General features: G+C 72.5%; 49 protein-coding genes and 1 riboswitch. Of the genes, 20 read left to right on the plus strand and 29 right to left on the minus strand.

The window, feature by feature from the left end:
* The first annotated feature begins 63 nt into the window (after positions 1-63).
* On the plus strand, positions 64-1188 hold the full coding sequence (locus H9652_RS13885; RefSeq protein WP_191796771.1) for a pirin family protein: 1125 nt from the start codon (positions 64-66) through the stop codon (positions 1186-1188).
* A gap of 164 nt (positions 1189-1352) precedes the next feature.
* On the opposite strand, the gene H9652_RS13890 is transcribed toward H9652_RS13885, so the two are convergent.
* The 7 genes from H9652_RS13890 to H9652_RS13920 all read right to left on the minus strand — a co-directional run bounded on the left by H9652_RS13890 (position 1353) and on the right by H9652_RS13920 (position 10954).
* Positions 1353-1745 carry a peptidase inhibitor family I36 protein gene (locus tag H9652_RS13890; RefSeq protein ID WP_191796772.1) on the minus strand — a complete coding sequence of 131 codons (393 nt, stop codon included), beginning with the start codon at positions 1743-1745 and terminating at the stop codon, positions 1353-1355.
* 240 nt (positions 1746-1985) lie between these two features.
* The gene (locus H9652_RS13895) at positions 1986-2555 is read right to left on the minus strand and encodes an RNA polymerase sigma factor (RefSeq protein WP_191796773.1); all 570 of its coding nucleotides are present in this window, start codon (positions 2553-2555) and stop codon (positions 1986-1988) included.
* A gap of 82 nt (positions 2556-2637) precedes the next feature.
* The gene (locus H9652_RS13900) at positions 2638-3480 is read right to left on the minus strand and encodes a hypothetical protein (RefSeq protein WP_191796774.1); all 843 of its coding nucleotides are present in this window, start codon (positions 3478-3480) and stop codon (positions 2638-2640) included.
* Positions 3481-3808: 328 nt separating this feature from the next.
* Positions 3809-4570: a respiratory nitrate reductase subunit gamma gene (gene narI, locus H9652_RS13905; protein WP_191796775.1), complete on the minus strand. Its 762-nt coding sequence runs from the start codon at positions 4568-4570 to the stop codon at positions 3809-3811.
* On the minus strand, positions 4567-5319 hold the full coding sequence (gene narJ, locus H9652_RS13910; protein ID WP_225228250.1) for a nitrate reductase molybdenum cofactor assembly chaperone: 753 nt from the start codon (positions 5317-5319) through the stop codon (positions 4567-4569). The genes narI and narJ overlap by 4 nt, the downstream gene beginning before the upstream one ends.
* The gene (gene narH / locus H9652_RS13915; protein WP_191796776.1) at positions 5316-7022 is read right to left on the minus strand and encodes a nitrate reductase subunit beta; all 1707 of its coding nucleotides are present in this window, start codon (positions 7020-7022) and stop codon (positions 5316-5318) included. Before narH ends, narJ begins: the two co-directional genes overlap by 4 nt.
* Entirely contained in the window at positions 7022-10954 is a 3933-nt protein-coding gene (locus H9652_RS13920) for a nitrate reductase subunit alpha (RefSeq protein WP_191796777.1), read from the minus strand. The genes narH and H9652_RS13920 overlap by 1 nt, the downstream gene beginning before the upstream one ends.
* A gap of 131 nt (positions 10955-11085) precedes the next feature.
* Between H9652_RS13920 and H9652_RS13925 the strand changes: the two genes are divergently transcribed.
* On the plus strand, positions 11086-11616 hold the full coding sequence (locus H9652_RS13925) for a MogA/MoaB family molybdenum cofactor biosynthesis protein (protein WP_191796778.1): 531 nt from the start codon (positions 11086-11088) through the stop codon (positions 11614-11616).
* 114 nt (positions 11617-11730) lie between these two features.
* Here the strand turns inward: H9652_RS13925 and H9652_RS13930 are convergent, their stop codons facing one another.
* Genes H9652_RS13930 through H9652_RS13955 form a run of 6 tightly spaced genes read right to left on the minus strand, consistent with a single transcriptional unit; the run spans position 11731 to position 16889 of the window.
* Positions 11731-11967, minus strand: coding sequence for a MoaD/ThiS family protein (locus H9652_RS13930; RefSeq protein ID WP_191796779.1), 237 nt, complete (start codon positions 11965-11967; stop codon positions 11731-11733).
* A 1-nt stretch (position 11968) separates the two neighbouring features.
* Positions 11969-12958, minus strand: a complete 990-nt coding sequence (locus tag H9652_RS13935; protein WP_191796780.1) for a DUF6457 domain-containing protein — start codon at positions 12956-12958, stop codon at positions 11969-11971.
* A complete protein-coding gene (gene moaC, locus H9652_RS13940; protein WP_191796781.1) occupies positions 12955-13428 on the minus strand; it encodes a cyclic pyranopterin monophosphate synthase MoaC in 474 nt (157 codons plus the stop codon). The genes H9652_RS13935 and moaC overlap by 4 nt, the downstream gene beginning before the upstream one ends.
* Complete coding sequence (locus H9652_RS13945) at positions 13425-14813, minus strand: molybdopterin molybdotransferase MoeA (RefSeq protein WP_191796782.1); 1389 nt, start codon at positions 14811-14813, stop codon at positions 13425-13427. The genes moaC and H9652_RS13945 overlap by 4 nt, the downstream gene beginning before the upstream one ends.
* A 29-nt stretch (positions 14814-14842) precedes the next feature.
* The gene (locus H9652_RS13950; RefSeq protein ID WP_191796783.1) at positions 14843-15604 is read right to left on the minus strand and encodes a methyltransferase domain-containing protein; all 762 of its coding nucleotides are present in this window, start codon (positions 15602-15604) and stop codon (positions 14843-14845) included.
* 58 nt (positions 15605-15662) lie between these two features.
* On the minus strand, positions 15663-16889 hold the full coding sequence (locus H9652_RS13955; protein ID WP_318244178.1) for an MFS transporter: 1227 nt from the start codon (positions 16887-16889) through the stop codon (positions 15663-15665).
* Positions 16890-17090: 201 nt separating this feature from the next.
* Here H9652_RS13955 and H9652_RS13960 point away from each other — a divergent pair, with 201 nt between their 5' ends.
* The gene (locus H9652_RS13960) at positions 17091-17795 is read left to right on the plus strand and encodes a DUF1361 domain-containing protein (protein WP_191796784.1); all 705 of its coding nucleotides are present in this window, start codon (positions 17091-17093) and stop codon (positions 17793-17795) included.
* A 157-nt stretch (positions 17796-17952) separates the two neighbouring features.
* Here the strand turns inward: H9652_RS13960 and H9652_RS13965 are convergent, their stop codons facing one another.
* Positions 17953-19041, minus strand: coding sequence for a LacI family DNA-binding transcriptional regulator (locus H9652_RS13965; protein ID WP_336707064.1), 1089 nt, complete (start codon positions 19039-19041; stop codon positions 17953-17955).
* A 252-nt stretch (positions 19042-19293) separates the two neighbouring features.
* Here H9652_RS13965 and H9652_RS13970 point away from each other — a divergent pair, with 252 nt between their 5' ends.
* The 5 genes from H9652_RS13970 (at position 19294) to H9652_RS13990 (ending at position 23860) form a co-directional block, all read left to right on the plus strand.
* Positions 19294-20037, plus strand: coding sequence for a glutamine amidotransferase (locus H9652_RS13970; protein WP_191796786.1), 744 nt, complete (start codon positions 19294-19296; stop codon positions 20035-20037).
* Positions 20037-21020 (plus strand): ribokinase, encoded by a 984-nt coding sequence (locus H9652_RS13975; RefSeq protein ID WP_191796787.1) that lies wholly within the window; start codon positions 20037-20039, stop codon positions 21018-21020. Before H9652_RS13970 ends, H9652_RS13975 begins: the two co-directional genes overlap by 1 nt.
* Positions 21021-21171: 151 nt before the next feature.
* The gene (locus H9652_RS13980) at positions 21172-22260 is read left to right on the plus strand and encodes a DMT family transporter (RefSeq protein WP_191796788.1); all 1089 of its coding nucleotides are present in this window, start codon (positions 21172-21174) and stop codon (positions 22258-22260) included.
* A complete protein-coding gene (locus H9652_RS13985) occupies positions 22257-23306 on the plus strand; it encodes a phosphotriesterase family protein (RefSeq protein ID WP_191796789.1) in 1050 nt (349 codons plus the stop codon). Before H9652_RS13980 ends, H9652_RS13985 begins: the two co-directional genes overlap by 4 nt.
* A gap of 116 nt (positions 23307-23422) precedes the next feature.
* Entirely contained in the window at positions 23423-23860 is a 438-nt protein-coding gene (locus H9652_RS13990; RefSeq protein ID WP_191796790.1) for a YdeI/OmpD-associated family protein, read from the plus strand.
* A 33-nt stretch (positions 23861-23893) separates the two neighbouring features.
* Here the strand turns inward: H9652_RS13990 and H9652_RS13995 are convergent, their stop codons facing one another.
* Entirely contained in the window at positions 23894-25321 is a 1428-nt protein-coding gene (locus H9652_RS13995; protein ID WP_191796791.1) for a serine hydrolase, read from the minus strand.
* 67 nt (positions 25322-25388) lie between these two features.
* Positions 25389-25658, minus strand: coding sequence for a DUF4235 domain-containing protein (locus H9652_RS14000; protein ID WP_138822447.1), 270 nt, complete (start codon positions 25656-25658; stop codon positions 25389-25391).
* Positions 25659-25829: 171 nt separating this feature from the next.
* A riboswitch (TPP riboswitch) is annotated at positions 25830-25956 on the plus strand.
* Positions 25957-26014: 58 nt separating this feature from the next.
* Between H9652_RS14000 and H9652_RS14005 the strand changes: the two genes are divergently transcribed.
* The 6 genes from H9652_RS14005 to H9652_RS14030 all read left to right on the plus strand — a co-directional run bounded on the left by H9652_RS14005 (position 26015) and on the right by H9652_RS14030 (position 32348).
* Positions 26015-27106, plus strand: coding sequence for a thiamine ABC transporter substrate-binding protein (locus tag H9652_RS14005; protein WP_191796792.1), 1092 nt, complete (start codon positions 26015-26017; stop codon positions 27104-27106).
* Between the two features lie 2 nt (positions 27107-27108).
* Positions 27109-28821, plus strand: a complete 1713-nt coding sequence (locus H9652_RS14010; protein ID WP_191796816.1) for an ABC transporter permease — start codon at positions 27109-27111, stop codon at positions 28819-28821.
* Positions 28821-30083, plus strand: a complete 1263-nt coding sequence (locus H9652_RS14015) for an ABC transporter ATP-binding protein (protein WP_191796793.1) — start codon at positions 28821-28823, stop codon at positions 30081-30083. Before H9652_RS14010 ends, H9652_RS14015 begins: the two co-directional genes overlap by 1 nt.
* 221 nt (positions 30084-30304) lie before the next feature.
* Entirely contained in the window at positions 30305-30631 is a 327-nt protein-coding gene (locus H9652_RS14020; protein ID WP_191796794.1) for a DUF4235 domain-containing protein, read from the plus strand.
* A 210-nt stretch (positions 30632-30841) separates the two neighbouring features.
* The gene (locus H9652_RS14025) at positions 30842-31462 is read left to right on the plus strand and encodes a dihydrofolate reductase family protein (protein WP_191796795.1); all 621 of its coding nucleotides are present in this window, start codon (positions 30842-30844) and stop codon (positions 31460-31462) included.
* Positions 31463-31667: 205 nt separating this feature from the next.
* Positions 31668-32348 carry a hypothetical protein gene (locus tag H9652_RS14030; protein ID WP_191796796.1) on the plus strand — a complete coding sequence of 227 codons (681 nt, stop codon included), beginning with the start codon at positions 31668-31670 and terminating at the stop codon, positions 32346-32348.
* 117 nt (positions 32349-32465) lie between these two features.
* On the opposite strand, the gene pgi is transcribed toward H9652_RS14030, so the two are convergent.
* The 5 genes from pgi to H9652_RS14055 all read right to left on the minus strand — a co-directional run bounded on the left by pgi (position 32466) and on the right by H9652_RS14055 (position 38449).
* Positions 32466-34181: a glucose-6-phosphate isomerase gene (gene pgi / locus H9652_RS14035; RefSeq protein WP_191796797.1), complete on the minus strand. Its 1716-nt coding sequence runs from the start codon at positions 34179-34181 to the stop codon at positions 32466-32468.
* A gap of 278 nt (positions 34182-34459) precedes the next feature.
* Positions 34460-35683 carry a GNAT family N-acetyltransferase gene (locus H9652_RS14040; RefSeq protein ID WP_191796798.1) on the minus strand — a complete coding sequence of 408 codons (1224 nt, stop codon included), beginning with the start codon at positions 35681-35683 and terminating at the stop codon, positions 34460-34462.
* Positions 35684-35750: 67 nt separating this feature from the next.
* Positions 35751-36932, minus strand: coding sequence for a GNAT family N-acetyltransferase (locus H9652_RS14045; RefSeq protein ID WP_191796799.1), 1182 nt, complete (start codon positions 36930-36932; stop codon positions 35751-35753).
* A complete protein-coding gene (locus tag H9652_RS14050; protein WP_191796800.1) occupies positions 36929-38062 on the minus strand; it encodes an N-acetyltransferase in 1134 nt (377 codons plus the stop codon). The genes H9652_RS14045 and H9652_RS14050 overlap by 4 nt, the downstream gene beginning before the upstream one ends.
* A 120-nt stretch (positions 38063-38182) precedes the next feature.
* Complete coding sequence (locus H9652_RS14055; protein ID WP_191796801.1) at positions 38183-38449, minus strand: GlsB/YeaQ/YmgE family stress response membrane protein; 267 nt, start codon at positions 38447-38449, stop codon at positions 38183-38185.
* A 309-nt stretch (positions 38450-38758) separates the two neighbouring features.
* Between H9652_RS14055 and H9652_RS14060 the strand changes: the two genes are divergently transcribed.
* On the plus strand, positions 38759-39127 hold the full coding sequence (locus H9652_RS14060; RefSeq protein ID WP_030150200.1) for an RNA-binding S4 domain-containing protein: 369 nt from the start codon (positions 38759-38761) through the stop codon (positions 39125-39127).
* Positions 39128-39293: 166 nt separating this feature from the next.
* Here the strand turns inward: H9652_RS14060 and H9652_RS14065 are convergent, their stop codons facing one another.
* Together H9652_RS14065 and H9652_RS14070 are read right to left on the minus strand one after the other, a co-directional pair.
* Positions 39294-40040, minus strand: a complete 747-nt coding sequence (locus H9652_RS14065) for a lytic polysaccharide monooxygenase (protein WP_225228251.1) — start codon at positions 40038-40040, stop codon at positions 39294-39296.
* A gap of 273 nt (positions 40041-40313) precedes the next feature.
* Positions 40314-41156 (minus strand): lytic polysaccharide monooxygenase, encoded by an 843-nt coding sequence (locus tag H9652_RS14070; RefSeq protein ID WP_225228252.1) that lies wholly within the window; start codon positions 41154-41156, stop codon positions 40314-40316.
* Between the two features lie 432 nt (positions 41157-41588).
* Here H9652_RS14070 and H9652_RS14075 point away from each other — a divergent pair, with 432 nt between their 5' ends.
* Together H9652_RS14075 and H9652_RS14080 are read left to right on the plus strand one after the other, a co-directional pair.
* A complete protein-coding gene (locus tag H9652_RS14075; protein WP_191796804.1) occupies positions 41589-42155 on the plus strand; it encodes a flavodoxin domain-containing protein in 567 nt (188 codons plus the stop codon).
* 179 nt (positions 42156-42334) lie between these two features.
* The gene (locus H9652_RS14080; RefSeq protein ID WP_191796805.1) at positions 42335-42676 is read left to right on the plus strand and encodes a YciI family protein; all 342 of its coding nucleotides are present in this window, start codon (positions 42335-42337) and stop codon (positions 42674-42676) included.
* A gap of 65 nt (positions 42677-42741) precedes the next feature.
* On the opposite strand, the gene H9652_RS14085 is transcribed toward H9652_RS14080, so the two are convergent.
* Together H9652_RS14085 and H9652_RS14090 are read right to left on the minus strand one after the other, a co-directional pair.
* Entirely contained in the window at positions 42742-43149 is a 408-nt protein-coding gene (locus tag H9652_RS14085; protein WP_191796806.1) for a GntR family transcriptional regulator, read from the minus strand.
* Positions 43146-44072, minus strand: coding sequence for a hypothetical protein (locus H9652_RS14090; protein WP_191796807.1), 927 nt, complete (start codon positions 44070-44072; stop codon positions 43146-43148). The genes H9652_RS14085 and H9652_RS14090 overlap by 4 nt, the downstream gene beginning before the upstream one ends.
* 254 nt (positions 44073-44326) lie before the next feature.
* Between H9652_RS14090 and H9652_RS14095 the strand changes: the two genes are divergently transcribed.
* Positions 44327-45172, plus strand: a complete 846-nt coding sequence (locus H9652_RS14095) for an alpha/beta hydrolase (RefSeq protein ID WP_191796808.1) — start codon at positions 44327-44329, stop codon at positions 45170-45172.
* 43 nt (positions 45173-45215) lie between these two features.
* On the opposite strand, the gene H9652_RS14100 is transcribed toward H9652_RS14095, so the two are convergent.
* A complete protein-coding gene (locus tag H9652_RS14100; protein ID WP_191796809.1) occupies positions 45216-48074 on the minus strand; it encodes a helix-turn-helix transcriptional regulator in 2859 nt (952 codons plus the stop codon).
* Between the two features lie 303 nt (positions 48075-48377).
* Here H9652_RS14100 and H9652_RS14105 point away from each other — a divergent pair, with 303 nt between their 5' ends.
* Positions 48378-49913, plus strand: coding sequence for a helicase associated domain-containing protein (locus tag H9652_RS14105; protein WP_191796810.1), 1536 nt, complete (start codon positions 48378-48380; stop codon positions 49911-49913).
* A 796-nt stretch (positions 49914-50709) separates the two neighbouring features.
* On the opposite strand, the gene H9652_RS14110 is transcribed toward H9652_RS14105, so the two are convergent.
* From H9652_RS14110 to H9652_RS14120, 3 genes are all read right to left on the minus strand, one after another.
* A complete protein-coding gene (locus H9652_RS14110) occupies positions 50710-51201 on the minus strand; it encodes a hypothetical protein (protein WP_191796811.1) in 492 nt (163 codons plus the stop codon).
* Positions 51198-51752, minus strand: a complete 555-nt coding sequence (locus tag H9652_RS14115) for an ankyrin repeat domain-containing protein (RefSeq protein WP_191796812.1) — start codon at positions 51750-51752, stop codon at positions 51198-51200. Before H9652_RS14115 ends, H9652_RS14110 begins: the two co-directional genes overlap by 4 nt.
* 227 nt (positions 51753-51979) lie before the next feature.
* The gene (locus H9652_RS14120; RefSeq protein ID WP_191796813.1) at positions 51980-52567 is read right to left on the minus strand and encodes a hypothetical protein; all 588 of its coding nucleotides are present in this window, start codon (positions 52565-52567) and stop codon (positions 51980-51982) included.
* A gap of 113 nt (positions 52568-52680) precedes the next feature.
* On the opposite strand from H9652_RS14120, the gene H9652_RS14125 reads away from it, so the two are divergent.
* Positions 52681-53166, plus strand: coding sequence for a hypothetical protein (locus tag H9652_RS14125; protein ID WP_225228253.1), 486 nt, complete (start codon positions 52681-52683; stop codon positions 53164-53166).
* Positions 53167-53283: the final 117 nt, after the last annotated feature.

Below are 53283 nucleotides of genomic sequence, written 5' to 3' on the forward strand. Positions count from 1 at the left end.
CTCGCTGAGCGTCCGGATGCTCCGTGGCGGGCCCCCGGCCGCGGGCGAGCCTAGGCTCGTCCCATGAGCAACCTCGAGACCCGGCCCCGCGAAGAGGTGTGCGCCGCGGGGAGCCATGCTCCGTCGTCGGGCAGCCTCGTGGACGGAGGACCCGCGGGCCGCACGCCCGTCGAGATCCTCGACCACCGCCAGGTCCCGCTCGGCGGGACCCGCGCCATGGACGTGCGCCGCACCCTGCCGCAGCGCGTCCGCTCGCTCGTGGGCGCGTGGTGCTTCCTGGACCACTACGGGCCCGACGACGTCTCGACGTCCGACGGCATGCAGGTCCCGCCGCACCCGCACACCGGACTCCAGACCGTGAGCTGGCTGTTCGAGGGCGAGATCCTGCACCGCGACTCGGTCGGGTCCTTGCAGACCGTGCGGCCGGGCGAGCTCAACCTCATGACGGCCGGACGCGGCATCTCGCACTCGGAGGAGTCGCCTGCGGGACTGCGCCCGCCCCTGCTGCACGGCGTACAGCTCTGGGTCGCGCTGCCCGGCGACCGGCTCGGTGACGCGCCGTTCTTCGAGCACCACGGCGACCTGCCCGTGTGGAGCGGGCCGGAGGGCGAGCGCGTCCAGGTGCTCGTGGGGTCGCTGAGCGCGGGCGGCGTCGGCCTGCGGTCGGCCGCGACGGTCTTCACACCCCTGGTCGGGGCGCAGGTGGACCTGCCCGCGGGGGCGTCGGTCGAGCTCGCCGTGGACCCGGGGTTCGAGCACGCGCTGCTCGTCGATGCGGGCGACGCGTCGTTCGAGGGGGTGACCGTGCCGGTCGCGTCGCTCGGCTACGTCGAGCCGGGACGCTCGGTGCTGACCGTCTCGGCGGGGGAGGAGCCCGTGCGCGCGGTGCTGATCGGCGGTGAGCCGTTCGCCGAGGAGATCGTCATGTGGTGGAACTTCGTGGGCCGCTCGCACGACGACGTCGCGGCCGCGCGTGCGGACTGGATGGCGCAGGTCGAGGTCAGCCCGGCTGCCCTGGAGGACGGTGCGGCTGCGGCGCCGGTCCCCGTACCCGGGGACGGCGGCACGCGCTACGCCCCGGGGGCGTCCGGCCGCCGGTTCGGGGAGGTCGTGGGGTACGACGGCGGGCCGCTGCCCGCTCCGGTGCTGCCCGACGTGCGGCTCAAGCCGCGCAGGCGACCGATGTGAGGCGAGTTCGGCCGGGCGTGCGGTGGTCCCCGGTACGACGCCGTACCGAGGACCACCGGGCGACTGTGCCGGGCGCGTGATCCGATGCCCGTCGATGGGGTATCAGGTCAGTCGCCCGACGTGGCGGCCGTCGTCGCCGTCAGCGACGCTCCTTGCTGGTGCGCCTAGATGAACTTCGCCGACTTGATCCTGTTGTCCCAGTTGACCGAGGTGTGGTTGAGACCGTTGCTCAGCATCGGGTCCTGCCACTGTCCGCCGCGGGCCGGGTTGTTGAGGGTGAACGACAGGCCGGTGTAGTTGGCGCCGTCGTAGAACCGGGCGATGCTGGTGTTTCCGTTGTTGACGACGGAGCTGATCGAGCTGGGCCCTGTCCCGAGGTTGACGAACTGCTGGAAGTACGCGTTCGGTGCCCCCGGGAAGCTCTCGCCGTTCCACATGCAGGCGTATCCCGCGGCGCAGTCGGAAGCCGCTGCGCTGGCCGAGGTCGCGCCTCCGACAAGGAGGCCGGCGGTCAGGAGAAGTCCGACGGGTGCGGCCTTCAGAAATCGCTTGTTCATTTGATCCCCTCTGCTGGGCAAAGTCACGGTTTGTGGCTTTGCGTTACGCCAGGTTAACGGGACCGTGCGCTCGGGGCCACTCGAAAGCGCGGGTGAATGTCGTCCGAATTTCCAACCACATGGTCGTGTTTTGTGTCCTTCTCGCGGAAAGGCGTGCTTTTCCGGGGTCGGAGCGTCTGTCACGAGAAAAAGCTTCCGCGCGTGCGGTTTCTTTCCTCGGGAGCGGTCGACGAGCGGAATTCATGCCGTGCGCCCGTCGGCGAGGCTGAGCGTGGCGCGGCCGGCGGGCGACCGTGACCCCGGAGCGGGGGCCGGCTCGACGGCGTCGAGCGAGCGCCTCAGCTGCCGCCGCGCTCGGGTGAGGCGCATCGAGTAGGCGGCCCGCGAGCACCCCAGGATGCTCGCGGCCTCGCTCGCGGTGAGCCCGTCCCACGAGACGAGCGAGATGACCGCTCTGTCTGCCGGGTCGAGGCGCGTCCAGGCGTGACGCAGGTCGATCGACATGTCCGAGAGCGTCGTCTCGTCCGGGACGAGATCACGCTCGCCTCCCACCCGGCGCTCGAGTCGTCGATGCCGATCCTGTGTGCGATGGCCGCTCGCAAGGACGTTGCGCGTCACGCCGAAGAGCCACGGCCGCATCTCCCCCAGAGGAATGCGACCCCAGCTGCGCCACGCCACCGCGAAGACCTCTGACGCGAGGTCCTCCGCGTCATGACCGTCCGCGCGTCGACGCAGGTAGGCCAGGACGTACGGGTACGCATCGCGGTACATGGTGGTGAACTCCAGCTCGACGTTGTTGTCGTGGTGCACGTCAGGACCGTATTGCATCTCCGTCGAGATGCGCGTCAGGGCCGTGCGGCGTCGGCAGGTTCCGGCGGCTCCGGACGGCTGGTCAGCCCAGCTCGTCGATCACGGCGTCGATCCCCTTCTCGTACTCCGCATAGGCACGCCGGGTCGCGTCGAATCCCGCGCTGTCCTGGCCGATCGCCGCGAGCTCGCCCTGGGCCCGCGCCTGCAGTATCGCGTCGTCGTACCCCGCTTCGGACCGGCAGCGCGCATCCGTCACGGCGACCTCGCGCTCCCGCTCCGACAACGGAAGGCCGGGCTCCGGGGTGCCTCCGCCGGCGTCACCCGTCAGTCCGGTCACCGAGGGTGACGGCATCTCGAGCGGACTTGTGGGCAGATCGACGACCCCGGCGGGCTCCATGCACGCGCGCCATGCGGCGATCGACTCCTGAACCCCTTCGTCCTGGTCGACCGTCTCCCAGCCCGCTGCCTCGACGGCGGTCAGGTAGTCGTGCGGGACGAGACCTAGCCGCTCGTCCGCCTCCTGGCCGCACGTGACCATCGCGTCGTGCATCGCCGAGGTGATCTCGACGTCGTCCGGGACGGCCGTGTCCGGCCCCGTGGGGAGACGCAGATGCGGGTACCCCCACTCCTGCGCGATCTGCTCGTCGAAACGGAGCTGTCCAGTGCGCTCGTCGAACAGGAGCGGCTCGCTCCCTGGTGGCAGCGGAAGGTATTCGACGACACCTTGCAGGCACTGCTGCGCGAGAAGGTCACGGGCATACCCGTCCCGCGGGTCCTTGAACTCAGGGACCAGCTCGTAGACGGGGCTGAGCGTCGCCGACGTCTCGTCATAGCCATAGCGCGTCGCGGTTTCTCGGGGGTCTACGTCGTCGTCGCCAGCCGTGCAGCCCGACAGGGTGGTGGCAACGAGCAGCCCGGTGACCAAGGTGCTGAATCGCGCAGCGCGAGGAGAAGGTCTCATACCGAACTCATGGCGCCGAGGGTGCCGAGTGCAACAACAGAAAGTGAGCTCTCGGGAAATGTCCGGAGAGGTTCCCCGGCTCCTCCGACCGGCGGGTCGGTCTCGGCGTGTCGAGCGGTGCTGCCGCATGGCTCCCCGGTTATTCTCGTCGGTTTGCCTCGATCCTTTCCCAGGGGGCGCAGTAATTGAAAAGCGGATCAACGCATCGCCGGACCCGCGTCATCGGTCAGCTGACGAGCTGGTGTCGCCGCGCGGATGCTCTCGGATCGCATCCGTCATGCCGGCACGTGCGTCACCGCTTCGTCCCCGGCCGCTCCGACGGGTCCCACCCGGGCCGCGGCTCGCGGGAAGCCACCGAAGCGTCGCGTGAGCGGTACACGATGTAGGGCCGGAAGATGTACGGCACGGGCGCCGAGAACGCGTGCACGAGCCGCGTGAAGGGCCACAGGACGAACAGCAGGTTCGCGGCGACGATGTGGAGCTGGAAAGCCGCGGGCACGCCTTCCATGAGCGCGGGCTGCGGCTGGAAGTACCAGAGGGACCTGAACCACGGCGAGATGGTCTCGCGGTAGTTGTACCCGTGGTTCTCGGCAAGGAGCTGGGTCTGGACGGTCGCCCACGCGCCGAGCAGGATCGACGCGGCGAGGAACACGTACATGACCTTGTCCATGCGCGTGGTCGCGAGGAACACCGGCCCGGTGGTCCGCCGCCGGTAGACGAGGATGAGCAGCCCGGCGACGAGCGCGAGCGCCGCGAGCGAGCCCATGTAGGTGGCCACGAAGTGGTACGCGCCCTCGTCGATCCCGACGGCCTCCGTCCACGACTCGGGGATCACGAGCCCCAGGACGTGCCCGAGGATCACGAACAGCAGCCCGAAGTGGAACAGCGGCGAGCCGAGCCGCAGCAGCTTCTTCTCGTAGAGCTCGCTCGACCGGGTGGTCCACCCGAACTTGTCGTAGCGGTACCGCCACACGGACCCGACGACGAACACCGCGAACGTCACGTAGGGGAAGACGACCCACAGCAGGATGTCTCCCGTGCTCGCTCCGGTCATCGTCGTACCTCCTCGGGCGGCGCCCCCGTGGGCGCGAACGGTTCGAGCGGCCCCATGGCAGACAGCCCGACCATCTCGGTCGGCGGCCCGGACGTCACGAGCTCGAGGTACCGGCGCTCGGTCTCGGCGTCGAGCGGGGGCAGGGTCAGGCACACGGCCTCGACCACGAGCGCGTACTGGCTGGGCGTCGCGGCGAGGGCGGAGCGCAGCACCTCGATGCCCTGGCGGTGCGAGCCGAGCAGCCCCGCGGCGATGCGCTCCTCGTCGCGGGTCCTGGCCCGGGCGGAGAACTCGAGAGCCATGGGCAGGTAGTCGGGGAGCTCCTCGCCGTCGACCTCCCACCCGGCGGCGCGGTACGCCTGCACGAACCGCACGAGCGCCATGCCGCGCTTCCGCGTGTCCCCGGCCGCGTAGTACGACAGGTACATCGAGCACTTGCGCTTGAGGTCGAACGTCGCGACGTAGCGCGCCTCGAGCGCGGCGGGCTCGCCGGCTTCCAGGTCGTCGAGGAACGCGCAGAGCCGCACCTGCACGGGGTCGGGAAGCTGCCCGACGACGTCGCGCACCTCGTGCGCCGCGGCGAGCGTCCTGGTGTCGGGGTAGTCGAGCAGGAGCGAGGCGGCCATGTGCGTCGTGCGCCGCTGCGCGGGCGTGGCCCGGACGGGGGCGAGGGGCTCCAGGAGGGGCGTGCGCGCCGTCGGGCGGGGCAGGAAGGTCGTCGCCGGGGACTTCGTGAACAGGCCCATCATCGGGCCGCCGTGCCGTCGCCGGACGTGTCCGGACCGAGGCCGTCCGAGCCACCGGGAGACCCCGGCGGGAACAGGCCCGGGGGCCGGCCGTTGCCGTCCCAGTTGAGCAGGTTGACGCGCCCGGGCGTCGAGGGACCGTTGGGGGAGTCGGCCGTCTGCCGGGCCTGGAGCACGTGGAAGTTCTCGACCGCGACGGGCACCGGGGTCCCGCTCGACGAGCCGAACGGCCCGGCGCCGCCCATGCCGCCCATCCCGGGGCCGCCGTCGAAGTCGAGCGAGCAGCTGATCTCCTCGAGCTCGCGCGCGATCTCCTGGTGGGCGGTCGGGATGACGTAGCGGTCCTCGTACTTGGCGATCGCGAGCAGGCGGTACATCTCCTGGATCTCGGTGCCCGTCATGCCGACCGCACGGGCGACGGCCTCGTTGGGCTCGTCGCCCAGGTTGATGTCGCGCATGTAGGTGCGCATCGCGGCCAGCCGGCGCAGCGTGCGCTCCACGGGCACGGTGTCGCCCGCGGTGAACAGGCCCGCGAGGTACTCGAGCGGGATGCGGAGCTTGGAGATCGCCGCGAACAGGGTCCGCGGGTCCTCGCCGTCGTTGCCCGACGAGCCGACCACGTCGACCACGGGGGACAGCGGCGGGATGTACCAGACCATGGGCATGGTCCGGTACTCGGGGTGCAGCGGCAGGGCCACGCGGTACTTCTGGATGAGCGCCCAGATCGGCGAGGCCTGCGCTGCCGCGATCCAGTCCTCGGGGATGCCTTCGGCGCGCGCGGCCTCGACGACCGCCGGGTCGTGCGGGTCGAGGAACACCGAGCGCTGGGACTCGAGGAGCTCGTGCTCGTCCTCGACCGCCGCTGCCTCGGTCACGCGGTCGGCGTCGTACAGGACCAGGCCCAGGTAGCGCAGGCGGCCCACGCACGTCTCCGAGCAGACCGTGGGCAGGCCCACCTCGAGTCGCGGGTAGCACAGCGTGCACTTCTCGGCCTTGCCGGTCTTGTGGTTGAAGTAGACCTTCTTGTACGGGCAGCCCGTGACGCACATGCGCCAGCCGCGGCACTGGTCCTGGTCGACCAGGACGATCCCGTCCTCGGCCCGCTTGTACATGGCCCCCGACGGACAGGAGGCGACGCACGCCGGGTTGAGGCAGTGCTCGCAGATGCGCGGCAGGTAGAACATGAACGTCTGCTCGAACTCCGAGGCCACGTGCTCGCTCATGTGCGCCAGGATCGGGTCGTCCTGCATGGTCTCCTTGGACCCGCCGAGGTCGTCGTCCCAGTTGGCCGACCACTCGATCTTCATGTCCTCGCCCGTGAGCAGCGACTTCGGCTTCGCGACGGGGGTGTGCGGGCCCTGCGGGGCCGAGAGCAGCATGTCGTACTCGTACGTCCACGGCTCGTAGTACTCGTGGATCGACGGGAGCTTGGGGTTGGAGAAGATCGTCGCGAGCTTCTTGGCCCGCCCGCCCGCGCGGAGCTTGAGCTTGCCCCGCCGGGTCCGGACCCAGCCACCCTGCCACTTCTCCTGGTCCTGGTAGGTCCGGGGGTAACCGAGCCCGGGCCGCGTCTCGACGTTGTTGAACCACACGTACTCGACCCCCGTGCGGTTCGTCCACGCCTGCTTGCACGTCACCGAGCACGTGTGGCACCCGATGCACTTGTCGAGGTTCATGACCATCGACATCTGAGCCATCACACGCATCAGTACGTCACCTCCTGCGAGCGGCGGCGGATCGTCGTGACCTCGTCGCGCTGGTTGCCCGTGGGCCCCAGGTAGTTGAACGCGAAGGCGAGCTGCGCGTAGCCGCCCACGAGGTGGCTCGGTTTGAGCAGCACCCGGGTCAACGAGTTGTGGATGCCGCCGCGCAGGCCCGACGTCTCGGCGAGCGGGACGTCGATCGTGCGGTCGGTCGCGTGGTGCATGTACACCGTGCCCTCGGGCATGCGGTGCGAGACCACGGCCCGCGCCACGACCACACCGTTGCGGTTGTACGCCTCGATCCACTCGTTGTCGCGCACCCCGATCTTGTCGGCGTCGCGCGGCGACATCCAGATGTTCGGCCCGCCGCGCGACAGCGAGAGCATGAACAGGTTGTCCTGGTACTCCGAGTGGATGGACCACTTCGAGTGCGGCGTCAGGTAGCGCACCGCGACCTCGGCCTGGCCCTCCGAGCCCGGGTAGCCGCTCGGTGAGCGGTCGCCCAGCGGCGGGGAGTCGGGGAACAGGCGGTGCATGTCGAGCGGCGGCCGGAAGATCGGCAGCTGCTCCCCGAGCTCGGTCATCCAGTCGTGGTCGAGGAAGAAGTGCTGGCGGCCGGTGAGGGTGTGCCACGGCTTGAGCCGCTCGACGTTGATCGCGAACGCCGTGTACCGCCTGCCCCCGTGCTCCGAGCCGGACCACTCGGGAGAGGTGATGACCGTCGTCGGGCGGGACTGGACGTCCGGGAACGTGACGCGCTTGCCCTGCTCGTCGCGCGCCAGGTCCGCGAGCTCGACGCCCGTGCGCCTCTCGACGTGCTCGAAGCCCTGGACGGCGAGGCGCCCGTTCGTCGTGCCCGACAGCGCGAGGATCATCTCGCACGCGTGCGTGTCCTTGTCGAGCCGCGGGCGCCCCGCCGCGGGGCCCGAGGGCACGAGCCCGTTCTTCTGCCCCAGGACCCGCACCTCCTCGCCCGGCGAGAACTGCACGCCCTTGGTGACCATGCCGAGCTTCTCGGTGAGCGGACCCAGCGAGGCCATGCGGTCCGCGAACGCCGGGTAGTCGCGCTCGACCACGACCAGCTTGGGCATGGTCACGCCCGGGACCAGGGGACGGGACGCGGACCCCGCGCCCGAGTCGACGATGGTGCCGTGCGGCACCGACATGGCGTCCGGGGTGTCGTGCAGCAGGGGCGCGGCCACGAGGTCCCTGCGCACGCCCAGGTGCTCGACCGAGTACTCGCTGATCTTCCGCGCGATCGTGTGGAAGATGTCGAAGTCCGTGCGGGTCTGCCACGGCGGGCTGATCGCCGGGTTGAACGAGTGCACGAACGGGTGCATGTCCGTCGTGGACAGGTCGTGCTTCTCGTACCAGGTGGCCGCGGGCAGCACGACGTCGGAGAACAGCGTGGTGCTCGTCATGCGGAAGTCGAGGGTCGTGAGCAGGTCGAGCTTGCCGCGCGGCGCCTCCTCGGCCCACTCGATCGAGCGCGGTCGCCGCGCGGGCGCCGACTCGTCCGCGAGCACCGCCGAGTCCGTCCCCAGCAGGTGCTTGAGGAAGTACTCGTTGCCCTTGCCCGAGGAGCCCAGGATGTTGGCCCGCCACACCGTGACGCAGCGCGGGAAGTTCTCGGGCGCGTCGGGAGCCTCGACCGCGAACCGGAGCGCGCCGCTGCGCAGCTCGGAGACCACGTAGTCCGCGGGGGCGACGCCCGCCGCCTCGGCCTGGTCCACGAGGTCGAGCGGGTTGCGGTCGAACGTCGGGTAGCTGGGCATCCAGCCACGCTGCGCCGACTCGACCAGGCAGTCGGCCGTGGTGCGGCCCGCGAACATGCCCGAGCCCAGCGGTGTCGCGAGCGCGTCCGCGGGCAGCCCGTCGTAGCGCCACTGGTCGGTGGCGACGTACCAGAACGCCGTGCCGATCATCTGGCGCGGGGGCCGCGACCAGTCCAGGCCGCCCGCGTACTGCGCCCACCCCGTCACGGGCCGGCACTTCTCCTGCCCGACGTAGTGCGCCCACCCGCCGCCGTTGACGCCTTGGCAGCCCGTCATGGTCGTCAGCGCGAGCATGGCCCGGTAGATCGTGTCGGCGTGGAACCAGTGGTTCGCTCCGGCGCCCATGATGATCATCGAGCGCCCGCCGGACCGCTCGGCGTTGTCCGCGAACTCGCGTCCGATCCGCGCGGCGGCCGCCGCCGGGACCCCCGTGAACTGCTCCTGCCAGGCGGGCGTGCCGGGGGAGTCCGCGTCGTCGTAGCCCGAGGGCCACTCGCCGGGCAGGGCCAGGTCCTCGCGGTTCACGCCGTAGCGCGCGAGCAGCAGGTCGAACACCGTGGTCACCAGGTGCCCGCCCACGCGCCGCACCGGCACACCGCGTGTGATCGATCCCGCACCACCGGTGTGCCTGCCCGTCTCGCCCTGCTCCGGGTCGGGGGACAGGTCGAAGCGCGGCAGGTCCACACGGACGCTCTCGACCCGGGTGCCCCCCGGGCCCGACGGCGCCGCTCCCGTCCGCGGGTCGGGCCCGGCGGTCGTGTGGCCGTCCGCGACCGACAGCAGGGGCACGACGCCCTCCAGGTCGAGGTTCCACTTCCCCTCGTCGGCCTCGCCGAACCGGTGGCCCAGGGTGCCGTTCGGGATCACGGGCGAGCCGTCCGCGTCGAGCAGCACGGGCTTGAAGGCCGCGTTCGCGGCGCTCGCGGCCCCCGGCAGCACGTCCTCGACGAGGTCGGCCGCGGTGAGGAACTTGCCCGGGACGTAGGTGACGTCCCCCTGACGGGGAGCTGCGCCGTCGGGCCCCGACGAAGCCGACGCCGGGCTGGGCGTGAGCGTGACCAGGAACGGCGAGTCCGTGTACTTCCTCAGGTAGTCCACGAACGGCGCCGTGCGACGTTCCACGTGAAACTCCCGCAGGATCACGTGGCCCATCGCGAGGGCCAGCGCGCCGTCCGTGCCGGGGTGCACCGCGAGCCACTCGTCGGCGAACTTGGTGTTGTCGGCGTAGTCGGGCGAGACCACGATCACCTTCTGACCGCGGTAGCGTGCCTCGGCCATGAAGTGCGCGTCGGGCGTGCGGGTCACCGGGATGTTCGAACCCCACATGATGCAGTACGACGAGTTCCACCAGTCGGCGGACTCGGGCACGTCGGTCTGGTCGCCGAACACCTGCGGGGACGCGACCGGGAGGTCTGCGTACCAGTCGTAGAACGACAGCATCGCGCCGCCCAGCATCGAGACGAACCGGGCACCCACGCCGTGCGAGACCATCGACATCGCCGGGATGGGCGAGAAGCCGGCGATGCGATCCGGGCCGTACGCCTTGATCGTGTGCACGTGGGCAGCCGCGACGATCTCCGCGGCCTCGTCCCACGACGCCCGGACCAGGCCGCCCTTGCCGCGCGCCTGCTTGTAGGCGCGTGCGGTCTCCGGGTCGCCCGTGACCTCGGCCCACGCGCGCACGGGGTCGCCCGTGCGCGCCTTCGCGTCACGGAACGCCCGCAGCAGCACTCCCCGTACGTACGGGTAGCGGACCCGCGTCGGGGAGTACGTGTACCAGCTGAACGCCGCGCCGCGCGGACAGCCTCGCGGCTCGTACTCGGGCGAGTCCGGCCCGACCGACGGGTAGTCCGTCTGCTGCGTCTCCCACGTGATGATGCCGTCCTTGACGTACACCTTCCACGAGCACGACCCGGTGCAGTTCACGCCGTGCGTCGAGCGCACGACCTTGTCGTGCGACCACCGGTCCCGGTAGAACACGTCGCCCTCGCGGCCCCCCTGGAGGAACAGCTGGCGCAGGTCGGGCGAGACCTCGCCGCGGCGCAGGTGCTTGCCGAGCCGCAGCAGGGCGTCCTCACCGCTGCCACCCGGGGACTCAGGGCGTGGGGCGTCCGCTGCGCGGGCGTCGGTGCCCGGGCCGGGGACGGTGGACTGCGACATGCGACCTCCTGGGGCGAGCAGGACCGTGCGTGTACGTTCGTCTGCCTCGCAGTATGCCCACGTCCCGCAGGGTTCTGCCCGGGGAGCGGGGCCGCGTCGCCCGGTGCGCCGCGATTGTCTACGGTGCTCCCATGACCACGTTCGACGGGCCCCACGCCACCTTCCCGCTCGCCCACCTGCCCGTCACGGTCGTCACGGTCTCCGACCGCGGCTCGCGCGGCGAGTACGTCGACCGTTCGGGGCCGCTCCTGGTCTCGCTCCTGGAGACGGGCGGCTTCGAGCGCGTCACGACGCGTCTCGTGCCCGACGGCGTCAGCTCCGTCCGCGACGCGCTCACCTCCGCGCTGGCCGAGGGGGCGCGGCTCGTGATCACCACGGGCGGGACGGGCATCGGACCGCGCGACCACACGCCCGAGGGGACGGCCGAGGTCGTCGACCAGGAGCTGCCGGGCGTCGCCGAGGCGATCCGGCGGCGCGGGGCGACGGTCGTGCCGAGCGCGGTGCTGTCACGGGGGATCGTGGGGACCGCCCGGGGGGCGCGCGGGCTGCGGGCGTTCGTGGTCAACCTGCCGGGCTCGCCGGGCGGCGTGCGCGACGGCTGGTCGGTGCTCGAGCCGCTGCTGCCGCACGTGTTCTCGCAGCTCGCGGGCGGGGACCACTGATCCGTCGCTGCCGAGGTGCTGAGACGTTGAGACGTTGAGACGTTTGAGTGCATGATTCGGCTGCGACACGCCCGGCGAGTCGCCGAATCATGCACTCAACGGAAGTGGGGACAGTCAGCCGCCCGCGAAAGGGGGCAGGACGTCGACCTGTTCGTCGGCCGTCAGCGCCACCCCGTGGTCGGCCGTCCGGACGCCGCCCACGAGCACCGAGCAGCGCGGCAGCACGTCGGCGAGCGCGGGGTGGCGGGCGGTCATGGCCGCGAAGAGCTCCCCGACCGAGGCGCCCGGGAGGGACTCGGCCTCGAGCCCGGCGGCCTCGGCCGCGCCGGCGAAATAGCGGACCTGCGGCACGTCACGCCCTCTCGGGGGCCGCGGGCTCGTGGCGCGTGGTGTCGGCGTCCACAGCGTCCTCCGTGACGGCCTCGTCGAGGGTCGCCTCGACGTCCCACGCGAGCGCGAGCTCGGTGGCGCGCTCCATGGCGTCGAGGCCGGGGTGGTCGGCACCTTCCCCGGCGGACAGTCCGGCGACGTACCCGGCGATGAAGGTCGTGAGCGGGGCCGCGGGGCGTTCGACCCGGTGCGCGGCGTCCCGCGCCAGGTCGAGGATCGCCCCGATGTCGACCGCCTCACGGTCGAGGTCGAACTCGTCGACCAGGGCGTCCACCCAGCGCTCGAGGTTGCTCATGCCATGCCTCCCGAAGTTCGGTGCGGGTCGTGACTCTCCAGTGCCGTACCGTGCGCGGCGTGCGTACGTCTCCGCATCCTGCCACGTGTCCACGTCGGTGCTCAGACCGTCCACGTCCTCGACGCGGGTGAGTTCCATCCCTGAGACGAGGCGGCGCACGGGGGCGCCCGCCAGGCCGCCCTGTGCCGGGTCGTCCGCGAGCCGGGCCACGGCCGCGTCGAGGGCCGTGCGGCGGTACAGCCCGACGAGCCACTGGTCCCGCCCGTCGTGCGCGAGGTGGACTCCGTCGATCTCCCCGTGGCCGCCGGCCGAGGAGCCTTGCGCCGCCGCCACGAGCAGCGGCACGGCCTCCGCAGCCCGCGGCACGTCGCAGGCGAGGAGCAGGACCCAGGGCGCTGCGCCGTCGGGCAGGGCGGCGAGGCCCGCCGCGGTCCCCGCGACCGGACCGTCGAACGGCGGGTCCTCGCGCGTGAGGACGTACGCGCCAGAGGCCAGGTCCTCCGGCCCGACGACGACCGTCGCCCGGGCTTCGCGGGTCGCGGTCAGCACGTGGTCGAGCAGGCGCGCGCCCGCGACGACGAGCTGCGGCTTGGACGTGCCGAGCCGCTGCGCCCGCCCGCCCGCGAGCACGACCGCGTCGAACAGGGGCCCGCTCACACCGGGCGCACCCACTCGCCCGACTTGCCGCCCGTCTTGGACTGGAGGCGGACGTCGGTGAGCTCGACCGACTTGTCGAGCCCCTTGACCATGTCGACGACCGCGAGCCCCGCGACCGCGACCGCGGTGAGCGCCTCCATCTCGACCCCCGTGCGGTCCGCGGTGCGCACGGTCGCGCGGATCTCGACGCCGTGGTCCTGGACGTCGAGGTCCACGGCAGCGCCGTGCACCCCGATGATGTGCGCGAGCGGCAGCAGCTCGGCCGTCTTCTTGGCCCCCTGGATGCCCGCGATGCGCGCGACCGCGAGCACGTCGCCCTTGGGGACCTCGCCCGACCGCAGGGCCGCGACGATGTGCGGACCGCACCGGACGACGCCCGTCGCGGTCGCGGAACGGACGGTCGGCTGCTTGAGGGTGACGTCGACCATGCGGGCGTGGCCGCGCTCGTCGAGGTGGGTGAACTCGCTCATGCGATCACCATGACACGCACGACCTCGCCCGGCCCAACCGCCTCGACCTCGGGTGGTACGACCGCGATCGCGTCGGCCCGGGTCAGGGCCGAGACGTGGTGCGCGCCGGGCCCGACCGGTGCGACGCCGTCGGCCCCGACGAAACGCACCGGGAGGAACTGCTGCCGCCCCGCGGGGGAGCGCCAGCCCTCGGTGGCGACGCGTTCGACGAGCGGCTCGACGGGCTCCGGGTGGCCCGCGAGGCGGCGCACCGCCGGGCGGACGAACGCCCTAAACGACACGTACGCGCTCACCGGGTTGCCGGGCACGCCGAGCAGGGGAGTGCCGCGCCAGCGGGCGGCCGCCTGCGGCTTGCCGGGCTGCATCCCGACCGCGACGAGCAGGACGTCGGAGCGACCTCGCGTCGTTGTCGGCACCGCGTCCTCGGGCCCGGTCAGGACCTCCTTGACGACGTCGAACGCCCCCGCGCTGACCCCGCCCGAGGTGACGATCAGGTCCACGTGGGGGGCGACGTCGTCGAGCACCGCGCGCAGCGCCTCGGCCGTGTCCGGGACCGCGCCCACGCGCACCGGGACGCCGCCCGCGTCGCGCACGCACGCTGCGAGCAGGAGCGAGTTGGAGTCGGGGATCTGGCCCGGGCCGGGCGCCGTCCCGACCGGCACGAGCTCGCTGCCCGTCGAGAGGACCGCGACGCGCGGGACGCGGTGCACCGGGAGGGTCGCGTGCCCCGCCGAGGCTGCGGCCGAGACGAGGCGCGGGGTCGTCGGGGCGCCCGCCGCGGCGACGAGGTCGCCGACCGCGACGTCCTCGGCGCGGTGGCGGATGTTGGGCCTGGACGGCTCGTAGACCTCGATCCGCTCGTCCAGGGGCGCGCCGGGCACGAAGCGTCGCGTCGAGGTCCGCTCCACGGGCACGACGACGTCGCACCCGTCCGGCACGGGGGCGCCCGTCATGATGCGGACGGCTTCGCCGGTTGCGCCGGTTGCGCCGGAAGCGCCCCGTCCGGCCGCAGGGGCGGTGGAGGGGGCCGCCGCGATGTCGCCCACGACGCGCAGCGTGACGGGGGAGTCCGGGGTCGCGGCCGCGAGGTACGTGCCGCGCAGCGCGTACCCGTCCATGGCCGAGGCGTCGAAGCGTGGGACGTCCAGGAGGGACCGGACGTCCTCGGCCAGGACGCGCCGGGCCGGGGCGGCGGTCGCGAGCTCGTCGAGCGTCACGGGCTCCGCGGCGAGCGGAGCGACCAGCGCGAGGACGTGGTCGCGGTACTCGTCGACCGTGATCCCGGCAGGTGCGGGGCTGCCCGTCCGGGCGGAGCCGCCGGCGGCACCCCACCGGTCCACGACCCGTGGTGCTTTCGACGGCTGGTCCAGGGCGTGGGGGTCCATGGGGACACCGTAGGCCAGCCGCCCGTCGGTCAGACCCGCGTCGCGACCGCGAAGACCCGCCGGAACGCGAGCGGCGTCCCGTACGGGTGCGCGGGGTACGCCGTGCGCAGCGCCTCCTGGAGGTCCGCGACGAACGACGGGCGCAGGGCCTCGGGCAGGGCGTCGAGCACCGGGCGGGCGCCCGTCGCCGCGATCCAGGTGAAGACAGGGTCCTCGCCCTGGAGCACGTGCACGTAGGTGGTCTCCCAGGCGTCGACCCGCCAGCCGGGCCGAGCCAGGTCGTCGAGGTACTGCTCGGGGTCGAACCCTCTCGGTCGGGCGACCGAGGCTGTCGACGCCCGGTACGGCTCGCGTCCCGCGACCTCGCGCAGCGTCACGTGGCTCGGGGCGTCGTGGTTGCCGGGGACGGAGAACGCGAACGACCCGCCGGCGGCGACCATCGAGGTCAGGCGTGGCAGGAGGGCGCGGTGGTCGGCGACCCACTGGAGCGTCGCGTTGCTCACGACGAGGTCGACGGGGGCGGGAGGCTCGAACGTGCGGAGGTCGGCGAGGGTGTAACGCCCGCCCGGGTCGTCGCGCCGGGCCCGGTCGATCATCGCGGGCGACGAGTCGACGCCCAGGACGTCGGCGTCCGGCCACCGGTGGTGCAGGGCCCCGGTCAGGTGACCGGGTCCGCAGCCGAGGTCGACGACCGTGCGGGGCGTCCCCGGCACGCGGGCCAGGAGCTCGACGAAGGGCCGCGACCGCTCGTCGGCATAGCGCAGGTAGCTCTCCGGGTTCCAGTCCGCCACGACACACTCCCTCTTGATGACAACAGTCTTGACATCAAGATATAACGGAGCGGGTCGTTCAGTCGCGCACGCCGCGCCGTACCGGCCCCAGCGTGAACAGCAGCGTGAGCAGGGCCGTCAGCGAGAGGGCCGCGAAGCCCAGGCCGTAGTCCCCGTTGAGCTGGTACACCGCACCCATGATGAGCGGCGGGATGAACCCGCCCAGTCCGCCCGCCGCCCCGACGAGCCCCGTCACCGCACCGACCTTGTCCTGCGGGGCGACCTTGGCGACGAGCTCGAACGTCGCGCCCGACGACGCCCCGAGGCCCACCGCGAGGCCCAGGAACGCGATGGTCCCGACAGGCACGAGGCTCGGCTGGAACGCGACGACCGCCGCGAGGACCGTGACGAGCGCGAAGCAGACGACCGACACCGGGATGCCGCCGAACCGGTCCGAGAGCGTCCCGCCGATCGGACGGCACGCGACCGCGAGCACCACGAACCCGGCCGTCCGCGCGGCGGCGTCGGCGGCCGTCAGGTCGTAGGCGTTCACCAGGAAGGTCGGCAGGTACACGCTGAACGCCACGAAGCCGCCGAACCCCACGGCGTAGAGCCACGAGAGCTGGAGCGTCGCCGGGAGCCTGAACGTCGCCCACGTGCGTGCCAGGAAGTGCCCGTGCGCGGCCGGTGCCCGACCCGGGGCGTCGCGCACGAGGAGCCACGAGGCGACCGCGTACACCGCCAGGACGCACGCCACGAGCACGAACGGCGCGCTCTTGCCGTACGCGTCGGTGATCCGCACGGTCGTGAACGCCGAGATCGCGGTGCCGCCCATCCCGATCCCGAAGATCCCCAGCGCCGTCCCGCGCCGGGCGGGGGGATACCAGGCGTTGACGAACGGCACCCCGACGGCGAACGCCGTCCCGCCCAGCCCCAGGAAGAAGCCGCCCAGGATGAGCAGCGGATAGCTGTCCGCGACGAAGCCGATGAACAGGACCGGGACGATCGTCGCCGCGCTGACCAGCGGGAACATGATGCGTGCCCCGAAGCGGTCCGTGAGCGCGCCGACCGGGATGCGCCCCAGGGAGCCCACGATGACCGGCACCGCGACGAGCACCGACTGCTGGACCGCCGACAGGCCGAGCGCCTTGCTGTACGCGCCGCCGAGCGGGCTGACGAGCGCCCACGCCCAGAAGTTCACCGCGAAACCGATCGTGGCGAGGACCAGCATGAGCGTCGCGGACCCGCCGGACCGGGCGCTGCCGGTCGGGGCGGCCGCCCCGTGCCCGGCGCCGGGGGACGTCACCGGCGCGGCTGCTTCGTCAGGATGCGTCACTGTGACTCCCGGGGGTCGGTCGCCCGTCCTCGGGCGAATCGGTGGAGCTCGAGATTCCCGCCCGACCCACGCTATCCGCGCAGGTGACGTGTCGCGCGGGCTGGCGAAGACGCCGTCGGGCCCTAGCGTGGTCCCCACGTCCCGCCCGCGCTGCACCACGAAGGCCCCTCCATGACCCTGCTGTTCCTCGGCGTGATCCTCGTCAACGTCTTCGCGTTCGCCCTGATCCTCCTGCGCGCGCCCCTCTTCCGCACCGAGGTCTACCGGCCGATGCTGCTCAACGTCGGGCTGTCGGTGCTGCCCGTGTTCGTCCTGACGTTCCTGATCGTCGGGGACCTCGCGCTGGGTGCGGCCGGCGCGCCCTCGTGGCTCGTCGCGACCATCGCGGGGGTCGGCCTGGCGATCTGGCTGCTGCTGCTCCCCAACGCGGGCTATCTCGTGACGGAGCTCAACTTCAGCCACCGCAAGGACGACGAGCACGTGCCGCTCTGGTTCGACATCGTCGCGGTCCTGACCCTCGCGATGTCCGGCGTGCTCAACACCGTCGTCAACATCTTCCTGGTCCAGATGTTCTACGCCGTGCTGCGCTACCCCGAGGACCTCAAGCCCTTCCTGCGCCCGGCGTCCTGGCTCGTGGTCGTCGTGATCCTCGTGCTCGTCTCGTTCGGGATCTACCTGGGCCGCTACATCCGCTTCAACAGCTGGGACCTGATGCACCCTGTCGGGTTCCTCCGGAAGTTCTTCCGCTACTTCCGCGAGCCCGGCAAGGTGCGCGACGCACTCCTGTTCACCGGCCTCTACACGGTGTTCTTCGCGCTCATCTACCTCGTCGTGATCGGGTCGATCCTCGAGACCATCACCGCTGTCACGGGCTGACGGGACGGACCGCTTCCCGCAGTCGGCGATCTGCCCTACGCTCGCCGGCGGCCCGCGAGATCCACACGTTCCGCGGGCGCCGGTTCATCGGTGCCGCGCTCAACGGCTTCCTGCGGCGCACGCTCGACGCCCAGGTCCAGGCGCCCGCCTGACAGGTCTACCTCGGCGTCGGCGGTGCGGACGGCGGCGCGACCGAGCCGCGGATGACCAGGTGGAGCGGCAGGACCGTGCGGGCGGGCTCGGCGACGTCGTCGGGGGCGTCGGCGCCGCGACGGGCCATGGCACGTTCGAGGGCGTCGACCGCCGCGAGGGCGAGCGCCGCGACGGGCTGCTCGAGCGTCGTGAGCTGGGGCCGCAGCCACTGGCCGATGCGGATGCCGTCGCAGCCCACGACCGACAGGTCCTCGGGGATGCGGATGCCGTGGAGCTCGGCGGCACCGAGCATCCCGACGGCCACGATGTCGCTGCCCACGAACACCGCGGTGGGGGCGTTCCCGGGGCGCGTCAGGTAGGGGAAGGTCGAGGCACCGAACTGCTCGGTGTACGGGCCGTGGCGGACCAGCTCGGGGTCGACCGTCAGTCCGGCGTCGGTGAGCGCGTCGACGTAGCCGCGCTTGCGCTCCTGGGTCGTGGAGAGCTCGGGCGGGCCGGCGACGTGCGCGATCCTGCGGTGCCCCTGCTGGATGAGGTACCTCGTGGCCTGGTAGGCGCCGCCGTAGTTGTCGACGGTCACGGTGTCGACCGCGAGGTCGAGGTCGATCTCCTCGTCGATCACGACGACGGGCAGCCCGTCCTCGACGGCGCGGGCGAGGCGCTCGTCGGTCCGGCTCATGCCGAGGTAGATCAGGCCCCCCAGCACGTCGCTGCCCCCGATCAGGGGGCTCAGCCCGCCGTCGCGCTCGCCGTGCTTGCCGGAGACCGCGACGACCAGGGGGATCTGGCGTGAGGCCGCGAGGTCGGCGCACTCCTCGGCCAGGGTCGTGAAGAACGGGTTGGTGAAGTCGGGCACGACGAGCGCCACGACGCCCTGCCCGGCGTCGGTGCGCGCGTGCGGTCCCGCTCCCGGCCGGGCGGTGCGGACCCCGCGGTTCGCGGTGGCGCCGCGGTAGTCGAGCGCGGCGACCGCGGCGTCGATCCGGGCCGCGGTCTCGGGCTGGACGTTGAGCTGGCCGCGCAGGTAGCGGGAGGCCGTCGACGTCGAGACGCCTGCGTGTTGCGCAACTTGCGTCAGTGTCATCGTCGCCACCTCTCTGCTCGTGCCCCGGCCGTCGGGTGCCTCCCGAGCCTATCGCTGCGCCGGTGCCGGGCGGGCCGTGAGTCCGTGGGGACCGCGGATTCCCGGGGCCCGTTGGTGCGGCGGCGGCCCGGCGACGGGTGTCTCGTCGCTGCTCGGTTGACACCAGGATGCCGTGCGCCTAGGTTGTTGCGCAACAGCAACACAACATTGCGCAACGTCGCCGATGTGCGGCCGAGCCCGAACCGTCTTGAGGAGAACCGCATGAGCCGCGTGCTGCTTGCCGGAGAGTCGTGGATCAATGCCGCGACGGACTACAAGGGCTACGACGCCTTCCCGCACGCCCAGCTGGAGATCGGCTGCGCCAAGCTGCTCGAGGCGCTCGCCGCCGAGGGGCACGACGTCACGCACCTCCCGTCGCACCTCGTCGCGACCGACTTCCCGTCGACGCTCGAGGAGCTCGACGCGTACGACGTCGTCCTCCTGTCGGACATCGGCGCCAACACCCTCCTGCTCCCGCCCGTCGTGTTCTCCGAGGGACGTCCCTTCCCGAACCGCATCAAGCTCCTCGCCGAGTGGGTGCGCCGCGGCGGCGGCCTCATGATGGCCGGCGGCTACCTCAGCTTCCAGGGCTTCCAGGCCAAGGCCAACTACCACGGCACCGCGGTCGAGGCCGTCCTGCCCGTCGAGATCCTCCCGTACGACGACCGCGAGGAGACCCCCGAGGGCATCAGCGGCGTCCTGACCGACGTCGAGCACCCCGTGACCGCGGGCCTCGACGCGCAGTGGCCCATCCTGCTCGGCTACCAGAAGCTCACCGCCAAGGCCGACGCGACCGTCCTGGCGACGATCGAGGGCCGCCCGCTCGTCGCGGTCCGCACCGAGGGCGAGGGCCGCACGCTGGCGTTCGCGTCCGACATCTCCCCGCACTGGGCCCCCCGCGAGTTCATGGAGTGGTCCGGCTACGGGAAGCTCTTCGGCCAGGCGATCACCTGGCTCGCAGGCTGATGAGCGCCCGCCCCGAGGGCGGGGTCACCCCCGCCCTCGCCCCGCAGGTCGCGGCCTCCCCGGAGGTGACGGTCGTCGGCAGCCTGAACATGGACATCAGGCTGACCGTCGACCGGATCCCGCGCTCGGGCGAGACCATCAGCGCGACCGGGCTCAAGCGCTCGCCCGGCGGCAAGGGGGCCAACCAGGCCGTCGCCGCCGCACGCCTGGGGCGTCGCGTCGCGATGGTGGGCGCCGTCGGGGACGACGACGCGGGCCGTGCGATCACGGCCCGTCTCGTGGCCGAGGGACTCGACGTCGCGTCGGTCGCGGTGTCCGAGCAGCCCACCGGCACCGCCGTGATCCTCTGGGAGCAGCCCGAGTCCACGATCGTCATCGAGGCGGGCGCCAACGCCGACGTCGACGAGCAGTTCGTCGACTCGCGCGACGCCGCGGTCCGGGCCGTCGCCGACGCGCAGGTCGTCCTGTGCCAGTGCGAGACCCCGCTCGGTGCGCTCGCCGCCGTCACGCGCCTCGCGACCGGCACGACGATCCTCAACCCGGCCCCCGCGGTCCCGGTCCCCGCAGAGATCCGCGACCGGTTCGACGTCCTGGTCCCCAACCGGTTCGAGCTCGCGACCCTCGCGGGCGCGCCCGAGGCCCCCGAGGCCCTCGCCGACGTCGTGGCCATGGTGCGGGGGCTCGCCTTCCCGGGCGACGTCGTCGTGACCCTCGGGGCCGACGGCTCGGTCGTGGTGCCTCGTGACGGCCTGCCGACCCCCGTCCCGGCCGTCCGCGTCGACGCGATCGACACGACCGCCGCGGGCGACAGCTTCTGCGCGGCGCTCGCCGACGGGCTCCTGCGCGGCGAGGACCTCGTCGGAGCCGCCCGCTGGGCGGCCCGCGTCGCAGCCGTCACCACCACTCGCGACGGGGCCATCGAGTCCCTGCCGCTCGCCGACGAGGTGCCCGCCGCACCGCAGGACCCCACGCCGGAGCACTGACCCTCACGACCCGTCCGACCGCACGACCCCCACCCAGCACCACCCGCACGACCCCCACCCAGCCCGACCACTCAGCGTCGACCCAGGGCTGGCCGTTCGATCGGTCCACCGATCCGACGTACCGTCGAAAGATGAAAGGCACGGCCAAGCAATGAAGCACACCACGCCGGAGACGGCCTCCCGCTCGGGAGGCGCCCAGACGGTCGCCCCGTCGCAGCGCAACAAGGTCAAGAGCACAGCGACCGCGCTCCTCGTCCTCGCGACCGTCCTCGCCGGAGCCCTCGGCCCCATGCAGGCCGCGGTCAACGGTCAGCTCGGCAAGACGATCGGTGACGGCCACGCGGCCGCCCTCATCTCGTTCGGCACGGGCCTGGTCCTGATGTTCGTCATCGTGTTCGCGCGCCCCGTGACGCGGCGCGAGGCGCTGGCGATCCCGAGCCTCATCAAGGGCCGCACGATCCCGTGGTGGAACTTCCTCGCGGGTCTCTGCGGCGCCGTCATCGTCCTCTCGGAGGGCGTCACGGTCGGTGTCCTGGGCGTCGCGACGTTCCAGATCTCGCTCATCTCGGGTCTGGTCATCTCGGGCGTGATCTGCGACCGCCTCGGTGTCACCGCCTCGGTCAAGCAGCCGCTCACGTTCTTCCGCCTCGCGGGCGCGGTCCTCGCGATCGTCGCGACCGTCATCGTCATCTCGCCGAACTTCTCGACCCCGCACACGATCGCCCTCGCGATCATGCCGTTCGTCGGCGGTCTCCTCGCCGGCTGGCAGCCCGCCGGCAACGCCGCGGTCGCCGACGCCACGGGTTCGATGCTCGTCTCGATCGGGTGGAACTTCCTGGTCGGCTTCACGGCCCTCGGCATCGCCTACGGGATCCGCGCCATGACCTCGGGCGTCGACTTCCAGCTGCCGCCCACGTGGTGGATGTACCTCGGCGGCCCGCTCGGCCTGCTCTCGATCGCGCTCATGGCGCTGCTGGTCCGCGGCCTCGGGCTGCTGCTCCTGGGCCTCGCGTCCACGGCAGGTCAGCTCGTCGGTTCGCTCCTGATCGACTGGGCCGTCCCGTCGCTCGGGCACACGATCTACGCGGCCACGATCATCGGCACCGTGATCGCGCTCGTCGCGGCGGTGATCGGCATGATCCCGTCCGGGAAGTCGACCGAGGCGCCCGCCGGGAGCGGTGACGCAGGAGTGACCGCCGCCGTCGGCGGTGGTGAGGCAGGAGAGGTGAGCCCGCGATGAACATCACGCCGGCCGGATTCGTCCAGACGGTCACCGGACGCGTCGCCGTGGCGGACCTGGGACTGACCCTGCCCCACGAGCACCTGTTCAACGACCTGTCGGGGGTGCTCGACGCACCCAGCTACGAGTTCTCCCGGGCCGTGGTCCGCGAGCCCGTGTCCGCGTCGGTCGCCTGGGCGCTGCGCCAGGACCCGTACTGCTGCGCCGACAACATCGCCGACAAGCCCGTCGCCGCGGTCGAGGCGGAGATCCGCAGCTTCGCGGCCCTGGGGGGACGGACCGTCGTGGACGCGACGTCGAGCGAGGCGATCGGGCGCAACCCCGAGCGCCTGGCGGACGTCGCGAGCCGCACGGGCCTCAACGTCGTCATGGGCGCGGGTGCCTACCTCGAGAAGTTCGAGGGCGAGCGCATCACGGCCCAGGCCGTGGACGCACAGGCCGCGGCGATCTCGCGCGAGCTGTCCGACGGCGTGCGGGACACGGGCATCCGGCCCGGCGTGATCGGGGAGATCGGCGTCTCGCCGGACTTCACCGCGGGGGAGCGGGCGTCGTTGCGGGCCTCGGCCCTGGCGCAGCTCGAGCACCCGCACGTCGCGATGCAGATCCACCTGCCCGGCTGGCAGCGTCGCGCGCACGAGATCCTCGACCTCGTGCTCGACGAGGTGGGAGTGCGACCCGAGAAGGTCGTGCTGTGCCACATGGACCCCTCGGCCGAGGATCCCGAGTACCAGCGGGCCGTCGCGGAGCGGGGGGTGTGGCTCGAGTTCGACATGGTCGGCATGGACATCACCTACCCCAAGGAGGGCGTCTCGCCCGACCCGCACACCACGGCGGGCGCCGTGCACCGGCTCATCGAGGCGGGGTTCGCGGGCCAGGTGCTCATGAGCCACGACGTGTTCCTCAAGCAGATGTGGGTGCAGAACGGCGGGAACGGGTTCGCGTACGTGCCCACGGTCTTCACCGAGATGCTCGCGCAGCGTGGGGTCGAGCGCGAGGTGCTGCGCCGTCTGACGCACGAGAACCCGGCGGCGATGCTCACGGCGTGACGGCGACCGGTTGACTGGGTGGCCGCGAGGCCCGGTTCCCCCCACCCGGCCCGACGACGGGGCGAGCGTCGAGCGGTCGGCGCGCGACGTCGTCGGGCCGGTGGAAGAGTCGGCCCATGCGATTCCGGACGACGATCCTCCAGAGCGGCAAGACGGCCACCGGCATCCCCGTGCCCGACGACGTGGTCGCCGCGCTCGGCGCGGGCAAGCGCGTCCCCGTGCGAGTCACGGTCGGCGGGCACACCTACCGCAGCTCGGTCGCGCCGTACCAGGGCCGGTTCATGATCGCGCTCAGCGCGGAGAACCGGGAGGCCGCCGGGGTGTCGGGCGGGAACGAGGTGGACGTCGAGATCGAGGTCGACGACGCACCGCGCGAGGTCGCTGTGCCCGACGACCTCGCGGCAGTCCTCACGGTCGAGGCGCGCACGGCGTTCGACTCGCTGTCGTTCAGCCGCCGGCGCGCACTGGTCGAGCCGATCGAGGCCGCGAAGACCCCTGAGACCCGGCAGCGGCGCATCGACAAGGCGGTCGCGGAGCTGGCTCCCGGCACGTAGGGCCCTCGACGTGGAAGGCGCTGCGCGAGGCCCCTACTTCGAGCCCGAACCCGCCACGCCACCCAGCAGCGCGAAGGCGCTCTCCGCGGTGTCGACCAGCACGGTCGGGTTCGCGGTCACAGCCGGGTCGGTGGCCGCGAGCTGCACTGTCACGACGTAGCTGCCGCCCTCGGCATCCTCCGCGAGCCACGATCCGGCCAGCACGCCCGGCGCGCTGCCACCCTTGAACGCGACGTAGGGCCACGCCTCGGCGTCCACCTCGATGCCGGGGTTGACCGAGAGCACCTCGCGCACGACGGGGTCCTGCTCGCCGCGCTCGTGCAACCAGACGTGTGCGGCGCACAGGTCCGACGACGTCGCGAACCAGTCGACGTCGTCCTGCCAGACGGGCGTGGTCACTCCCGCAGGGTCGACGTCGAGGGGGCCGCCGGGCAGCGCGTCGAGCATCGCGCGGCGCTCCGCGGTGCTTGCCGCCCCCCACGCGGAGGCCTGCGACGGCGTTCCCCAGGCGATCGCGAACGCGTCGCGGGTCGTGAGGAACGGGGTGTTGAGCGACGGGTCCGCGTGTCCCAGCGCGGCCTGCGCGCGTTCGACCGCGTCGCGCCCCACGGCCTGGACCAGCAGGTCGGTCGCGGTGTTGTCGCTGATCGAGATCATGAGCCCGGCCGCCTCACGCACCGTGACCACGGTGCCCGTGGGCGCGTCCTGGAGCTGGCCCGCGGGCAGCGACCGCACGTCGTCGGTCACGGTGAGCGCGTCGTCCCAGGTCAGCGTCCCGGCCTCGACGGCCTGCGACACAGCGCCCAGCACGTAGAGCTTGAAGATCGAGCCGAGCGGCAGCACCTCGTCCGCGTCCGAGCCGCCGGGGGCCTCCCCGACCGGCCGGCACGTCCCGTCGTCCAGGACCTGGGCCACGAGCAGCGAGCTCCGCGCGTCCACGGCGTCGAGACGTTCGCCCAGCTCGTCCCAGCTCTCGGCGGGCTCACGGTGCGGGTCGTCGCCCGGGCCGAAGAACAGGGTCTCGATGCGGCTGTCCGCGTCGACCCCGATCTGCATCGTGAAGAACTGACCGCTCGCGCCGACGATCGTCAGCGCGGCCTGCTGCTCGCCCGGGTCGACCGCGTCGACCGAGACCGGCACCCACTCCTGGTCCGCGCGGAGCTGCTCCAGGACGGGCACGAGCTGTGCGGCGGGCACCTGGTCCAGGAACGACCGCGCGAACCGCCGCTCGAGCGTCGCGGCGTCGGGGGACGCGTCCGCGTTGAGCACCTCGAGGGCCCACCCTGCCGCCTTGCCGACGGTCCCGCCCGGCAGCGCGACCGCGGTCGGTGCCACGTTCGGCGTGGGTGACACCTCGGAGCCGGGACCGGTCGACGAGCACCCGGTCAGTGCGAGCCCCGCGACGAGGAGGCCTCCTACGAGGGACGAGCGGCGGCGTCGGGCAGCAGAAGGGGAGGGCATCGGGACACCCTACGGAACACCCCTCGCACGGCGGGGGCGGACCCGCCGGGGCCGCCCGACCTCGACCTCAGGACGCGCGCGCGACGAACCGCTTCACGACCCGCTTGGCCTCGCGGCCCGCGAACCGGCGCGCGAACACGCTCGCCGCGGCCGCCGCGGCGGCGAACGTCACGGCGCTGATGATGCCGACCTCCGGGTCGTCCAGGTCCTTGGGTGCGTCGTGCCCCGTGGCCTTGGCCCACGCGTAGCTCACGGCCTTCTGCGCGATCCAGCCCGCGGCCAGCGTCAGCGCGACGGTCGTGACCTTCTCGGCGAGGGTCTGCTCGTTCTCGGCCATGTGTGTTCCTCCGGTGAGGGTGAGGCGGGCGGGGTGGGACCGCCGTCGTTCCCGCAGGCCCGACGGCGAAGCTCACGTCCCACCGTAGCCGTCCCCGGGGCCGGGCACGCCCCGGGCGACGTCACACGCCGGAGCCCTGTCTGCGGCGTCGGGCCGCGGTGTAAAGTCGCAGGTGAACGACAGGGGAGCGCCGACCGCCCGGGAGACACCGGGCAACGGGCGCTGAGAGTGCGGACCACCGCAGACCCTCGAACCTGATCCGGTTAGCACCGGTGGAGGAAGTCGGGCTTCTCTAGCCTCGCTCACGGGACCTCCCGTGCGCGAGGTCCCCCTCCTGTGACGTCCAAGGAGGACACGTGAACACCATCAGTACCCGCCGCACCACCCCCCGCAGGCTCGGCCTGGGGCTCGTCGGCGGGATCGGCGCGCTGGCCCTCGCGGCCTGCGCAGGCACCACCGACGCGGGATCGGGCGAGAGCGGGTCGAGCGCCGCGAGCAGCACCGTCACCCTCGTCACGCACGACTCGTTCAACGTCAGCGAGGACGTCCTCGCCGCGTTCGAGAAGGAGTCCGGGCTGACCGTCAAGCAGGTCGCCCCCGGCGACGGCGGGGCGCTCGTCAACCAGCTCGTCCTCACCAAGGACTCGCCGCTGGGCGACGTCGTGTTCGGCATCGACAACTCGTTCGCGACGCGCGCGATCGACGAGGGCGTGCTCGCGCCCTACACGCCCGAGGGCCTGGCCGACTCGGCCGCGCAGTACGCGATCGGCGACGGCGCGCTCACGCCCGTGGACCTGGGCGACGTGTGCGTCAACGTCGACCACTCCTGGTTCGCCGACAAGGGCCTCGCCGAGCCCGTCACCCTCGACGACCTCACGAAGCCCGAGTACAAGGACCTGCTCGTCGTCACCAACCCCGCGACGTCGTCGCCCGGGCTGTCGTTCCTGCTCGCGACCGTCGGCGCGTACGGCGAGGACGGCTGGGAAGGCTACTGGGCCAAGCTCAAGGACAACGGCGTCAAGGTCGTCGACGGCTGGTCCGACGCCTACTCGGTCGACTTCTCCGGCTCCGAGGGCAAGGGCCCTCGCCCCCTCGCGCTGTCCTACTCCACGTCCCCGGCGTTCACCGTGTCCGAGGACGGCACCTCGACCAGCACGGGCGCGCTGCTCGACACCTGCTTCCGCCAGGTCGAGTACGCGGGCGTGCTCGCCGGCGCCGAGAACCCCGAGGGCGCCAAGAAGCTCGTCGACTTCCTCGTGAGCGACGCGTTCCAGGCCGACATCGCGGACAACATGTACATGTACCCCGCGAACGCGGACGTCGCGCTGCCCGAGGGCTGGGCCCAGTTCGCGCCGCTGTCCCCGAAGCCGTTCGAGGTCGCACCCGCCGACATCACGGCGCACCGCGACGAGTGGATCAAGGCGTGGACGTCGACGGTGATCGGCTGAGCATGATGCCCGTGAGCCGCGGCGTGCCTGCGGCCGTGCAGCGCGGCGGGCGGGTCCTCCTCTGGGGGCTCGCCGCCGGGCTGCCGCTGCTGTTCCTCGGGGTGTTCTTCGCGTGGCCCGTCGTGACCCTGGTCGCGCGCGGGTTCGTGACCCAGGACGCTGCCGGCGCCTCCTTGGATCTCTCCGGCTTCGCCGAGGTGTTCTCCGAGCCGCGGACCTGGCGCATCATCGGGCTCACGCTGTGGCAGGGCGTCCTCGGGACCGTGGTCTCGGTGCTGCTCGGCGTGCCCGGCGCGTACGTGCTGTACCGGTGCCGGTTCCGGGGGCGCACGTTCCTGCGGGCGTTCGTGACGGTGCCGTTCGTGCTGCCGACCGTCGTCGTCGGCGTCGCGTTCCGGTCGCTGCTCGTCGAGGGCGGGCCGCTCGGGTTCCTGCGGCTCGACGGTACGTTCGGGGCGATCGTCCTGGCACTCGTGTTCTTCAACTACTCCGTCGTGGTCCGCACGGTCGGCGGGCTCTGGGAGCACCTCGACCCGCGCGCGGAGGAGGCGGCCCGTGCGCTCGGCGCCTCGCCGTGGCGTGCGTTCCGCTCGGTGACGCTGCCGTCCCTGGCCCCGGCCATCGCGTCCGCGGCGTCGATCGTGTTCCTGTTCTGCGCCACGGCGTTCGGGGTCGTGCTCGTCCTGGGCGGCATCCAGTACGGGACCATCGAGACCGAGATCTGGATCCAGACCACCCAGTTCCTCGACCTGCGCACAGCAGCCGTGCTGTCCGTGGTGCAGCTCGTGGTCGTCGTGATCGCGCTGAGCGTCGCGAACCGGACCCGCTCCCGGCGCGAGCGCGCGCTCAACCTGTCCGCCGCGACGTCCGCCGCCCGGCCGTTGCGCCTGCGGGCCGACGCCGTCCCGCTCGCGGTGACCGCCGTCGTCGTGCTGGGTCTGATCGCGCTGCCGCTCGTCAACCTGCTCGTCCGGTCCTTCCAGACCCCCGCCGGGTGGAGCCTCGCGAACTACGCGAACCTCGGCACGACCGGCGGGCGCAACGCCCTGACCGTGACCGTGTGGGAGGCGACCGCGAACTCGTTGCGGACCGCGGCGCTCGCGACGCTCATCGCGGTCGTGATCGGGGGGCTCGTGGCGCTCGTCGTCTCGCGGCGTCCCCGGTCCCGCACGGGGCGGCGTGCGATCAGCGCGCTCGACTCGGTCTTCATGCTCCCGCTCGGAGTCTCGGCCGTCACGGTCGGGTTCGGCTTCCTCATCACGCTCGACAAGCCGCTCGGCCTCGACGTGGACCTGCGGACCTCGGGGCTGCTCGTCCCGATCGCCCAGGCCGTCGTCGCGATCCCGCTCGTCGTGCGGACCGTGCTGCCCGTGCTGCGCGCGATCGACCCGCGCCTGCGCGAGGCGGCCGCGACCCTCGGGGCGTCGCCCGCGCGCGTGTTCGCCGCGGTCGACGGGCCCATCGCGGCCCGGTCGCTGGGCCTCGCGATCGGGTTCGCGTTCGCGGTCTCGCTCGGCGAGTTCGGGGCGACGTCGTTCCTGGCCCGCCCCGACACCGCGACCCTCCCGGTCGTGATCTTCCGGCTCATCGGGCGGCCCGGCGCCGAGAACTACGGCATGGCGCTCGCCGCGAGCGTCGTCCTCGCGGTGCTCACCGCGACGGTCATGATGGTGGCGGAGCGCCTGCGCGGCGACCGCTCGGCAGGAGAGTTCTGATGGACGGAGCCCAGGTGGTGGAGCGAACGACCGGTGGTCCCACGGCGTCGCGTGACCCTCACGACGCGTCGGCCGGCCGGGGGCTCGCGGTGCGCGACGTCGTCGTGCACTACGCAGACCCCGCGTCCGGCAAGGGTCCCGGCACGACGGCGGTGCGCGGCGTGAGCCTCGACCTCGCCCCGGGCGAGGTGCTCGCGCTGCTCGGCCCGAGCGGGTGCGGCAAGTCGAGCCTGCTGCGCGCGGTGGCGGGGCTCGAGCCCGTGGCCGCCGGGTCCGTGTCCTGGGACGGTCGTGACCTCGCGGGCGTGCCCGTGCACCGGCGCGGGTTCGGCCTCATGTTCCAGGAGGGGCAGCTCTTCCCGCACCGCGACGTCGCGGGGAACGTGGAGTTCGGGCTGCGCATGGCGGGCGTGAAGCGACCGGCCGCGGCGGGACGGGTGGCCGAGCTGCTCGACCTCGTCGGGCTCGCGGGGTACGCGCAGCGACCCGTCGCGACGCTCAGCGGCGGCGAGCGCCAGCGCGTCGCGCTCGCCCGTGCGCTCGCCCCCGAGCCGCAGCTCCTGCTGCTCGACGAGCCCCTGTCCGCGCTCGACCGCGGGCTGCGCGACCGGCTCGCGGGCGACCTGCGGGCCGCGCTCGTCGCGACGGGGACCACCGCGCTGTTCGTCACGCACGACCACGACGAGGCGTTCACCGTGGCCGACCGCGTGGCCGTCATGGACGCGGGCCGGCTCCTCCAGGTCGCCGCGCCCGAGGACCTGTGGCGCGCGCCCGCGTCGCGGCGCGTCGCGGAGTTCCTGGGGTACCAGGCGTTCGTGCCGGTGCCCGTCCCCGATGAGGTGTCAGAACGTGCGAGAGACATGGCGCCCGCTGCTGCTGACGACTCGGTGACCGTGGGCGGCTCGGTGGGCCGGGGAGCCTCTGCGGGCCAGGGGGCGCTGCTCGCGATCGGCCCGACGGGGCTCGTGCTCGCGGCCAACGTGTCAGCACGAGCGAGCGGTGGGGCCCCCGCTGGTTCTGACAGGTCAGCGGGGTGGACGGGCACCGTCGTGCGCAGCACCTTCCGCCGCGGGCGCACCGAGGTCACGGTCGACCTCGACCTCGGTGCGGGGACGCAGCGCGTCGTCGCGCTCGGCTCGCCGCCCGGCGGCGCCACGGCACCCACGCCCGACGGCGTCACGCACCACCCGCTCGCGCCCGCACCGGGGGAACAGGTCCGGGTCGTGCTCGACCGTGCGGGCTGCGCGGTGGTCCCGGGCTGAGCCCGGGCGCCGTGGCCGAGAGGTGACGGGCGGACTCATGATCCGTCGGTCGCTCGGTCGCTCGGTCGCTCGGTCGAACATGCGGTCGGCGTTCGGAATGACGCCGAAACCGACGCCAACCGCATGCTCGCCATCGGTAGGGGGGCGAGGATGCGGTGGGTTCCCAGGGCATCGGTGGTTCCCGCCCTGCGACCGGACCGCTCCCGCGTTAGCGTCGAAGGATGAGCGACGCCACGATCGACCACGTGTCCGACCACACCGAGGAGCACGGCGGCAAGGCCGCGAAGATCCTGTACCGGCCGTTCGGGCTGGCGAGCTCGATCATCGGCGGACTGATCGCCGGCCAGGTGTTCAAGCAGGTCTACAAGCGGGTCTCCCCGGGCCACCGCAAGGACGCCCCCACACCGCTCCAGTCCGAGTACCCGCTGCGCGAGATCCTCATCGCCTCGCTCATCCAGGGAGCGGTGTTCTCCGGGGTCAAGGCGCTCATCGACCGCGGCGGGGCGCGGGTCTTCCAGAAGTGGACGGGGGAGTGGCCGGGCGACTGACCGTCGCCGCGCTGGCGTCGCGCACGAGCGCCGCGCGCTGGACCTGCGGCGCTGAGCCGTCCGAGACCCGCCACACGGAGAGCCCGACGGCGCCGCGCACCTGCGCGCGCCGCGAGCCCCTTCGCGTGCCACGGTGGGACCAGGGACCGATGACTTCGCGGCCCGGTCCTGGTCCAACCGTCGTACCGGCAGCCTCCGAAGGGACCCATCATGGCCAAGCTCGTCTCGACCCTGTTCATCTCGCTCGACGGCGTGGCAGAGATCGACCCCGCCTGGCACTTCCCGTACTTCGACGAGCACATGGGCGCCGCGGTCGACGAGGACTACTCGGGCGTCGACACCTTGCTCCTGGGGCGCGTCACGTACGACAGCTTCGCGGGCGCGTGGCCGGGGCGCGAGGAGGCCGGGGAGGAGGACGCCGTGTTCGCGAAGCGGCTCGGCGACGTGCGCAAGATCGTCGCGACCCGCGGTGACGCGGACCTCGGCTGGCGCAACACCGAGCGGATCGACGGCGACCTGGTCGAGTCCGTGACGACGCTCAAGGAGACCCCGGGGATCGCGAAGGTCCTCGTCGCGGGGTCGCTCTCGGTGGTCCGCCAGCTCCTCGCCGCCGGGCTCGTGGACGAGCTGAGCCTGCTGGTCCACCCGGTCGCCGCTCGCAAGGGCGAGCGGCTCTTCGACGAGGGGGAGCCGATCTACCCCCTGCACCTGCTGCGCTCCGAGGTCTTCCCCACGGGGGTCGTGCACCTGGTCTACGGTCCGAGCGCCTTGCCGGGCAGCGAGGACTACGACGACGTGAAGGACAACGTGCCGGGCGGCGCGGAGGGCTGACCACCCGTTCGGCCGGGGCACGGGGCGCGGGACACGGGGCTCCGGGCGCGGAGTGTCCCCGACGGCGTGGAGCCCCGCCGTCGGGCCTGGAACACGTGGGACCGACGGCGTGGCGCCGCGCCCCGCCGTCGTGCCTGGAACACGTGGGCCGCGTCCGGCCGCGTCTCGACCGGACAGCTACCGACCATATGGTTGGATTTGACCGGTGAACTCGTTGCGGAGGCATGTCCTCACTGTTGTCCTGCCCGGTGTGCTCGGTGCGACCCTTCTGACGGGGTGCGCGTCACCCGCGGACACCGGCGGCGAGGGCCCGGCGACCGACGCTCCCGCCCCCGCTGCAGCCACGGAGACCCCGTCGGCCTCTGGGGCGTGCGACCTGATCGGTGCCGACCAGGTGACCGCGCTGGCCGGTCAGTCCCTCGACGGCCCGGTCGAGACGACGGTCGCGGGCAACGTCGAGTTCCCCGCCTGCGTGTGGGGCGACCCGGCGGGCGCCACGGTCCAGGTGTCGCGCATCCCTGCCGAGGACTGGGCGCAGCAGCTGCCCGAGATGCTCCAGCAGCTCGAGGCCACCGGTCTCGTCGACGACGCGGAGAACACCCGCAAGATCCGCGAGGCGTCCGCGCTCGTCGGCACGGGCGAGAAGCTCGACGCGGTGCAGGCGTGCGAGGTCTTCTCGACGACGATCGAGATCGCGGGCGGCGAGCCGGGCCGGACCGAGACGGTCAACATCGTGCCCTCGCTCGAGGACCCGCAGGCGCTCACGGGCCAGTCGTGCCGCGACGGGATCTTCTCCTCCGTGCTCGTCATGAAGGACGGGATCACGGGCGCCGCCGAGGAGGTCGCGGTCGTCGAGCAGGCCCTCGCAGCGGTGGCGGCCCACTAGCCCCTGCCCCCCTGCCCCCCTGCCCCCCCTGCCCCCCGGCGAGAACGGGGTTGGGGTCGTCCGGGACAGCAGGACGACCTCAACCCCGTTCTCGACAGTCAGGGGACGAGCCAGGCGTCAGCTCCGCTGGTCCAGGTACCAGCCGATGAGCGCCTGCGTCGAGGGGTCCTGCTCGGCGAGCGCGGCCGCGTCACCGGCGACGGCCGGCGCGATCTCGTTCGCGAGCTTCTTGCCGAGCTCGACGCCCCACTGGTCGAACGAGTCGATGCCCCACACGACGCCCTGGACGAACGTGATGTGCTCGTAGAGCGCGATGAGCTGGCCCAGGACCGAGGGCGTGAGCGCGGGCGCGAGGATCGACGTCGTCGGGCGGTTGCCCGAGAACACGCGTGCGCTCACGAGGTCCTCGGCCGTGCCCTCGGCGCGGACCTCGTCGGCGGTCTTGCCGAACGCGAGGGCCTTGGTCTGCGCGAAGAAGTTCGCGAGGAACAGCGAGTGGACATCGACGGGAGCGTCCGAGCCGGCCGCGTCGTCGGTGAGCGGGTGCGCCGGGTTCGCCACGGCGATGAAGTCCGCGGGGATCAGGCGCGTGCCCTGGTGGATGAGCTGGTAGAACGCGTGCTGCCCGTTGGTGCCGGGCTCGCCCCAGAAGACCTCGCCGGTCTCGGTCGTGACGGGCGACCCGTCCCAGCGCACGGACTTGCCGTTGGACTCCATGGTGAGCTGCTGCAGGTACGCGGGGAAGCGGTGCAGGTACTGCGCGTAGGGCAGCACGGCGTGGGTGTGCGCGCCGAGGAAGTTGACGTTCCACACGTTGAGCAGGCCCATGAGCGCAGGCACGTTCTGGGCGATCGGGGTGGTGCGGAAGTGCTCGTCGATCGCGTGGAAGCCTGCGAGGAACTCCTCGAAGCGGGCCGGGCCGATCGCGATCGCGAGCGACGTGCCGATCGCGGAGTCGACCGAGTAGCGGCCGCCGACCCAGTCCCAGAAGCCGAACGCGTTGGCGGGGTCGATCCCGAACGCCGCGACCTTGTCGAGGGCCGTGGAGACCGCGACGAAGTGCTTGCCGACGGCCTCGGCCCGGGCCGCGTCGTCGGCGTCGTCAGCAAGAGCCTCGACCGCAGCCAGCTCGGTCCACAGCCAGTCGCGCGCGAGGCGCGCGTTGGTCAGGGTCTCGAGCGTCCCGAACGTCTTGGACGCGACGATGAAGAGCGTGGTGCGCGGGTCGAGGCCCGCAGTCTTCTCGGCGACGTCGGTCGGGTCGATGTTGGACACGAAGCGGACGTCGAGGTCCTCGGCCTTGTAGGGCAGGAGGGCCTCGTAGGCCATGACGGGGCCGAGGTCCGACCCGCCGATCCCGATGTTCACGACCGTGCGCACGCGCTCGCCCGTGATGCCCTTCCACTCGCCCGAGCGCACCTTGTCGGCGAACGCGTAGACCTTGGCGAGCTCGGCGTGCACGTCGGCGTCGACGTCCTGGCCGTCGACGACCAGCTCCGGGGTTGCCCCGGACGGGCGGCGCAGCGCGGTGTGCAGCACGGCGCGGTCCTCGGTCACGTTGATGTGGTCACCGCGGAACATGGCGTCGCGGCGCCCGACCAGGTCGACGTCGTCCGCGAGGCGCACGAGCAGCGCGAGGGTCTCGTCGGTCACGAGGTTCTTCGACAGGTCGACGTGGAGGTCGGCGGCGTCGAACGTGAGGCGGCCGGCGCGGCCCGGGTCCTGGGCGAACCAGGTGCGCAGGTCGGGGGACAGCGCGGCCTCGTGGGCCGTGAGGTCGGCCCAGGCGGGAGTGGTGGTGGCGTCGATCGGCGGTGTGCTCGCAGTGCTCACGATGGTCTCGCTGCTCCCTGGTCGGTGGGGGTCGTGGGGTGTCGCGGGGTCTTGGCCGGACCCGACAACCGTAGGCCGCGACCTGCACGGTTGTCCTGGCGGCTCACGGTGCGAGCGGTTGTGAGGTGCGCTGCCGGACAACCGTGCACGCCCGACGCCTCGGCCCGCTAGGAAGCACGAGGTAGACCTGTGCGCGCGAGGTAGAGCTCCGGGAGGTCTACCTCGCGCGCACAGGTCTACCTCGGCGTAGCGGCGGTGGGGGGTAGGGGGCCAGCGGGCTACGCCAGTCGCTTCCGCCACACTGCCGCGACGCCGACGGGCTCGAAGCCGAGCGCGACGTTGATCGCGAGCATGTGCTCGTTCTCCTGGGCGTTCCACGTGTTGATGCGTCGCTCGCCGGGCCGGCGCTCGGTGTAGGCGCGCAGGTTGGCGACCTTGACGAGCATCCCGAGCCGGTGGCCGCGGTGCTCGCGCAGCACGAGCGTGTCCTCCTGGAAGGCGAACGGGACGTCCGACACGGGGATCTGGAGCACCGAGAACGCGGTGAGCGTCCCGGTGGGGACGTGCTCGGCCACCGTGACGAGCACGTGCTGGTGGCGCCCGGCCATGTCGGCGAGATAGGAGCGGACACGGGCCGCGTCCCACGGGCTCTCCTCGACGTCCAGGTCTGCGGAGGGGACGTCGGTGCTCATGCGGGTCCAGAGGATCGCGACCTGGTCCTGCCATGCGGCCGGCACCTCGTCCCACCAGGTGTGCAGGCGGTAGTCGCTGCCCGCGGCCCGTGTCGCCTCGTGCTCGAGCGTGTCGAGCCGTGCGGGGTCGACGGGCACACGCAGGACGGAGGCGCGCTCGACCTGTTCGAGCGCGTAGCCGTGCCCCAGGGCGAAGCGCGCCCCCGGGGAGTCGGCCGGCACCCTGCCGGCGCCGGTGGGGGCGTCGAGGGCGCCGGGGCCGGGAGGGGGCTCGGGAGAGTGGTTGCTCGGCACGATGACGGTGGTGCGCCCGTCGGCGCGGGCGATCTCCTCGGCGCGGGCCAGCAACGACTCGCCGATGCCTCGGCCTTCGAGCGTGGGCCGGACCATGAGCGTGACGTACGCGAGGTGGGGGTTGGCGTCGGTCGCGAGCCACACGATCGCGGCGCCGCCCACGTCCTGCGGCCTGGGCGCGGCCTCGCCGCCCGGCGTTCCCGGGCCGGTCGTTCCCGGTACCACCGGCTCGGGGAGCGCGAGGACCAGGACCTTGCGCTGGTACTCCTGGTGCTGGAGCGCGCCGAGCATCACGGGCAGCGGCGCCCACCAGTCGGTCCAGCCCCAGGTCGCGAGCTGCACGTCGTGCTCGATGTCGGTGTACGCCCGCACGGCCCAGACGTCGGGGTGGTCCAGGGCGGGCGGGGTGGGCGGCGCGTCGACCGTGCGCCACGTCGTGGTCGGCGGTGGGGGCGGTGGGGTCGGGCTCGCCGTCCAGGGGTCCTCGTGGCCAACGGCGGTGTCGGTGGTCGTCATGCGTCCACCCTGGCGGGCCCCGGCCCGGCCTCGCCACGCATTTTGCGTGCCTCGCGGACGGGCACCGTCACGCCAGCCGCAGCTGCCACTCCGCGGTGACGCTCGCGACCTCGAACCCGAGGGCCTCGTTGATCGCGAGCATGTGCCGGTTCTCCTGCGCGTTCCAGGTGTGGATGCGTCGGGACGAGGGGCGCACGAGGGCCAGCTCGTCGAGCACCGCGATCTTGACGAGCGTCCCGAGGCGGTGGCCGCGGTGCTCGCGCAGGACGAGGGTGTCCTCCTGGATGACGACCTCGGCGCGGTCGTGCGGGTAGGAGACCATCGTGAACGCGGCGAGCCGTCCCGACGGCACGTGCTCGGCCACCGCGACGAGGTATCCCTGGCCGCGGTCGGCGAACGACTGCGAGGCGACGCGTACCCGGTCGGCGTCCCACGGGTCCTCCTCGAGGTCGAGCCCGCCGCTGGGGGCGTCGGTGCTCATGCGGGTCTCGAGGACCGCGAAGTCGTCGATCCACGCCTCGGGGACGGTGTCCTGCCAGAGGTGCACGCGATAGTCGTCGCCCGCGGCGGCACGGGCGGCGTCGCGCAACGGGTCCACGACGTCGGCGCGGGGAGGCAGCGTGATCGTCGACTGCCGCATGACCTGTTCGAGCGCGAAGCCGCGCGAGAGCGCGAAGCGCGTGCCCGGGTCGTCGAGCGGCACGCGACCGCTGCCGGTCGGCGAGTCGAGCGCCCCGGGGCCGGGAGGGGGTTCGGGGGCGTGCGCGGAGTCGGACAGGAGCACGGTGCGCCCGGCGTCACGCGCGATGCGCAGGCACTCCTCCCAGAGCGCCGCCCCGATCCCCTGGCCGCGGTGCGCGGGGGCGACCCCGACGTACACGATCGCGACGTGCGTGTTCCCCTTCTGGGGAAGGCCGACGAGCCCGCGCCCGACGACGTCGCCTGCCACCGGGACCTGGTCCGGTCCGCCCGTGGAGGAGGCCGCGGCCCCGTCGGTCACGGCGACGAGCCGGACGTTGCGCTTGTACTCCTGCTGGGCCGTCATCGTGACGAGGACGGTCGCCGCGTCGAGACCGAGGTCGGCGTGCCCGTGGATCTCCCGGTCGATCGTCTCGCCCACGCGCGCGGTGCCGTGCACGGCCCACGCCTCGGGTGCGTCGAGCGAGTCCGGGACGGGGGCGCGCAGGACGCGCCACGCCGTCGGGCCGGAGAGCGATGCCGGAGCCGCGGCCTGCGACGGGCCGCTCACGCGCCCACCCGCTTCTGCCAGCCGGCGTACGCGCCCGCGGGCGCGAAGCCCACGTCGACGTTGATCGCGAGCATGTGGTCGTTCTCCTCGGCGTTCCAGGTGTGGATGCGCTCGGTCGTGGGGCGTCGGGCGGCGAGCTCGTCGAGGTTCCGGACCTTGACGAGCATCCCGAGGCGGTGGCCGCGGTGCTCGCGCAGGACCAGCGTGTCCTCCTGGAACGCGAACGACGGGTGGTCCTTGGGGTAGGCGAACACGGAGAACGCGGCGAGCGTGCCCGACGGGACGTGCTCGGCGACCGTCATGAGCAGGCCGTCGCCCTTGCCCAGGAGCTCGTCGATCCATACGCCGACCCGCTGCGCGTCCCACGGGTCCTCGCGGTAGTCGATGTCGCCGTTCGGGGCGTCGGTGCTCATGCGCGTGAAGAGCGTCCCGACCTGCTCGCGCCACTCGTGCGGCACGTCGTCCTCCCAGACGAGGGGGCGGTAGTCCGGTCCCGCGGCGGCCCTGGCCCGCGCACGCAGCCGGTCCAGGAGGGCGGGTTCGACGGGCAGCGGCAGGATCGAGTGCCGCTCGACCTGCTCCAGCGCGTAGCCCTTGCTCCGCGCGAAGCGGGGCCCGGGGTCGTCCGCCGGGACGCGCCCCGCACCGGTCCGGGCCTCGAGGGCGTGGGGGCCGGGCGGGGGCTCGACGCCGTGCTGGGTGTCGGTGAACAGGACGGTGCGGCCAGCGTCGACGAGGATCTTCTCGCCCGTCTCCCACAGCTCCGTGCCCAGTCCCTGGTGGCGGGCCGCCGGGCGCACCTGCACGTACAGCTCGCCCAGGTGTTCGTTGCTGCTCGTCATCATGAGGACGAACAGGTGGCCCAGCACGTCCTGTGGCCGGGGTGTCTCGGGTGCGTCCGCGCGGATCGCGACGAAGCGCTGCTTGGTCGCGTACTGCTGGTTGTCCATCCCGGCCAGGATGTCGCGGGCCTCGTTCGCGAGGTCGTCGTAGCCGTGGGCCTCGATCATGACCTCGGCCTCGATCTCGGCCACGCCGTGGTACGCCCACGCGTCGGGGGAGTCGAGGTCGGCGGGGTGCGGGGCCCGGGCGATGCGCCAGGTCGTCGTCGACTCGGTCGGATGGCTCATGTCCTCAGCGTCTCGCGCGAGGCGCGAGCGGTCCACGGGTTTTCGGGGTTCGTGGGTGGCTGGCGCGGCCCGGGGGCCCCGGGCCGCGCCTCGTCAGGACGCCCGACGGCGCAGCGTGCGTCAGGCCTTCGACCTGCGGCCCGCGATGAGGCCCCAGATCAGCAGGACGACGAGCGACCCGACGAACGCCCAGAACCAGGTCGAGAACGACCAGAACTCCTGGTTGGGGTCCGAGCCGAACGCCCGGCCGATGAACCCGCCGACGAACGCGCCGACGACACCGACGATCAGGGTCACGACCCAGCCGCCCGCAGCCCTGCCGGGCATGATGGCGCGGGCGATCGCCCCCATGATGAGTCCGATCACGATCCACGACAGAAACCACATGGTCCACTCCGTTCGTCGAACGAGCTCGCCGGCCGACGACACGGTCGAGGCCGGACCGGCACCGTCGCCGGTCGGTTCCACCGTGGCACGGACGGGCCGGACACGCACGGCGATAGGGGACGATCCGCGCAAGGGTCTCGGGGCTGCTCCCGTCCGGAACCGGGTCCCGGGCAGCCGCGACGCCGGCGGCACGTGGGGGCGGCGCCGTCGGGCCGGGCTCCGCTGCGGTGGTCGGCGGGTCGCACCGGACCGTCGCGCGACGTGCGCCGCCTACGCTGGGGTGGTCCGACGTCGGGAAGGGAAGTGAGCATGCGGGTCGACAGCTGGCTCTGGGCGGTCCGCCTGACCAAGAGCCGTTCGGTCGCGACGGCCGCGTGCCGTGCCGGGCACGTCAAGGTCGACGGGGTGCGCGTCAAGCCGTCCGCGACCGTGCGCGTCGGCAGCACCGTGACGTACCGCGGGGGCGAGCGCGAGCGGATCGTGGAGGTCGTCGAGCTGCTCGCCAAGCGGGTCGGGGCACCCGAGGCCGCGAAGGCGTACGTCGACCACAGCCCGCCCGTGCTGCCGCGCGAGGCCGTGCCGTTCGTGCCCGTGCGCGACCGCGGCGCGGGGCGACCGACCAAGCGGGAGCGGCGCGAGATCGACAAGCTGCGGGGGCGCGAGCTGCCGCCGGTCTGATCTGCTGCGGCGAGACGGACCGGACCACCCGTCTCGCTCGGCCCGCCCCGGGCGGCGCCGCGCAGCACGACGCCCGGGCCTCCTGGTGTTCCAGGCGACCCGGGCGCGGTTCTGGTGCGGTGTCGGTCAGCCCCTTGTCTCCAGGGCCGACCGTTCGGTGCTCACGTCAGCAGGCGCCGAGGTCCTTCCACACGCCCCACTGGCCGCTCGTGCCGGGGTTCTCCCCGGTGTTCCACCACTTGGCCTCGTAGGTCTTGTTGTTGTAGGAGACGCGAGCGCCGCCCGTGTAGACCGAGCCGGCCGCCCAGGCAGGAGCCGTGCAGACGCCCGTCCCGGTCGTGCCGCCGGTGGTCCCGCCCGTGGTGCCACCCGTCGTCCCACCGGTGGTCCCGCCGGTCGTGCCACCCGTGGTGCCACCTCCGTTGACGGTGAGGTCGACGCAGTTGTAGAACGCGTTGACCGTGTTGGACACGTTCCAGCGAGCGAGGATCGTGTGGTTGCCCGAGGGCAGGTTGGTCAGCGTGTGCGAGATGTTGCTCGGGGGCTGGGCGCCGCCCTGGCTGAACGTCTGGTGCAGCTTGCCGTCGACGAAGTACTCCCACGTGCTCGTGTTGTGAGCCGCAGTGAGCTTCCACTGGAACGTCACCGTGCTGCCGACGCTCTTGCGCGGCCACGGCTTGCTGTTGTCGTCGAGGATCGAGAACCCGCTGCCGCCCGAACACTGCATCGAGCCCTTGGGTGCCTCGACGCTCTGCGGCTCGTACTTGACGCCGCCGCAGTCGAAGGACGTGGCACCGGTCGCGCAGTTGTCCTGCCTGCTGGGCGGTGACGTGATCCATCCGTGTGCCGAGGCGGCCGGGGCCAGCACGACAGGGGCCGCGATCGCGGCGACACCGAGGACGGCGGCAATCATTGCCGCGCGTAGTCGTCTCATCTTTTCTTCTCGCTCTCCATGGCAGTCGGTAGGGCCCCATTGCCGGGCGACCTACACATGTCGAATCGGACAACTTCGACGCTATGCAATGAAATCGGCATGCACAATCCGGTGAAGCACGTAGGGGGTCCTACGTAGGGCGCGAGAAATTCATTCGACCGGGAAATGGAAAAAGCGACGCCGGGTCAGGAATTCCTGACCCGGCGTCACCGGTATCACGCGACGACCAGCGCGTCACGCGTCATGCGGTCCTCAGCAGGCGCCGAGGTTCTTCCAGGGGCCCCACTGCGCGGTGGCGTCGGGCTTTTCGCCCTTGGTCCACCACTTGGCCTCGAAGAGCTGGCCGTTGAGCGAGACCTTGGCGCCACCCGTGTAGGCGACGGCCGTGTCCCAGGGACCGGCCGAGCACTGAGGCGTGCCCGTGGTGCCGCCGGTCGTGCCGCCGGTGGTGCCGCCGGTGGTGCCGCCGGTGGTCCCGCCGGTGGTGCCGCCGGTCGTGCCGCCGGTCGTGCCGCCGGTCGTGCCGCCGGTCGTGCCGCCGGTCGTACCGCCGGTCGTACCGCCGGTGGTGCCGCCGGTGGTGCCGCCCGTCGTGCCACCACCGGTGACGGTGAGGTCGACGCAGTTGTAGAAGGCCATCGGGGTGTCGGCGACGTTCCAGCGAGCGAGGACCGTGTGGTCGCCGGCAGGCAGGTTGGTCAGCGTGTGGGAGATGTCCTTCGCGGGCTGCGCGCCGCCCGAGCTGAAGGTCTGGTGGAGCTTGCCGTCGACGAAGTACTCCCACGTCGTCGTGGCGTGGTTGGCCGTGAGCTTCCACTGGAACTTCACGGAGGAGGCGACCGTGGTGCGCGGCCACGGCTTGCTGTTGTCGTCGAGGATGGCGTAGCCGCTGCCACCGCTGCACTGCATGGAGCCCTTGGCGGCCTCGACGCTCTGCGGCTCGAACTTGATGCTGCCGCAGTCGAAGGACGTCGCGCCGGTGGCGCAGTTGTCCTGACGGCTCGGCGGGGAGGTGACCCAGCCGTGCGCGGAGGCGGCGGGGGCCAGCACCACGGGGGCAACAATGGCGGTGGCGCCGAGCACGGCGGCGATCATTGCCGCACGTAGTCGTCTCATCTGCATCTCGCTTTCGTTGTGGTGGACGGCGAGACACAAGGCCTCGGGTCCACCTCGACCAGAACGCTGCGACGCTAAGCCAGAGGTCGTTGAGTCTTCAAACAGCGGTGCGGCGTAAGGGGAAACACGTATGCGTGCGAAGCGGGTCCGCGAAACGGCGTCCTGGTGCGCCTGGTGAGCGCCGCCGTCGGGCAGATGAGAAGCAGGTGAGAGGGCGCTCGCCCCGAATCGTGTGGAGAACACCTAGTGGGACAGATCGGTCCATAACACGCCTGGTCGCCTCTGCGCTCGTCGAACGCTCGCACGGTGGGTCCGAGGCCCTCGCCCACCCGGGCCCGGGGGACGAAGGTCCTACCTCCCAGGGACCGTCGTCCGTGGTTCCCGAGAGCTGTCCTCAGGGACGCTGAGAGCATGTCGAACCACGAAGAGAACCTGACTGCTGCCGTCGTCTTCGAGTCGATGTTCGGGAACTGTGAGAGGGTCGCCCGGCAGATCGCGGCCGGCATGGCGACCGGTGTGCCGGTGAAGGTCGTGGACGTCGCGGACGCGGTCGCCGACCCGTCGATCCTGGACGACGTCGCGCTCGTGGTCGCCGGCGGTCCCACGCACTCCATGTCGATGAGCCGCCCCGGCACCCGGGCCGAGGCCGTCCAGCGTTCGGGCGGGACCGTGCCTGCGCGCAACGTCGGCCTGCGCGAGTGGTGCGTCGCGCTCCAGGACCGCTCGGACGAGCACGGCCCCCGGTGGGTCACGACGTTCGACACCCGCACCGCGCTCGGTCGGGCCATCCCTTCGTCCGCCTCCCGTGCTGCCGCGCGCATCATCACGCGCAAGGGCTACGAGATGCTCGTGCCGCTCCGTTCGTTCCTCGTCGAGGACGCGGCCGGCCCCCTGGTCGACGGCCACCTCGAGGAGGCGTACGTGTGGGGCGAGAAGATCGCCGCGGCGTTGCGCGCGCAGGTTCCGGTCGCCGTCTGAGACGGTGTGCGGACGGTCGTCCGCAGCTGAGCACGGACGGGGAAGACGGGCTCAGCCGCGGTGGCCTCGCCGCTGTCCGACGATGCCGCGTCCCCAGGTAGGGGACGCGGCATCGTCGTGCCGGCAGCGCCTGCTTCGGCGAGGATGGTTCCTTGGAACCAGGCTGAGGAGACGACGCGATGACGAAGTACCTGATCTCGTTCCCGAGCGGCGCCATGGACGTCTCCGCGGAGGACCTGCCCGCGGTCTCGGACGCGTCCCACGCGGTCGTGGAGGAGGCGAAGCGAGCGGGCGTCTGGGTGTTCGGCGGGGGGATCGACGAGAGCGTCCCGCCCGTCCTGGTCGACGGGGACGGCACCGTGACCGCGGGCACCTACCCGCAGACGAGGCAGATCGAGGGCGGGTACACGGTCCTCGAGGTGCCCTCGCGTGCGGAGGCGCTCGAGTGGGCCGCGAAGATCGCGGTCGCCTGCCGGTGCGCCCAGGAGGTGCGGGAGTTCCAGCTCGACCCCGCCGGCTGACAGGTCCGCCCACGCGCTCGGCCGCACCGGACGCACGGTGCGCGCGCCGTCAGGGCAGCGTCGGGTCAGCGCTGCGCGTGCGTGCGAGGCGCGTCGACCGGCTGCTGCAGGAGGCCCGTGACGATGTCGAGGATCGCGGAGTCGTCCAGCCCGAGCTCTCGGCCGCGGGAGACCATCTGCGTCGCGAGGTCGGCGAACGACCGCTGGTCCGCGACCGACGACCGTCGGTGCGCGGGCGCCGTGACGACCGTCCCCGTCCGTGGACGGGACGAGACGGCGCCCGCCGCCTCGAGCTCCCGGTAGGCGCGCTGCACCGTGCCGACCGCGACCCCCAGGTCCCGGGCGAGGTCACGTGACGAGGGCAGCCGGTCACCGGGGTTCAGCGTCCCCAACGACACGAGCGCCGCGACCTGGGTCCTGATCTGCTCGTAGACGGGGACGGGGGAGTCCAGGTCGACCGTGAGGGTCCTCATGCCTGAGGAGCGGGCGTCGCGGCCGACGCCCCCGTCACGGAGGGCGTGCCGGGCACGGTGGGAAGGGCTTGTCGGGCGAGCACCGAGAGCCCGACGACGACCGACGTGATGCCGATCGCGGACCCGACGGCGAACACGAGGACGGCGGCTCCCGTCCGGTCGACCCCGAGCAGGGCGAGGGCCGCGGTGAGCATGACGGCGGCCGATCCCAGGCCCGTGAGGAGCTGCGTGCCGGCCAGGACGTGGGCGGCGCTGAGCCGACGCAGCGAGTCGTCCTCCTGGGCCGTGGCCCCGCTCACGACGCCGCGCCGGGCGATGAGACGCAGCACGCCGAGCACCCCGAGGGTGATGACACCCAGCATGCCGAGCAGCGGCCCGGCGTAGGGCCAGCCGGGGTACGGGCCGGACGAGGCGGTGACCCATCCGTCGACCGTGACGAGGAGCGGTGCGTCGACCGAGCCTCCTCCTTCACCCGCGGTGAGCCCGAAGACCACGAGGGCCGCGGCCGTGAGCGCTGTGGTCGCGAGGAAGAGGGGCAGTCGCCACTCGCCGAGGCCGTGGGCGGTCCGTCGGGCGAGCGGAGCCGTGCGGACCGCGCCCTGGGGACGGGGCCAGGCGAGCTCGCCGATCGCGCGGACCGCGAGGACCATGACGACGGCGATGAAGGGCGAGAGGGCGACGAGCAGGCCGGGGGTGGTCGTGACGCCCGTGAGGCCCGGGAGCGTCGCGGGCGAGACCACGTAGGCGATCAGGGACAGCGCGACGACGCCGGCGACGAGGGACGTGGTCCGTTCGTGCCGGAGCGCGGCGTCGAGCACGGGGCGCTGGGGGTGGCGCCGGGACCGGACCACGTTGGCCGCCGCCAGGACCGCGGCGGCGAGCGCGCCGAGTGCGGCGAGGGCGACGAGAGACAGACCGGTCATGTGGGCTCCTCCGAATGGATCAATGAATCAGAGTATTGACTCATTGGGCTCGGGTTGTCCACCCCGATACCGTCGGACGGCTCGCCGGGAGCCTCCCGGAGGACCACCAGCCGTACCGCCGGCCCCCACCAGCGGCCCTACCAGCGGCCTCGCCGGACGGCCACGCCGCGGGGACTACCCGCGACGGGTGATGCGACGCCGCCCGCACGCCGAGGACCGTGGGAGGACCAGCCCGACGGCCACAGGAGAGCACCATGAGCGACACCGCCCCGCCGACCGCCCCCGACACCGTGGTCCTCGTCCACGGCCTGTGGATGACGCCGCGCTCCTGGGAGCACTGGGTCCCGTACTACGAGGCCAAGGGTATGCGCGTGCTCACCCCCGGCTACCCGGGCTTCGAGATCGAGGTCGAGGCGTTGCGCGAGAACCCGGACGTGATCGCGAGGCTCACGGTCCCGGAGACCGTCGACCACCTCGCGGGCGTCATCGAGGGCCTCGACCGGCCGCCGATCATCATGGGCCACTCGTTCGGCGGCACCCTGACCCAGCTCCTGCTGGCTCGCGGCCTGGGGGCGTCGGCGGTCGCGATCAACGCGGCCCCGACCGAGGGCGTGCGGGTCAACCCGCCCTCGCAGATCAAGTCGCTCTTCCCGATCCTCAACAACCCCGCCAAGGCGCACCGGGCGGCCGGGTTCACGCCCGAGCAGTTCCACTACGCGTTCACCAACACGCTCTCGGCGGAGGAGTCCCTCGAGGTGTACGAGCGGTACCACATCCCGGCGCCCGGGAGCTGGGTATGGGCCTACGGGCTCATCGCCAACTTCAAGCCGGGCAAGCAGGAGACGTGGGTCGACTACGACGCCGACCGGGCGCCGCTCCTGTTCGTCACGGGCGGCGAGGACCACATCATGCCGCCGTCGGTCAACCGGTCGAACGCGCACAAGTACCACCGGTCGCCCGCCCTGACCGAGGTCCTCGACCTCGAGGGACGGTCGCACTGGACGTGCGCCGAGCCGGGCTGGGAGGCCGTGGCCGACGCCGCGCTCGACTGGGCTCTCGCCCACGCCCGTGCGCCCCAGGGAGCGGGGGAGCCTGCCTGAGCCCGGTCGCCGGGGCGCCCGCCCGAGCAGCCGACGGGTCCGCCTACCGTGGGACGGACGTTCCGCCGTCGGGCGTTCGCAGGGCGTGCGCCAGCTGACGACGAGACGTGACGCCGAGCTTCCGGAACGCCTTGCGCAGGTGGTAGTGCACCGTGTGGGTGCTGATGAACAGGCTCGCGGCGATCTCCGCGTTCGTCGCGCCCGTGACCGCCAGCTCGACCACGGTCTGCTCCTGCGCGGTCAGCCCCGTCGTGGGTCGGTCGCGCGGGGCGGGCGCACGACCGGTGACGGCGCTCAGCTCGCGCCGGGCGCGCGCCGCGAACGGGTCGGCGCCCATGCGCTCGAACAGGTCGAGCGCGGTCGAGAGCGCGGCGGCGGCCTCGCGGCGCCGCCGCCTGCGGCGCAGCCACTCGCCGTGCAGCAGGTGCGCCCGGGCGAGGTCGGCGACGGACCGGGTCCGCGACAGGTGCCCGACGGCGTCGCGGAAGTGGGCGTCCGCCTCACCGTCGGGCGCGAGCAGGGCCCGCGAGCGGGACAGCACGCCCAGGCCCCACGGCGCCCCGCTCGCGAGCGTGACGTCGGCGAGCCGATCGAGCGCCCAGCGGGCGACGTCGTCGTGCCCGCTGCGGACGGCCGACTCCACGAGGTCCGGCAGGACGCGCGTCCCGACCTGCATGAACCCCTCGCGCGCGACGACGGCCACCCCCTCGAAGGCGGCGGCGTGGTCGCCCGCCGCGAGATCGAGCAGCGCGCGCGCCGTCCGGGCCAGGCTCACGGCCCCGCCGATGCCGAGATGGGCCGCGGCACGCTCGGCGTCGTCGATCCGGTCGCGCAGCGCGGGAGAGTCGGGGCCGTGCCACGCGAGCAGCTCGGCGTTGGCGAAGACGCGCGCCTGCTCGGGGCTCAGCCCCACGGCCTCGCGGAGCTCGTGGACCTCGGCCAGCAGGCGGTCCGCCGAGTCGAGCTGTCCCATGACGGTCTCGCACAGCGACAGGACCCACAGCACCGAGTCGAGGGTCGGGAGGGCGCCCGCGGCGCGGGCCTGCGCGGCGGCCTGCCGCAGGAGAGCGTCCCGGGCCGCGTCGTCCCACAGCGCGGTCGTCGCGGCGACGGCCAGGAGGCCGTGCCGCCGGAAGGTCTCCGACGACGTCGCGCCCGGCTCGCGCATCGCGTCGACCGCGGACCGGAGCGCCTGGACGCACCGCGCGTCGGGCATGGTCGCCAGGGCGGACAACGCGCTCAGGAGGGTCGGGGCGAGGTCGTCGGGCCGGTCGCCGGTCGTGGGAGTGACAGCGCCCTCGTCGGCTGTGCCGGTCCCGCTGGTACCGGCCGGCCCGGCCGCGCCCAGGGCAGCCGCCTGGCGGGCGAGGTCCGCCAGGACCCCGTCTCCCGCGGCCGACTCCGCGGCGAGGATCTCGCCGAACGCCGCGAGGAGCGCGTCCCGCGCCGCCGTCGGGTCGGAAGCCCGCAGGGCGCGAGCGGCGCGCAGGAAGAGAGCAGGACTCTCGGCAGCAGCTCGTGGCGCACCCGCGTACTTGCGGGCCACGGCCCGTGCCATCAGGCTCCGCGCGAGGACGTCGGGCGTGAGCGAGGCGTCGTCGACCCCCTCCAGCATGGCCAGGGCCCGGACGGGCGAGCCCGCGAGGGACGCGGCCTCTGCTGCCGACACCGCGCGCTCGTCCCGCCGGGGTCCCGGCGCGGTGAGCTCCACGGCCCGCGCGAGGAAGGCTGCTCGGGCCGCGTAGCCACCCCGGGCGTGCGCGCGCACGGCACCCGCCTCGAGCGCGACGGCGGCCGCCTCGTCCGGACCGGACGTGGCCGCCGACAGGTGCCAGGCGCGCAGGTCGACGTCCACCGCGCGGTCGGTCACGTCCGCGAGCGCCGCGTGGGCCGCCCGGCGTTCGCTGCCGGTCGCCCCGCGGTAGACGGCCGACCGGACGAGGGGGTGGCGGAACATGACCCGGCCGTCGACCGAGACGAGGCGGTCCTGCTCGGGCGGGGCGGACGCGTCGTCGGGCAGCCGCATGGTCGCCGACGCCGCCGCGACGTAGGCGACGTCGCCCGTGGGCTCGGCCGCCGCCAGCAGGAGCCAGCGGCGGGTCGCGGCCCCGTACGCCCCGGTGAGGCGCTGGTAGTGCTCCTCCAGGTGGCTGCCGACGGGCAGCGGCGCACCGAGCACCGCGCGACCAGCGAGCTGGGCGGCGCTCAGCTCGTCGCTCAGGTCGAGCAGCGCGAGCGGGTTGCCGCCGGTCGCCGTGACGATCGAGTCCGCCACCTGCGGGTCGAGGGCGGTGCCCACGCGTCCACGCAGCAGCGCGAGCGCCTCGTCGCGCGCGAGCCCGGCGAGGTCCACGGTGGGCAGGTCGGCGAGGGCGGCCTCGCCCGGCGTCCCGGTCCGTACCGCCAGGACCAGGGCGACCTGCTCGGCGTGCAGGCGACGACCGACGAACGCGAGGACGTCGAGCGACTCCCGGTCGAGCCACTGGGCGTCGTCCGCGAGGACCAGGGTGGGGGCGTCGTCGGACAGGTCGGCGAGGAGCGAGAGGACGGCGAGACTCACGAGGAAGCGGTCCGGTACCGGGCCCGACGACGTCCCGAGCGCCACGCGCAGCGCCTCCGCCTGGGGAGCGGGCAGGGTCTCGATCCGTGCGGCCCGGGGGAGCAGGGCGCGCTGGATCGCGGCGAACGGGAGATCCGCCTCGGTCTCGGTGCCGACCAGGCGCAGGACCGTGAAGTCCTGGGCTGCTGCGCCCGCGCGTCCCAGCAGCGTGCTCTTGCCCGTCCCGGGCTCGCCCCGCAGGACCAGTACCCGGCTCTCCCCACGGCGAGCGTCCGCCAGGGTGGCGGCGAGGAGCCGCTGCTCGCGCTCGCGGCCGACCAGCGCGTCAGGAGAGGCGGACATGGCACCACGCATCCCTCGAGCCCCACCGGAAGGCTCGGTCCACGGCACGGCGAGGTCGGCGACCCTCAGCGGGACACTATCGGCTCGGGCGGGCCACGTCACCGGGAACGACCCACCGGAACGGCGAGGCCACCGGGAACGGGTGACCGGAGCGCGGGTGCGGCGGGGCGGGCCGACGTAGCAGCGGATGAAAAATGCGGGCCATCGAGCCGTTGCCGTCACACGCGCGGTCCCAGCGTGTCTTTCCCGGGTGATCGGCCCTGAGGGGCCGGCGCGGGCCGTCGAGGGAAAGGAGGCCGTCGAGTGGGACGCTACGAGGAACGTTGGTGGGAGGGGCACGCCCACCTCGTGCAGTTCGTCGCCGAGCACGGGCACCCCCGGGTCCCCGTGAGCCACCGCACCGAGCCCGACGGGTTCGCCCTCGGCACGTGGGTCAAGGTCCAGCGTCGTGAGCACTCCCTCGGGACCCTGAAGGACGAGCGCCTGCGCGCGCTGCGCGAGGCCGGGTTCGCGTTCGAGGTCCGGCACCCGCTCAAGCAGTGGCAGCGCAACGTGGACCGGCTCGCCGCCTTCAAGGACGAGCACGGGCACACCCGCGTCCCGTACTACTACGAGACCGCGGACGGGTTCGGGCTCGGGGCATGGGTCGGCCGCATGCGCCGGCGTCGGGCGTCGGGCGAGGTCACGGACCAGCAGGTGGCGGACCTCGACGCCGTGGGGATGGACTGGACCCTGGCGCTCGAGACGTCGAAGCGCCGCAGCCACCGGGCGTTCGCGGCGTTCGTCGCCGACCACGGTCATGCGCGGGTGCCCGACCCGTACCGCACGAGCGACGGGTTCGACCTGTCGGGCTGGGTCGCGCGGGTGCGCCGCGACCGGCGGGCCGGGCGGCTGTCGGCCACGCAGGAGCGCGAGCTGCGCGACCTCGGGTTCGAGTTCCCGAGCGTGCCGGACGCGGCCGACTGGGATGCTCACCTGGCGTGCCTGTCGAGGTACGTCGCGCGCAACGGCCCGGACATCTCGACGACGTTCGAGTGCGACGACGGGACCCGCCTGGGGCACTGGGTGTCGAGCCAGCGCGCTTCCCGGGAAGCGGGCACGCTCTCGGCCCGACGGGTCGCGCAGCTCGACGACCTGGGGTTCGTCTGGCACGCGCGCGACGAGGAGGACGGCCTGTGGCGCGAGGGCGTCGAGCTCCTCGCGCGGTACGTGGAGGAGCACGGGGACGGTCGGGTCCCCGGCGACCACGTCGCCCCCGACGGGACCCCCCTGGGCGCCTGGGTCGCCCGACGCCGGTGGGAGCACCGTCACGGCCTGCTGCGCGCCGAGCGCGTCGACGAGCTCGTGGCGCTGGGCTTCGAGTGGACCTCGACGCCGCCGACGGGAGCGACGCGCAGGTCCGACGACCCGGCCTTCCGCGCCTGGGTGGACGCGCTCGAGACCTTTCGGGTCGAGCGTGGGCACTGTCGTGTGCCGGCGGGCTTCGTGAGCCCGGACGGTAGGAGGCTGGGCGACTGGGTCGCGTACGTGCGCGCCCGGCACGCCAAGGGACTTCTCGCGCAGGGGCGGGTCGAGGTCCTCGACGGGCTCGGCTTCGAGTGGCGGGTCCGGGACAACGACGCCCTGTGGCGCCAGGGCGTCGAGGCTCTCGGGTCCTACGTCGCGGAGCACGGGCACGCACGCGTACCGATCAGGCACCGGCGGGACGACGGGTTCCGGCTCGGGCAGTGGGTGCGCAGCCGACGCAGCGAGGGGACGGGCGGGAGGCTGAGCCCTGAGCGGCTCGCTGCGCTCGACGCGCTGGGCTTCGTCTGGGACCCGACGGCGCCCGCGACCTGAGCGGGAGTACGCGTGGTGCGTTGGTGGGTTGAGACCGCCGTCGGTTCTGCAGCGTCAGACGTACTCGACGCCACCCAGCGTGCGGGCCGCAGTGCAAGCACGACACGCATCGGCAGTCTCCGCGCGCCTCCCGGCTGCGGGTCCCACGAAGAACGACACCGAGTGCGATGCCTCCAACGATCAGGGCAGGGAGGCCTCCATAGAGCAGTCCTTGACCCAGGCTTCCCTTCGACGCGGCGGTGATCGTCGTGAAGAGGACGACCACGACAACGAGCGCTACGCTCGCGCGACGGACCCGATGTGCACTTGCACTGGTGGCATGCATTCCTCTCCTTCCAGGGGGATCGATCAGCCTGGCGATGCGACGCACCTGGTAGAGGTTCGGATGGGCTTCACTCGGTACTCGAGGTACGGCAGGGATCCGGTACAGATGCCTCCGCGGTCGTTGATCCATTGCGCAGCCCCCGTCACTGCGGCCGTGACAGCCGCGCACTGCTACCAGCACGCGCTGGTCACTCTGGTTGAGGTAGAGGTAGAAGCCCCAGCCCACACCGACCGACCACGCCGGCGTGATCTGTCCCGGAACCGGTGCCGGCTTCTCCAGGACGATCGTGGACCCCGTTCATCGACGGATCTCCCTCGGCGTGAGCATCCGGGCGCGGGTGCGTCCGCAGACCGGGCTGTACCTGGCCCGGGCGATCCCTACGTCGGACACGTCTCAGCGCTAAGCGGGTCGCGCCGGTGCGCCCGAGCCGGTGCTGCAGCGCCTCGAAGTCCAGGGTCCCCTCACGCCAGATCACGATCTCGCCGGCACAGGCTCGCGCACCGGCTCCCAGCCCGGCCCCTCTGCCTCGCGCCGACGCTCCACGGCGGCAGCCTGGCCGTCCCAGATCCGGGTCAGGACGTTACCTGTGCGCCGGGCGAGGATGGTCGTCATGAGGTGCACCGGTGAGACCGGCATCAGGCTCCCGGTGTCGAACCGGACCACGGGTCGCCCGGTGTAGATGAACGCCGGGTCGTGGTCGATCGACCATCCGCCACCCGCAAGGCGCAGGTACGTCTCCCCGATGTACCGCGTCGAACCGTCGAGGAAGTCCGTGTCGTTCTCGTCGATGAACGCTCTCTTGTCGGGCCACCTGTCGAGGATGTACCGCTCGAGCGAGACGAGGGACTCCCGGGTGTACCCGCCGCTCCCCTCCCGCGGGGTGATGAAGTCCTCAAACCGCGCCAGACGCGGGTGCATCGCCTGGAGCCAGGACGCGAACAGCTCGTCCTGCTCGAGCGTCATCGACTCTCCAGCGGGGCGATGTTCGCCCGGGCGTGCGCAAGGCACCGCTCCAGGAGACCTGCGCGTGCCTCGCCGGCCGCTTGGGCGCTCTCGGTGATGCTACGGCCCTTGTGGCTGGGCGTGGTGACGTCGAGCTCGGGCCGGGCGAACAGTACGTCGTAGAACGGGGCGAGTTCTTCGTCGGAGAACTTGAACGTCCGGGCGAGCGTCTGCAGCGGGGTTCCCCACCGGTCGCCGGTGTCGGCGTTGATGTCGGCACCGCCCTCGAGCAGGCGGGCGAGCAGCGCGGGCTCGGCACCGAAGTCGTGCGACGTCGCGCTGAGCAACACGTGCAGCGCGTTGGTGCCGCCAGAGGTCGCGGCCGGGTCGGCGCCGTCGTCCAGGAGGCGGCCGGAGATCGCAGCGCGGGAGGCGGGCTCGGGGTTGCGCAGGGCGTACATGAGCAGCGTCGTGCCCTGCCCGTCGGCCCAGTTCGCCAGGGACAGGTCGTAGTCGGCGAGGAACTCGGACTCGCTCTGGCGCACGCTGCGGTAGACCGGTGGGTAGCTCATGGAGCCATGATCACAGGCGCGTCCAACACGGTGGGTGTGGTGTTCCAGGACCTCAGTGTGCGGGGCACGCCTGGGCCGGTGGAGTGCAGGAACCAGGATGGCAGCAACCGGGCCTTGAGAGCTTCGGGCGGGTAGGTGGTGGGTAGGTTCTTGAACACGGCTCGCAGGGCCAGGGCGGTGCGTTGGTCGAAGTCCCCTCTTTCAGGCGCACCGCGGGAGCGCGTACCTCATGAGCGATTTCGCCAGTGGATGTACACGTCGGGGTCGCCGCCACTCTTGACCCACAAATCCAGCAGCTCGGCACGGTCCTGCTCCGACGGAGGGCCGGACATCTCGTACGCCTGGATCGAGACGAACTGGTCAGGGAACCGGTCAGTTGTCGGGTCGCTGACCTCGAGTCTGATCTTCGAGAACGGCGCATCCGCGGCGTTGATGCCGGCCCACTCCGACAGGCTGGCGACGAACTGCGCTTGCTGATCGAATCCCTCCTGGGCGATCGCCCCGAACGCCCAGGACCCGATCCATGCACGATCCTCGGGCCCCGTGAACCACACGTCTACCGTGGGGACATCTTCCGGATCGTCCTCGATGACGAGCGAGCGCACCTCGTCCAGGATCTCCGTGGCGTCCTCTGCGGAGACACCCTCTTCCGCAGAGACGCGGATGCCACTGCCGGCGACATCCGCGTACGCCACCCCGTCGACGGTCGCAATGGACTCCTGGAGGCTCTCGCGGCGTTCTTCCAGAGACGGCGCACATCCGGCGAGGGCAGCGAGTGAGAGTGCAGCGAGCAACATCGTGGCAAGACGGCGCATCGTCCCATTCTCTCTGACGCCGACGATCGTGTGAGACTTGAGCAGATCGCGGCGCACGACCGTGCGACGGACGTGGTGGACGAATACACAGAGGGCGACTGATGATGCGACGCGTGGCTCTCGGTGCCGCCGGAGTGAGTCTCGCCGGGCTGCTGCTGACCGGATGCTCCCCGGCGGGTACGTCTACCCCGGGGACGCCGCCGCCCGCAGCCGCCGAACAGGCCGACCCGAACGCCGAACCGGCCGATCCCGCAGCCGTGATCGAAGCCGTAGAGGCCGCGCTTCCTGAATCCCTGCAGGTCGAGGTCGAATCGATCCCGGATGGCCTCACCCGCGGATGGTCGATCAGCGCGGAGGTGCCGCTGGGCTACGTCGTCACAAGCGGGACTTTGCGGACGGTGCTGGTAGCGGCGTGGGAGGCGTCGCCGGACGCCAAGCCTGCGTTCGTCGCGTTCAATCCATGGTCGACCTACGAGGGCAAGGAAGGCGCGATCGACGCCCAGCGCGCCGCCGACGAGCTCGGAATCGACTGGAGCCCGAGCTTCACAGTGGGCGTCGACGTGCCCGACTACGAGATCGAAAAGCTCGCCGCTACCTGAGACCGGGGCAGCGCTCGTCGCCGATGGGGTGCGCTTGGTTGCGTCTCTGCGCCCGTCCCGGTTGCCCGACGGTGCGGCCCGCGGCGGCGGACGCGCGGGCCCGGAGACGGGGGGGGG

This window comes from Oerskovia rustica (assembly GCF_014836555.1).
Lineage (GTDB): Bacteria > Actinomycetota > Actinomycetes > Actinomycetales > Cellulomonadaceae > Oerskovia > Oerskovia rustica.

Coding starts and splice junctions, on each gene's coding strand:
- H9652_RS13885 (WP_191796771.1), top strand. CDS start 64: ATGAGCAACCTCGAGACCCGGCCCCGCGAAGAGGTGTGCGCCGCGGGG.
- H9652_RS13890 (WP_191796772.1), bottom strand. CDS start 1,745: ATGAACAAGCGATTTCTGAAGGCCGCACCCGTCGGACTTCTCCTGACC.
- narI (WP_191796775.1), bottom strand. CDS start 4,570: ATGACCGGAGCGAGCACGGGAGACATCCTGCTGTGGGTCGTCTTCCCC.
- narJ (WP_225228250.1), bottom strand. CDS start 5,319: ATGATGGGCCTGTTCACGAAGTCCCCGGCGACGACCTTCCTGCCCCGC.
- narH (WP_191796776.1), bottom strand. CDS start 7,022: ATGCGTGTGATGGCTCAGATGTCGATGGTCATGAACCTCGACAAGTGC.
- H9652_RS13920 (WP_191796777.1), bottom strand. CDS start 10,954: ATGTCGCAGTCCACCGTCCCCGGCCCGGGCACCGACGCCCGCGCAGCG.
- H9652_RS13925 (WP_191796778.1), top strand. CDS start 11,086: ATGACCACGTTCGACGGGCCCCACGCCACCTTCCCGCTCGCCCACCTG.
- moaC (WP_191796781.1), bottom strand. CDS start 13,428: ATGAGCGAGTTCACCCACCTCGACGAGCGCGGCCACGCCCGCATGGTC.
- H9652_RS13945 (WP_191796782.1), bottom strand. CDS start 14,813: ATGGACCCCCACGCCCTGGACCAGCCGTCGAAAGCACCACGGGTCGTG.
- H9652_RS13960 (WP_191796784.1), top strand. CDS start 17,091: ATGACCCTGCTGTTCCTCGGCGTGATCCTCGTCAACGTCTTCGCGTTC.
- H9652_RS13970 (WP_191796786.1), top strand. CDS start 19,294: ATGAGCCGCGTGCTGCTTGCCGGAGAGTCGTGGATCAATGCCGCGACG.
- H9652_RS13975 (WP_191796787.1), top strand. CDS start 20,037: ATGAGCGCCCGCCCCGAGGGCGGGGTCACCCCCGCCCTCGCCCCGCAG.
- H9652_RS13980 (WP_191796788.1), top strand. CDS start 21,172: ATGAAGCACACCACGCCGGAGACGGCCTCCCGCTCGGGAGGCGCCCAG.
- H9652_RS13985 (WP_191796789.1), top strand. CDS start 22,257: ATGAACATCACGCCGGCCGGATTCGTCCAGACGGTCACCGGACGCGTC.
- H9652_RS13990 (WP_191796790.1), top strand. CDS start 23,423: ATGCGATTCCGGACGACGATCCTCCAGAGCGGCAAGACGGCCACCGGC.
- H9652_RS13995 (WP_191796791.1), bottom strand. CDS start 25,321: ATGCCCTCCCCTTCTGCTGCCCGACGCCGCCGCTCGTCCCTCGTAGGA.
- H9652_RS14000 (WP_138822447.1), bottom strand. CDS start 25,658: ATGGCCGAGAACGAGCAGACCCTCGCCGAGAAGGTCACGACCGTCGCG.
- H9652_RS14010 (WP_191796816.1), top strand. CDS start 27,109: ATGATGCCCGTGAGCCGCGGCGTGCCTGCGGCCGTGCAGCGCGGCGGG.
- H9652_RS14015 (WP_191796793.1), top strand. CDS start 28,821: ATGGACGGAGCCCAGGTGGTGGAGCGAACGACCGGTGGTCCCACGGCG.
- H9652_RS14020 (WP_191796794.1), top strand. CDS start 30,305: ATGAGCGACGCCACGATCGACCACGTGTCCGACCACACCGAGGAGCAC.
- H9652_RS14025 (WP_191796795.1), top strand. CDS start 30,842: ATGGCCAAGCTCGTCTCGACCCTGTTCATCTCGCTCGACGGCGTGGCA.
- H9652_RS14040 (WP_191796798.1), bottom strand. CDS start 35,683: ATGACGACCACCGACACCGCCGTTGGCCACGAGGACCCCTGGACGGCG.
- H9652_RS14050 (WP_191796800.1), bottom strand. CDS start 38,062: ATGAGCCATCCGACCGAGTCGACGACGACCTGGCGCATCGCCCGGGCC.
- H9652_RS14055 (WP_191796801.1), bottom strand. CDS start 38,449: ATGTGGTTTCTGTCGTGGATCGTGATCGGACTCATCATGGGGGCGATC.
- H9652_RS14060 (WP_030150200.1), top strand. CDS start 38,759: ATGCGGGTCGACAGCTGGCTCTGGGCGGTCCGCCTGACCAAGAGCCGT.
- H9652_RS14065 (WP_225228251.1), bottom strand. CDS start 40,040: ATGATTGCCGCCGTCCTCGGTGTCGCCGCGATCGCGGCCCCTGTCGTG.
- H9652_RS14070 (WP_225228252.1), bottom strand. CDS start 41,156: ATGATCGCCGCCGTGCTCGGCGCCACCGCCATTGTTGCCCCCGTGGTG.
- H9652_RS14075 (WP_191796804.1), top strand. CDS start 41,589: ATGTCGAACCACGAAGAGAACCTGACTGCTGCCGTCGTCTTCGAGTCG.
- H9652_RS14080 (WP_191796805.1), top strand. CDS start 42,335: ATGACGAAGTACCTGATCTCGTTCCCGAGCGGCGCCATGGACGTCTCC.
- H9652_RS14085 (WP_191796806.1), bottom strand. CDS start 43,149: ATGAGGACCCTCACGGTCGACCTGGACTCCCCCGTCCCCGTCTACGAG.
- H9652_RS14090 (WP_191796807.1), bottom strand. CDS start 44,072: ATGACCGGTCTGTCTCTCGTCGCCCTCGCCGCACTCGGCGCGCTCGCC.
- H9652_RS14095 (WP_191796808.1), top strand. CDS start 44,327: ATGAGCGACACCGCCCCGCCGACCGCCCCCGACACCGTGGTCCTCGTC.
- H9652_RS14100 (WP_191796809.1), bottom strand. CDS start 48,074: ATGTCCGCCTCTCCTGACGCGCTGGTCGGCCGCGAGCGCGAGCAGCGG.
- H9652_RS14110 (WP_191796811.1), bottom strand. CDS start 51,201: ATGACGCTCGAGCAGGACGAGCTGTTCGCGTCCTGGCTCCAGGCGATG.
- H9652_RS14115 (WP_191796812.1), bottom strand. CDS start 51,752: ATGAGCTACCCACCGGTCTACCGCAGCGTGCGCCAGAGCGAGTCCGAG.
- H9652_RS14120 (WP_191796813.1), bottom strand. CDS start 52,567: ATGCGCCGTCTTGCCACGATGTTGCTCGCTGCACTCTCACTCGCTGCC.